The 55,719-nt window shown below is 66.2% G+C and carries 54 protein-coding genes, 2 tRNA genes and 1 other RNA gene (1 of these 57 only partly in view); 28 read left to right on the top strand and 29 right to left on the bottom strand.

What is annotated here, in order from left to right:
• The 3 genes in view from zwf to DL899_RS12210 are tightly spaced (at most 51 nt apart) and all read left to right on the top strand, a layout consistent with a single transcriptional unit that may run on beyond the window.
• Window positions 1–1,258, top strand: partial view of a glucose-6-phosphate dehydrogenase gene (zwf, locus tag DL899_RS12220; protein ID WP_111734645.1) — the 3' portion only. 203 nt of this gene lie to the left of the window's left edge; the window shows 1,258 of its 1,461 coding nt (coding positions 204–1,461); its start codon lies beyond the left edge, outside the window; its stop codon occupies window positions 1,256–1,258.
• A gap of 2 nt (window positions 1,259–1,260) precedes the next feature.
• A complete protein-coding gene (gene pgl, locus DL899_RS12215; protein WP_111734644.1) occupies window positions 1,261–1,932 on the top strand; it encodes a 6-phosphogluconolactonase in 672 nt (223 codons plus the stop codon).
• A gap of 51 nt (window positions 1,933–1,983) precedes the next feature.
• Entirely contained in the window at window positions 1,984–3,204 is a 1,221-nt protein-coding gene (locus DL899_RS12210) for an MFS transporter (protein WP_111734643.1), read from the top strand.
• Window positions 3,205–3,210: 6 nt separating this feature from the next.
• On the opposite strand, the gene pgi is transcribed toward DL899_RS12210, so the two are convergent.
• Window positions 3,211–4,809: a glucose-6-phosphate isomerase gene (gene pgi, locus DL899_RS12205; RefSeq protein ID WP_111734642.1), complete on the bottom strand. Its 1,599-nt coding sequence runs from the start codon at window positions 4,807–4,809 to the stop codon at window positions 3,211–3,213.
• An 82-nt stretch (window positions 4,810–4,891) separates the two neighbouring features.
• On the bottom strand, window positions 4,892–5,743 hold the full coding sequence (gene cobA, locus DL899_RS12200; RefSeq protein ID WP_111734641.1) for a uroporphyrinogen-III C-methyltransferase: 852 nt from the start codon (window positions 5,741–5,743) through the stop codon (window positions 4,892–4,894).
• A 174-nt stretch (window positions 5,744–5,917) separates the two neighbouring features.
• On the opposite strand from cobA, the gene DL899_RS12195 reads away from it, so the two are divergent.
• Both DL899_RS12195 and DL899_RS12190 read left to right on the top strand, forming a co-directional pair.
• Entirely contained in the window at window positions 5,918–6,547 is a 630-nt protein-coding gene (locus DL899_RS12195) for a DNA-3-methyladenine glycosylase family protein (RefSeq protein WP_111734640.1), read from the top strand.
• On the top strand, window positions 6,544–7,209 hold the full coding sequence (locus DL899_RS12190) for an alpha/beta hydrolase (protein ID WP_111734639.1): 666 nt from the start codon (window positions 6,544–6,546) through the stop codon (window positions 7,207–7,209). Before DL899_RS12195 ends, DL899_RS12190 begins: the two co-directional genes overlap by 4 nt.
• A gap of 127 nt (window positions 7,210–7,336) precedes the next feature.
• On the opposite strand, the gene DL899_RS12185 is transcribed toward DL899_RS12190, so the two are convergent.
• Complete coding sequence (locus DL899_RS12185) at window positions 7,337–8,209, bottom strand: NAD(P)-dependent oxidoreductase (RefSeq protein WP_111734638.1); 873 nt, start codon at window positions 8,207–8,209, stop codon at window positions 7,337–7,339.
• 94 nt (window positions 8,210–8,303) lie between these two features.
• Here DL899_RS12185 and DL899_RS12180 point away from each other — a divergent pair, with 94 nt between their 5' ends.
• From DL899_RS12180 to DL899_RS12165, 4 genes are all read left to right on the top strand, one after another.
• Entirely contained in the window at window positions 8,304–10,784 is a 2,481-nt protein-coding gene (locus DL899_RS12180) for a penicillin acylase family protein (protein ID WP_111734637.1), read from the top strand.
• Window positions 10,785–10,861: 77 nt separating this feature from the next.
• On the top strand, window positions 10,862–12,685 hold the full coding sequence (locus tag DL899_RS12175) for an ABC transporter ATP-binding protein (protein WP_111734636.1): 1,824 nt from the start codon (window positions 10,862–10,864) through the stop codon (window positions 12,683–12,685).
• Window positions 12,651–13,811, top strand: a complete 1,161-nt coding sequence (locus DL899_RS12170) for a M20 aminoacylase family protein (protein ID WP_111734635.1) — start codon at window positions 12,651–12,653, stop codon at window positions 13,809–13,811. The genes DL899_RS12175 and DL899_RS12170 overlap by 35 nt, the downstream gene beginning before the upstream one ends.
• 34 nt (window positions 13,812–13,845) lie before the next feature.
• Window positions 13,846–14,112, top strand: coding sequence for a hypothetical protein (locus tag DL899_RS12165; protein WP_111734634.1), 267 nt, complete (start codon window positions 13,846–13,848; stop codon window positions 14,110–14,112).
• Window positions 14,113–14,273: 161 nt separating this feature from the next.
• On the opposite strand, the gene DL899_RS19410 is transcribed toward DL899_RS12165, so the two are convergent.
• Window positions 14,274–14,357 (bottom strand) — tRNA-Tyr (locus DL899_RS19410).
• A gap of 137 nt (window positions 14,358–14,494) precedes the next feature.
• Between DL899_RS19410 and rlmB the strand changes: the two genes are divergently transcribed.
• Window positions 14,495–15,283 (top strand): 23S rRNA (guanosine(2251)-2'-O)-methyltransferase RlmB, encoded by a 789-nt coding sequence (gene rlmB, locus DL899_RS12160; protein WP_111734633.1) that lies wholly within the window; start codon window positions 14,495–14,497, stop codon window positions 15,281–15,283.
• Between the two features lie 23 nt (window positions 15,284–15,306).
• Here rlmB and DL899_RS12155 read toward each other — a convergent pair whose 3' ends face one another.
• From DL899_RS12155 to hpt, 15 genes are all read right to left on the bottom strand, one after another.
• On the bottom strand, window positions 15,307–15,735 hold the full coding sequence (locus DL899_RS12155; protein WP_111734632.1) for a DUF1284 domain-containing protein: 429 nt from the start codon (window positions 15,733–15,735) through the stop codon (window positions 15,307–15,309).
• 34 nt (window positions 15,736–15,769) lie between these two features.
• Window positions 15,770–16,045 (bottom strand): hypothetical protein, encoded by a 276-nt coding sequence (locus tag DL899_RS12150; protein ID WP_111734631.1) that lies wholly within the window; start codon window positions 16,043–16,045, stop codon window positions 15,770–15,772.
• 136 nt (window positions 16,046–16,181) lie between these two features.
• Window positions 16,182–17,663 (bottom strand): amidophosphoribosyltransferase, encoded by a 1,482-nt coding sequence (purF, locus tag DL899_RS12145; RefSeq protein WP_111734630.1) that lies wholly within the window; start codon window positions 17,661–17,663, stop codon window positions 16,182–16,184.
• Window positions 17,664–17,797: 134 nt separating this feature from the next.
• The gene (locus tag DL899_RS12140) at window positions 17,798–18,355 is read right to left on the bottom strand and encodes a CvpA family protein (protein ID WP_111734629.1); all 558 of its coding nucleotides are present in this window, start codon (window positions 18,353–18,355) and stop codon (window positions 17,798–17,800) included.
• Between the two features lie 27 nt (window positions 18,356–18,382).
• Window positions 18,383–19,747, bottom strand: coding sequence for a DNA repair protein RadA (gene radA / locus DL899_RS12135; protein ID WP_111734628.1), 1,365 nt, complete (start codon window positions 19,745–19,747; stop codon window positions 18,383–18,385).
• Window positions 19,748–19,790: 43 nt separating this feature from the next.
• Window positions 19,791–20,228, bottom strand: coding sequence for a paraquat-inducible protein A (locus tag DL899_RS12130; protein ID WP_111734627.1), 438 nt, complete (start codon window positions 20,226–20,228; stop codon window positions 19,791–19,793).
• 169 nt (window positions 20,229–20,397) lie between these two features.
• A complete protein-coding gene (locus tag DL899_RS19405) occupies window positions 20,398–21,033 on the bottom strand; it encodes a hypothetical protein (RefSeq protein WP_162685569.1) in 636 nt (211 codons plus the stop codon).
• Complete coding sequence (locus DL899_RS12125; protein WP_111734626.1) at window positions 21,030–21,776, bottom strand: ABC transporter ATP-binding protein; 747 nt, start codon at window positions 21,774–21,776, stop codon at window positions 21,030–21,032. Before DL899_RS12125 ends, DL899_RS19405 begins: the two co-directional genes overlap by 4 nt.
• Window positions 21,773–22,558 (bottom strand): MlaE family ABC transporter permease, encoded by a 786-nt coding sequence (locus DL899_RS12120; protein WP_111734625.1) that lies wholly within the window; start codon window positions 22,556–22,558, stop codon window positions 21,773–21,775. The genes DL899_RS12125 and DL899_RS12120 overlap by 4 nt, the downstream gene beginning before the upstream one ends.
• Window positions 22,555–23,592 carry an alanine racemase gene (alr, locus tag DL899_RS12115; RefSeq protein ID WP_111734624.1) on the bottom strand — a complete coding sequence of 346 codons (1,038 nt, stop codon included), beginning with the start codon at window positions 23,590–23,592 and terminating at the stop codon, window positions 22,555–22,557. Before alr ends, DL899_RS12120 begins: the two co-directional genes overlap by 4 nt.
• 48 nt (window positions 23,593–23,640) lie before the next feature.
• Complete coding sequence (locus DL899_RS12110) at window positions 23,641–24,084, bottom strand: nuclear transport factor 2 family protein (RefSeq protein WP_111734623.1); 444 nt, start codon at window positions 24,082–24,084, stop codon at window positions 23,641–23,643.
• Window position 24,085: 1 nt separating this feature from the next.
• Window positions 24,086–25,579 (bottom strand): replicative DNA helicase, encoded by a 1,494-nt coding sequence (locus tag DL899_RS12105; protein WP_111734622.1) that lies wholly within the window; start codon window positions 25,577–25,579, stop codon window positions 24,086–24,088.
• Window positions 25,580–25,762: 183 nt separating this feature from the next.
• On the bottom strand, window positions 25,763–26,437 hold the full coding sequence (locus tag DL899_RS12100; protein ID WP_111734621.1) for an orotate phosphoribosyltransferase: 675 nt from the start codon (window positions 26,435–26,437) through the stop codon (window positions 25,763–25,765).
• 73 nt (window positions 26,438–26,510) lie between these two features.
• Window positions 26,511–26,693: a hypothetical protein gene (locus DL899_RS12095; RefSeq protein WP_111734620.1), complete on the bottom strand. Its 183-nt coding sequence runs from the start codon at window positions 26,691–26,693 to the stop codon at window positions 26,511–26,513.
• Window positions 26,690–27,232, bottom strand: coding sequence for a hypoxanthine phosphoribosyltransferase (gene hpt, locus DL899_RS12090; protein ID WP_111734619.1), 543 nt, complete (start codon window positions 27,230–27,232; stop codon window positions 26,690–26,692). The genes DL899_RS12095 and hpt overlap by 4 nt, the downstream gene beginning before the upstream one ends.
• 102 nt (window positions 27,233–27,334) lie before the next feature.
• On the opposite strand from hpt, the gene DL899_RS12085 reads away from it, so the two are divergent.
• Window positions 27,335–27,787, top strand: coding sequence for a type II toxin-antitoxin system RatA family toxin (locus tag DL899_RS12085; RefSeq protein ID WP_111734618.1), 453 nt, complete (start codon window positions 27,335–27,337; stop codon window positions 27,785–27,787).
• Between the two features lie 103 nt (window positions 27,788–27,890).
• Here the strand turns inward: DL899_RS12085 and DL899_RS12080 are convergent, their stop codons facing one another.
• The 3 genes from DL899_RS12080 to DL899_RS12070 are packed head-to-tail and all read right to left on the bottom strand — an operon-like array spanning window position 27,891 to window position 29,996.
• The gene (locus DL899_RS12080; protein WP_111734617.1) at window positions 27,891–28,361 is read right to left on the bottom strand and encodes a CinA family protein; all 471 of its coding nucleotides are present in this window, start codon (window positions 28,359–28,361) and stop codon (window positions 27,891–27,893) included.
• On the bottom strand, window positions 28,358–28,855 hold the full coding sequence (locus DL899_RS12075) for a phosphatidylglycerophosphatase A family protein (protein ID WP_111734616.1): 498 nt from the start codon (window positions 28,853–28,855) through the stop codon (window positions 28,358–28,360). Before DL899_RS12075 ends, DL899_RS12080 begins: the two co-directional genes overlap by 4 nt.
• Window positions 28,856–28,865: 10 nt before the next feature.
• Window positions 28,866–29,996, bottom strand: coding sequence for a bifunctional 2-C-methyl-D-erythritol 4-phosphate cytidylyltransferase/2-C-methyl-D-erythritol 2,4-cyclodiphosphate synthase (locus DL899_RS12070; protein WP_111734615.1), 1,131 nt, complete (start codon window positions 29,994–29,996; stop codon window positions 28,866–28,868).
• Window positions 29,997–30,114: 118 nt separating this feature from the next.
• Between DL899_RS12070 and dusB the strand changes: the two genes are divergently transcribed.
• The 5 genes from dusB to ntrX all read left to right on the top strand — a co-directional run bounded on the left by dusB (window position 30,115) and on the right by ntrX (window position 37,319).
• Window positions 30,115–31,110 (top strand): tRNA dihydrouridine synthase DusB, encoded by a 996-nt coding sequence (gene dusB, locus DL899_RS12065; RefSeq protein ID WP_275426794.1) that lies wholly within the window; start codon window positions 30,115–30,117, stop codon window positions 31,108–31,110.
• A complete protein-coding gene (locus DL899_RS12060) occupies window positions 31,107–32,180 on the top strand; it encodes a two-component system sensor histidine kinase NtrB (protein WP_111734613.1) in 1,074 nt (357 codons plus the stop codon). The genes dusB and DL899_RS12060 overlap by 4 nt, the downstream gene beginning before the upstream one ends.
• Window positions 32,180–33,553: a response regulator gene (locus tag DL899_RS12055; protein WP_111734612.1), complete on the top strand. Its 1,374-nt coding sequence runs from the start codon at window positions 32,180–32,182 to the stop codon at window positions 33,551–33,553. Before DL899_RS12060 ends, DL899_RS12055 begins: the two co-directional genes overlap by 1 nt.
• Before the next feature lie 99 nt (window positions 33,554–33,652).
• The gene (locus tag DL899_RS12050) at window positions 33,653–35,914 is read left to right on the top strand and encodes a sensor histidine kinase NtrY-like (protein ID WP_239494689.1); all 2,262 of its coding nucleotides are present in this window, start codon (window positions 33,653–33,655) and stop codon (window positions 35,912–35,914) included.
• A 7-nt stretch (window positions 35,915–35,921) separates the two neighbouring features.
• Window positions 35,922–37,319 (top strand): nitrogen assimilation response regulator NtrX, encoded by a 1,398-nt coding sequence (gene ntrX, locus DL899_RS12045; RefSeq protein WP_111734610.1) that lies wholly within the window; start codon window positions 35,922–35,924, stop codon window positions 37,317–37,319.
• Between the two features lie 20 nt (window positions 37,320–37,339).
• Here ntrX and DL899_RS12040 read toward each other — a convergent pair whose 3' ends face one another.
• Both DL899_RS12040 and DL899_RS12035 read right to left on the bottom strand, forming a co-directional pair.
• A complete protein-coding gene (locus tag DL899_RS12040; protein ID WP_162685568.1) occupies window positions 37,340–38,254 on the bottom strand; it encodes a cyclase family protein in 915 nt (304 codons plus the stop codon).
• Window positions 38,255–38,339: 85 nt separating this feature from the next.
• Entirely contained in the window at window positions 38,340–38,810 is a 471-nt protein-coding gene (locus DL899_RS12035) for a hypothetical protein (protein WP_111734608.1), read from the bottom strand.
• Window positions 38,811–38,911: 101 nt separating this feature from the next.
• Here DL899_RS12035 and trkA point away from each other — a divergent pair, with 101 nt between their 5' ends.
• The 4 genes from trkA to hflX all read left to right on the top strand — a co-directional run bounded on the left by trkA (window position 38,912) and on the right by hflX (window position 43,537).
• The gene (gene trkA, locus DL899_RS12030; protein WP_111734607.1) at window positions 38,912–40,288 is read left to right on the top strand and encodes a Trk system potassium transporter TrkA; all 1,377 of its coding nucleotides are present in this window, start codon (window positions 38,912–38,914) and stop codon (window positions 40,286–40,288) included.
• A gap of 12 nt (window positions 40,289–40,300) precedes the next feature.
• Window positions 40,301–41,818 carry a TrkH family potassium uptake protein gene (locus DL899_RS12025; protein WP_111734683.1) on the top strand — a complete coding sequence of 506 codons (1,518 nt, stop codon included), beginning with the start codon at window positions 40,301–40,303 and terminating at the stop codon, window positions 41,816–41,818.
• A gap of 156 nt (window positions 41,819–41,974) precedes the next feature.
• A complete protein-coding gene (hfq, locus tag DL899_RS12020; protein WP_111734606.1) occupies window positions 41,975–42,217 on the top strand; it encodes an RNA chaperone Hfq in 243 nt (80 codons plus the stop codon).
• Between the two features lie 12 nt (window positions 42,218–42,229).
• The gene (gene hflX / locus DL899_RS12015; protein WP_111734605.1) at window positions 42,230–43,537 is read left to right on the top strand and encodes a GTPase HflX; all 1,308 of its coding nucleotides are present in this window, start codon (window positions 42,230–42,232) and stop codon (window positions 43,535–43,537) included.
• 13 nt (window positions 43,538–43,550) lie between these two features.
• Here the strand turns inward: hflX and DL899_RS12010 are convergent, their stop codons facing one another.
• The 5 genes from DL899_RS12010 to ssrA all read right to left on the bottom strand — a co-directional run bounded on the left by DL899_RS12010 (window position 43,551) and on the right by ssrA (window position 46,604).
• A complete protein-coding gene (locus tag DL899_RS12010; protein ID WP_111734604.1) occupies window positions 43,551–43,775 on the bottom strand; it encodes a ribbon-helix-helix domain-containing protein in 225 nt (74 codons plus the stop codon).
• Window positions 43,772–43,951 carry a DUF4169 family protein gene (locus DL899_RS12005; protein WP_111734603.1) on the bottom strand — a complete coding sequence of 60 codons (180 nt, stop codon included), beginning with the start codon at window positions 43,949–43,951 and terminating at the stop codon, window positions 43,772–43,774. The genes DL899_RS12010 and DL899_RS12005 overlap by 4 nt, the downstream gene beginning before the upstream one ends.
• A complete protein-coding gene (gene fumC / locus DL899_RS12000) occupies window positions 43,948–45,339 on the bottom strand; it encodes a class II fumarate hydratase (protein WP_111734602.1) in 1,392 nt (463 codons plus the stop codon). The genes DL899_RS12005 and fumC overlap by 4 nt, the downstream gene beginning before the upstream one ends.
• A gap of 89 nt (window positions 45,340–45,428) precedes the next feature.
• Window positions 45,429–45,902 carry an SspB family protein gene (locus DL899_RS11995; protein WP_111734601.1) on the bottom strand — a complete coding sequence of 158 codons (474 nt, stop codon included), beginning with the start codon at window positions 45,900–45,902 and terminating at the stop codon, window positions 45,429–45,431.
• Window positions 45,903–46,252: 350 nt separating this feature from the next.
• Window positions 46,253–46,604, bottom strand: a transfer-messenger RNA (tmRNA) gene (ssrA, locus tag DL899_RS11990).
• 171 nt (window positions 46,605–46,775) lie between these two features.
• Here ssrA and DL899_RS11985 point away from each other — a divergent pair.
• From DL899_RS11985 to DL899_RS11950, 8 genes are all read left to right on the top strand, one after another.
• Complete coding sequence (locus DL899_RS11985; protein WP_111734682.1) at window positions 46,776–47,996, top strand: aminotransferase class V-fold PLP-dependent enzyme; 1,221 nt, start codon at window positions 46,776–46,778, stop codon at window positions 47,994–47,996.
• A gap of 27 nt (window positions 47,997–48,023) precedes the next feature.
• Window positions 48,024–49,448, top strand: coding sequence for a cryptochrome/photolyase family protein (locus DL899_RS11980; protein ID WP_111734600.1), 1,425 nt, complete (start codon window positions 48,024–48,026; stop codon window positions 49,446–49,448).
• Between the two features lie 109 nt (window positions 49,449–49,557).
• Window positions 49,558–50,016 (top strand): TrgA family protein, encoded by a 459-nt coding sequence (locus tag DL899_RS11975; RefSeq protein ID WP_111734599.1) that lies wholly within the window; start codon window positions 49,558–49,560, stop codon window positions 50,014–50,016.
• Between the two features lie 4 nt (window positions 50,017–50,020).
• Window positions 50,021–51,145 carry an NUDIX domain-containing protein gene (locus tag DL899_RS11970; RefSeq protein WP_111734598.1) on the top strand — a complete coding sequence of 375 codons (1,125 nt, stop codon included), beginning with the start codon at window positions 50,021–50,023 and terminating at the stop codon, window positions 51,143–51,145.
• A 58-nt stretch (window positions 51,146–51,203) separates the two neighbouring features.
• Window positions 51,204–52,235: a cysteine synthase A gene (locus DL899_RS11965; protein WP_111734597.1), complete on the top strand. Its 1,032-nt coding sequence runs from the start codon at window positions 51,204–51,206 to the stop codon at window positions 52,233–52,235.
• Entirely contained in the window at window positions 52,232–54,700 is a 2,469-nt protein-coding gene (locus DL899_RS11960; RefSeq protein WP_111734596.1) for a DUF3772 domain-containing protein, read from the top strand. The genes DL899_RS11965 and DL899_RS11960 overlap by 4 nt, the downstream gene beginning before the upstream one ends.
• The gene (locus DL899_RS11955) at window positions 54,697–55,413 is read left to right on the top strand and encodes an alanyl-tRNA editing protein (protein ID WP_111734595.1); all 717 of its coding nucleotides are present in this window, start codon (window positions 54,697–54,699) and stop codon (window positions 55,411–55,413) included. The genes DL899_RS11960 and DL899_RS11955 overlap by 4 nt, the downstream gene beginning before the upstream one ends.
• 71 nt (window positions 55,414–55,484) lie before the next feature.
• Window positions 55,485–55,574: transfer RNA gene (locus tag DL899_RS11950), tRNA-Ser, on the top strand.
• Window positions 55,575–55,719: the final 145 nt, after the last annotated feature.

The following is a 55,719-nucleotide window of genomic DNA, read 5'->3' as shown; positions in this document are numbered from 1 at the left end:
CAGCGCCGAGATGGCCGAGGGGCGCCGCCCCGACACCGCCAGCCAGGCGGAATTTCTGAAAATGCTCGACTACGTCACCATCGACGCGCTGGGAGAGGCCGGATGGGACCGCCTGAGCGCCGGCACAAGAAATGAACGCATCCGAGCCTATTATTTTTCGGTGGCGCCGCGGTTCTTCGGGCCGCTGGCCGAGCGGCTGCACCTTTACGGGCTGGCCGATGCGTCGGCGCGGATCGTGGTGGAAAAACCCTTTGGCCGTGACCTGGCCAGCGCGCGAGATCTCAACCGCGTGCTGGCGGGCTATTTCAATGAGTGCCAGATATATCGCATCGACCATTACCTGGGCAAGGAAACGGTTCAGAACCTGATGGCGATCCGGTTCGGCAACATGCTGTTCGAACCGCTTTGGAACAGCCAGTATGTCGACCACATCCAGATTACCGTAGCCGAAGAGCACGGCGTGGGCGGGCGCGGCGATTACTACGACCGCGCCGGGGCGATGCGCGACATGATGCAGAACCACCTGATGCAGCTTCTGTGCCTGATCGCGATGGAACCGCCGGCGAAATTCGACCCCGACGCGGTGCGCGACGAAAAGCTCAAGGTGATCCGCGCGCTCGACCCGCTGGGCGCTGGCGACGTGGTGCGCGGCCAGTACCGCGCCGCCGAGGGACGGCCCGGTTATCACGAAGAGGTGGAAAACCCCGACAGCACCACCGAAAGCTTTGTCGCGCTCAAGGCGCGGATCAGCAACTGGCGCTGGGCCGGCACGCCGTTCTACCTGCGCACCGGCAAGCGGCTGCGCGAACGCGCCAGCGAAATCGCGGTGGTGTTCAAGGATGCGCCGCATTCGATCTTTGGCGACGATGCCGGGCGGCACCGCAATATCCTGACCATCAAGTTGCAGCCCAACGAGGGGATAGAGCTGGGCGTGACCATCAAGGAGCCGGGCCCCGGCGGCATGCGGCTGATCGATGTGCCGCTCGACATGACCTTTGCCGAGGCCCTGGGCCCCCAAGATGCCGATTTCCCCGACGCCTACGAGCGACTGATCATGGACGTGATCCGCGGCAACCAGACGCTCTTCATGCGCGGCGACGAGGTCGAGGCGGCCTGGGCCTGGACCGACGCCGCGATTCGCGGATGGGAAGAGCGCGGCGAGCCGCCGCTGACCTATGAAACGGGCAGTTCCGGCCCGCAGGAGGCGCTGACGCTGATGCTGCGCGATGGTCGGCGCTGGCGCGAGATAAAGGCATGAGCATGGAATGGATCGACTATCCCGATGCCGATTTGATGGCGGTGCATCTGGCCAACCGTCTGGCGGGCGAGTTGAACGCGGCGCTGGAACACAAGGAACGGGTGCTGTTCGTGGTCCCCGGGGGCAGCACGCCGGGGCCGGTTTTCGACTGCCTTTGCGATGCCGATCTCGACTGGGGCAGGGTGGATGTCTGCCTGAGCGACGAACGCTGGCTGCCCGAGGTGCATGTGCGCTCGAACGCCCGGCTGGTGCGCAAGCGCCTGCTGACGGGGCGCGCGGCGCGGGCGCGGCTGCTGCCGCTTTACGCGCCGGGCCATGAACCCGAAGAGGTGCTGGCCGATCTCGAGGCCGGCATCGTGCCGCTGTTGCCCATCGACGTGTGCCTGCTGGGCATGGGCGAGGACATGCATACCGCCTCGCTCTTTCCCGGGGCGGACGCGCTAGAGGCCGCGCTCGACCCGCATGCGCCGGTATTGGTGGCGATACGCGCCAAGGATGTGCCTGAGCCGCGGGTCAGCCTTTCTGCCCGGGTTCTGCGCGCCTCGCTGGCCTTGCATATCGTCATCACCGGCGCGGCCAAGAAGGCCGCGCTCGATCGTGCCCGCGCGTCGCAGCCGATCCAGGCGCCCGTGGCGGCGGTGCTGGATGAGGCCGTCATGCACTGGGCACCCTGAGCATGCTGCGACACTCTTGCACCCCCCGGGCAACGGGGCTAGCAGGGCGGGATGACTGAAACAATTATTCCCCCTGAGGACGACCGCCGCGCCCGGCGCAATGTTGCTGTGCTGGTGCTGGCTCAGGCGATCCTGGGATCGCAGATGCCGATGATCTTTGTCGTCGGGGGGCTGGCGGGGCAATCGCTGGCGTCCAATATCTGTTTTGCCACGCTGCCGATCTCGCTGATCGTTCTGGGTTCGATGCTGTCGGCGACGCCGCTCAGCTGGACGATGCAGCAGTGGGGCCGGCGCGCGGGCTTTCTGATCGGTGCGGGGGCCGGGGCGATGGGGGCGGCCATCTGCGCCTATGGTCTGTGGACGGCGTCCTTTCCGGTCTACCTGCTGGGCAGCCTGTTTACCGGCACCTACATGTCGGCGCAGGGATTTTACCGCTTTGCCGGCGCCGATACCGCCAGCGATGAATTCTGCGCCAAGGCGATTTCCTATGTCATGGCGGGGGGGTTGGCCAGCGCCGTGATCGGGCCGCAGCTGGTCAAGGTGACGGCCGAATCCATGGTGGTGCCGTTCCTGGGCACCTATCTGGCGGTGATCGTGCTGAACGCCGGTGGTGCGCTGCTGTTTTTCTTTCTCGACATCCCCAAACCCCCGATCCCGGCCGAAGACGCCCCGGTGGGGCGCAGCCGCTGGCAGTTGCTGACCACCCCGCGCATCGCCGTGGCGGTGATCTGCGCCACCGTTTCCTATGCGCTGATGAACCTGGTGATGACCTCGACCCCGCTGGCCGTGGTCGGCTGCGGGTTCGAGGCCGGCAATGCCGCCGATATCGTCACCGGTCACGTGCTGGCGATGTACGTGCCATCCTTCTTTACCGGCCACCTGATCGTGCGGTTCGGGGTCGAAAAGATCGTCGGCACCGGGCTGGTTATCCTTGCCGGGGCCGGGGTGGTGGCCCTGCAGGGGGTCGAACTGGAGAACTTCTTTATCGCCCTCATTCTACTGGGGCTTGGGTGGAACTTCGGCTTTATCGGCGCGACGACGATGCTGGCCGGCGCGCATGAGCCGCATGAGCGCGGGCGTATGCAGGGCCTCAACGACCTGATCGTCTTTGGCGGGGTGACGATGGCCTCGCTCGCCTCGGGCGGGCTGATGAACTGCTCGGGCGGGACACCGCAGGCGGGCTGGGCGGCGGTCAACCTGGCGATGATCCCGTTCCTGACGCTGGCGGGCGGCTCGCTGATCTGGCTGGTACTGCGCCCGCGAGAGAACTGATCCGCCTCAGCCCCCGTCTGCGCCTTTGACAAAGTCGATGAGCTGCCGGGTCGAGCTGTCGCGGATGTCCTCGGTGCCGGCCTTGCCATCCAGAACCGGCGCGATCTCGCCCGCCAGTTCCTTGCCCAGCTCCACCCCCCATTGGTCGAACGAGTTGATGCCCAGCATCACCCCCTCGACGAATACGCGGTGTTCGTAAAGCGCGATGATCTGGCCCAGCCGCCCCGGCGTCAGCCGGTCATGGATCAGCGTGGTCGAGGGGCGGTTGCCCGGAAATGTCCGGTGCGCCGCCTGTCGGTCCAATTCCGCGGCGGAAAAACCCTGCGCCTCGGCCAGCGCGCGTGCCTCGTCGCGGCTGCGCCCGCGCATCAGCGCCTTGGACTGGGCCAGGCAGTTGGCCACCAGCAGCCGGTGGTGATGATCCAGATGCGGATCATTGCCCCGCGCGGCGACCATGAATTCGCACGGCACCACCTGCGTGCCCTGGTGCAGAAGCTGGTAAAACGCGTGCTGGCCGTTGGTGCCGGGTTCGCCCCAGACCACCGGCCCCGACGGCCCGTCAAGCGGCTGCCCGCCCATGCTGACGCCCTTGCCGTTCGATTCCATTTCCAGCTGCTGCAGATAGGCCGGCAGCCGCGCCAGCCGCTGGTCGTAGGGCAGTACCGCGCGGGTGGGATAGCCGCACACATGGCTGTGCCACAGTCCCGTCAGCGCCAGCATCACCGGCATGTTCTGCTGCGCCGGCGCGGTGCGGAAATGGGTATCCATCGCCTCGCCCCCCGCCAGGAAGTCGCGGAATGCCCCGGGCCCCACGGCGATCATCAGCGACAGCCCGATCGGCCCCCAGATCGAATAGCGCCCGCCGACCCAATCCTCGAACCCGAAGACGCGCGAGGGGGCGATGCCGAATTCGGCCGTCCTGTCCACGGCGCTGGACAGCGCCACGAACTGCGCCGCCGGATCGTCGACCACTGCCGCCATCCAGTCGCGCGCCGTCTGCGCGTTGGTCATGGTTTCCTGCGTGGTAAAGGATTTCGAGGCGACGATCACCAGCGTGGTGGCCGGGTCGAGCCCCTTGAGCGTGTCGGAAATATCCGCCCCGTCGATGTTCGAGACGAAATGACAACGCGGCCCGTCATGCCAGGGCGCCAGCGCGCGCACCGCCATTTCCGGGCCCAGGTGCGATCCGCCGATGCCGATATTCACCACGTCGCGCACCGCGCCCCCGGCGCAGCGGAAATCACCCGAGCGCACCTTGTCGGCGAATTGTTCCATCCGTTCCAGCGTCTGGCGAACCTTGGGCATCACGTCGCGCCCGCCCGACACGATCGGCCCGCCCGACAGGTTGCGCAGCGCAACATGCAGCACCGCGCGGCCCTCGGTTTCGTTGATCGGCTCGCCGGTGAACATGGCCTCGCGCCGCTCGGCCACGCCGCGCGTCTCGAAAAGCGCCAGCAGGCCCGCGCGTGCCTGCGCCGTCATGGAGGTCTTGGAATAGTCGAACAGTATCCCGTCCATGCGCACCGAGAAATCGGCGGCGCGGCCTGCGTCCCGCAGCAGATCGGCGATGTGCGCGCCGCGCTCGGCTTTCAGTGCCTCCCACATGATCTGTGCCTCGTCTGAATCATACTCAAATCATTCGGTGTAACTACATGTTTCGCATGAACAAAAGCGTGTGCAGCGCTGGTCATGATGCCTCGGCGGGGCGGCCCCGGCCCAGCGGGTCGGGGTTGCGCGGGGCCACGCCCGCGACCATCCCCAGCCAGTCGAGCGCCTGGCGCATCAGCACCGCCCGCCCGACGCACAGGATCGCTGGCGGCTCCAGCCCTGCCGCGGCGATGTCGGCGGCCATTGCGGCCAGCGTGGTTTCCAGCACCTGCTGGCGGGGCGTGGTGGCGGAGGTGATCACTGCGCAGGGTTCATCCGCCGCCCGGCCCGCATTCATCAGCGCCTCGGCGATGCCGGCGGCGTGTCGCATACCCATGTAGATCACGATTACCTGGCTGCCCCGCGCGATGGCCTGCCAGTCCAGCGTCGCCGGTGTCCTGCCCGACTGGTCATGCCCGGTGACAAAGGTGATCGCCTGGTTGACGTCGCGATGGGTGGCGGGAATGCCGGCATAGGCCAGCCCGCCGATGCCGGCGGTGATGCCGGGCACGACGCGGATCGGCACGCCATGCTGCACCAGCGTCTGCGCCTCTTCACCGCCACGGCCAAATACAAAGGGATCGCCGCCCTTGAGACGCAGCACCTTGTGTCCGGCCTGCGCCAGTTCGACCAGTTTCAGCGATATGTCGCGCTGGCTGGCCGAGGCCTTGCCGCCGCGCTTGCCGGCATAGATCAGCTCTGCCTGCGGCGCCCAGCCAAGGATCGCCTCGTCCACCAGCGCATCATAGATCACCTTGTCGGCCTGACCGAGCGCGTTGAGCGCGTGCAGCGTCAACAGTCCCGGATCGCCCGGCCCGGCGCCGCAAAGCCACACCCATCCGGGTTCCAGCACCGGCCAGTCACCACCGGGAAGAGAGATCGAGTCACCCATGCCCTATGTATGCCCTGATCCGGCCCGCCGGGAAAGGGCGGTACTGCCCGGCGCAGGCGTATGAAATCGCCGATTGGCCCGCGCCGACGGGTTGCCTATAGTCGCCCTGATGACCCGCCAAACCGATCTTTCTTTCCAGCGACCGATGCCTACGCCCGGACCGGGGGCATCGCCGTGACCGGGCGCATCATCGAAACCGAGGCGGATATCGAGGAAGGCATGGCGCACCTGGCGGCGATCTGCCCGCGCATGGCCCATGCCCGCGACCTTTGCGGCCCGGTGCCGCTGCGCCGGCGCGCTGATGGGTTTGCGGCACTGCTCAGCGCCATCGTCAGCCAGCAGCTCAGCACCAGCGCGGCAGATGCGATCTGGAACCGGATGCAGGCGGCGGGACTGGATGCGCCGGACCCGATCCGCCGCGCGGACGAGGCCGATCTGCGCGCCGCGGGACTGAGCCGGCAGAAGATCCGCTATATCCGCGCTCTTGCGGAAAGCGATCTGGATTTCAATGTGTTGCGCGCCCTTCCTGATGCGGATGTCGTGGCCCGGCTGACCGAGTTGCCGGGCATCGGCGTGTGGACGGCGGAAATCTATGCGATGTTCAGCCTCGGGCGGGCGGATGTCTTTGCCCCCGGCGACCTGGCGTTGCAGGAGGCCGCGCGCCTGCTCTACGATCTGTCCGAGCGGCCGCGCCCACGCGATCTGCGCCAGATGGCAGAGCCCTGGGCGCCGTGGAGATCGGTTGCGGCGCGGCTGCTGTGGGCCTACTACCGGGTCGCCAAACAAAGGGAAGGGATCAGATGACGCGGGTTCTGAATGCCGGCCGCAAGGGGCCGAAATCGGGCACGACAAGGTCGGCAGTGGTGTTTTTGCACGGTTACGGGGCGAATGGCGCCGACCTGCTGGGGCTGGCGGACGTGCTGGCCGACCATCTGCCCGATACGCTGTTCGTCGCACCTGATGCGCCCGAATCGATCCCGATGATGCCCGGCGGGCTGCAGTGGTTTCCGATCCCCTGGATCGACGGCTCGTCGCAGGAAGAGGCCGAGCGCGGGATGATGGCGGCGGTGGACGACATCAACGCCTTTCTCGACGCGCTGATGGTGGACGAGGATCTGCTGCCCGAACAGGTGGTTCTGTTCGGATTCAGCCAGGGCACCATGCTGGCCCTGCACGTCGCGCCCCGGCGCGAGGATGCGGTTGCGGGCGTGGTGGCGTTTTCCGGGCGCCTTCTGTCGCCAGAGTTGTTGCGCGACGAGGTGGTCAGCCGCCCGCCGGTGCTGTTGGTACATGGCGACGCCGACGACCTGGTGCCGCCCTCGTCGATGCCCGAGGCCGCCGAGGCGCTGCAGGCGGCCGGGTGGACGGATGTCTATGCCCATGTGATGCAGGGCACCGGCCACGGCATTGACCCTGATGGGCTGTCGGTGGCGCTGGCCTTCATGCGTGACAAGATGGGGTTCTGACCACCCGCCGCGCCCCGAACCTGGTCCGGGGCCTCGTTCAGCCGGCACCGAGCAAATGCCCCGGCTTGGGGGCGGCGGCGCGCTGTCTGGTGTTGCCCGGGTTGGGCGCGCCCGCCCGGCGTCGCCTTCAGCCCAGCTTTCTGAGCCGCTTGAACAGGCTTGACGTGTCCCAGCGCCCGCCGCCCATCTTTTGGACGTCCTTGTAATACTGGTCCACCAGCGCGGTCACCGGCAGCGAGGCGCCGTTCTCATTGGCGGTGTCCAGGCAGATACCCAGATCCTTGCGCATCCAGTCGACTGCAAAGCCGTGCTCGAAATGATCGTCGAGCATGGTCTCGTACCGGTTGGCCATCTGCCACGACCCGGCGGCACCCTGGCTGATCACTTCGACCACCGCGCGCCCGTCTAGCCCTGCTTTTTCGGCGAAATGCAGCGCTTCGGACAGGGCCTGCACCAGTCCGGCGATGGCGATCTGGTTGCACATCTTGGTCATCTGGCCCGCGCCGCTGTCGCCGATGCGGCGGCAGAGCTTGGCATAGGTGTTCATCACCGGCTCGGCGGCGGCATAGTCGGCCTGCGTGCCACCACACATGACCGAAAGCTGGCCGTTCTCGGCCCCGGCCTGCCCGCCGGAAATGGGGGCGTCGACGAAACCCAGCCCCGCCTCGCGCGCGATGGCGGCCAGTTCCTGCGTGACCTTGGCCGAAACGGTGGTGTGATCGACCAGGATCGCCCCCGGTTTCATCCCGGCGAATGCGCCATCATCGCCAAGGCAGACACCCCGCAGGTCGTCGTCATTGCCGACGCAGGTCATCACGAAATCGGCGCCCTCGGCGGCCTCGCGCGGGGTGGGGGCGCTGCGCCCGCCATGCTGGTCGACCCAGGCTTGGGCCTTGGCCGCGGTGCGGTTGTAGACACAGACGTCATGGCCCGCGGCCTGCAGGTGCCCGGCCATCGGAAAGCCCATTACGCCCAGGCCAAGAAATGCCAGTTTCGCCATTGTTACGTACCCTCCCTCGTCGCGGCCATTGTATCGAGCCGGATTCCTGACTATTCCGACGCCGGATGCAAGGGGAAACGGGACGCGCGCGAGAATGGGACCGGTGCTGAAATGGCTCTTCCGGATCGCGGCCGCGATGGTGGTGCTGGCCACGCTTGCGATGGCGTCCATCTATTTCCTGCTGTCGCGCTCGCTGCCCGACTATGACAAGCGGCTGACGGTCGAGGGCATCTCTGCCCCGGTCGAAATCGTGCGCGACCACGCCAATGTGCCGCATATCTTTGGCGGCACAGACCTGGACAGCTTTTTCGGCCTTGGCTACGCCCATGCGCAGGACCGGCTGTGGCAGATGGTAACGATGCGGCGCACCGTGCAGGGCCGCCTGTCAGAGGTGTTCGGTACCCAGACGCTGGAAACCGACAAGATCATGCGCCGGTTCGGTTTTTACGCGCAGGCGCGCAGTTCGGTCAGCGTGCAGGACGCGCGCACCCAGGCGGCGCTGCGGGCCTATGCCGCCGGCGTCAATGCCCGGCTGGCCGAGATCAACGAGGATGCCCTGGGCCGCGGCGCGCCCGAGATGTTCATGTTCGATGTCGCCATCGCGCCCTGGCAGCCGGCCGATTCAGTCGCGCTGCTGAAACTCATGGCGGTGCAGATGTCGGGCCACCTGAAGGAAGAGGTGCTTTATGCCCGCGCGTCGCTGGCGCAGGACGACCCGGCGCGACTGGCCGACATCATGCCGCTGGCGCCGGGCACCGGCATCGCCGCACTGCCCGATTACGCGTCGCTCTTTCCCGAACTCGACGCGTTGTCGCCCCGGCTGGCAAGCGCTGATACGGATCGGCCACCGTTCTGGCCCTTCGCCGAGCGGGAACTCGCCGGCGCCTCGAACGCCTGGGCGGCAGCGCCGTCGCGTTCGGCCAGCGGCGGCACGCTGTTGGCCAACGACCCGCATCTGAGCTTTACCGCGCCGTCGTTCTGGTATCTGGCGCGGATGGAACTGCCCGATGGCGGTGTCATCGGCGGCACCATTCCGGGCATCCCGCTGGTGATCAGCGGGCGCAACGCCAACCTGGGCTGGGGGGTGACGTCGTCCTATATGGACGACCAAGATGTCTATATCGAGCGGTTGAACCCGGAAAACCCGGCGGAATACCTGACGCCTGATGGCTACAAGCCGTTCCGTACCGAGAACACCATCATCCGCATCAAGGATCAGGACCCCGTCACCCTGACCCTGCGCTGGACGGAAAACGGCCCCGTCCTGCCCGGCAGCCGGTTCGACCTGGCGCGTGTGACGCCGCCGGGGCATGTTGCCTCGGTCGCGTGGACGGCGTTGTCGGCGCATGACACCACCATGACCGCTGCCATGGCATTGATGCGGGCACAATCGGTGGCCGAGGCGCTGGAGGCGGGGCGTTTCTTTGTCGCCCCCTCGCAGAACCTGGTGCTGGCGGACAGCGAAACCATTGCCATGAAGATGCTCGGCGCCATGCCGCGCCGCGATGCCGAGCACGAAACCCAGGGCCGGATGCCCAGCCGTGGCTGGCTTGCCCAAAATCGCTGGCCGGCGATGACGTCCTATGCCGCCAACCCCGAATTCGTAGCGCCCCGCGGCGGGTTGCTGGGCAATACCAACAACAAGATCGTCGACCGCCCGTTTCCCGCGCATGTCAGCTTTACCTGGGGCGACACCCAGCGGGTGCACCGCTGGCAGCGGCTGATGCAGGCGCGCCGGGTGCATACGCGTGACAGTTTCATCGAGGCGCAGCTCGACACCGTCAGCTTTACCGCGCGGGCGCTGCTGCCGCTGATCGGCAAGGACCTGTGGTTCACAGGCGAGGCCGCACCTGCCGGCACGCCCGAGCGCCAGCGCCAGCGTGCGCTGGAACTGCTGTCGGCCTGGAACGGCGAGATGAACGAACACCTGCCCGAGCCGCTGCTTTACGCGGCCTGGATGCGGGCGCTGACGGTAAGGCTGATCCAAGACGATCTGGGTCCGCTGGCAGAAGAGTTCAGCCATCCCGACCCGGTGTTCCTGGAACGGGTCTATCGTGACATCGACGGTGCCGCCGAATGGTGCGACATCCGCCAGTCGAGCGACCGCGAGACCTGCACCGACATCGCGCGCCTGGCGCTGGATGATGCGCTGGTCTGGGTCGGTGAACGCTATGGCGCCGCGCTGGAAAGCCTGCGCTGGGGCGACGCGCACCAGGCCACGCATGACCATCCGGTGCTGGGCTCGGTGCCGATCCTGCGTTATTTCGTCAATATCCGGCAATCGACCTCGGGCGGGGACAACACGCTGATGCGCGGGCGTACCTCGGGCGCCGATCCGCAACCGTTCCTGAACGTGCACGGTGCGGGGTATCGCGGGGTCTATGATTTCGCCGACCCTGACAGCAGCGTCTTCATCGTCTCGACCGGCCAGTCGGGCCATTTCCTCAGCCGCCATTACGACGACCTGTCACAACTGTGGCGGCGGGGGGAATATATCCCGATGTCGCTTGACCCCGAACTTGCCCGTGCGGCGGCGGTCGGCGTGACGGTGCTGGAGCCGCGCGTTTCGCAATAGAGAGGGCGCGGGCCGGTTTGACCGTGGTCTGTGCTGCCGTTAGCCTGCCCGCGAATGCACCCCCGGCAGGAGAGGCCATGCCAGACGACCGCGCCGTTGTCCGTATCGAGGGGCTGCAGGTGGCCTATGAGGCCGCCGAGGGGCCTGTCAGGGCGGTGGAGGACCTGTCGCTGACGCTCGCCCCGGGCGAGGTGCTGTGCCTTGTCGGCGAAAGCGGCTCGGGCAAGTCCGCCGCAGCGCTGGCGATGATGCGGCTGGTGGAATTCGACGGCGGCCGCATCACCGGCGGCAAGGTGCTGTTCGAGCGGGCAGGGGGCATGACTGACCTCACCCGGCTGGATCAGAAGGCCATGCGCACCATCCGGGGGCGCGAGATCGGCATGATCTTTCAGGAGCCGGCGACCGCACTGAACCCCGTCATCACCATCGGCCGGCAACTGGCCGAGGGATTGCGCCGGCACGAAGGGCTGTCGCGCCGCGCCGCGCGGGCGCGGGCGGCGGATCTGCTGCACCAGGTGCGCCTGCCCGATCCCGAGCGCCGGTTGCGGCAATACCCGCACGAGCTGTCGGGAGGGCAGCGTCAGCGGGTGATGATCGCGATGGCGCTGGCCTGCCGGCCCCGCCTGCTGATCGCGGACGAGCCGACCACCGCGCTTGATGTCACGGTGCAGGCCGAGATCCTGACGCTGATCGACCGGCTGCGGCGCGAGACCGGAACGGCGGTGATCTTCATCACCCATGACATGGCTGTGGTGGCGCAGATCGCCGACCGGGTGGTGGTGATGCACGAGGGGCGCAAGGTCGAAGAGGGGCCTGTTGCACGCATCTTTTCCGCGCCTGCCCACCCCCATACAAGGGCACTGCTGGCCGCGGTGTCGCGGACCGGCCCGGTGCCGGCCCGGCCCGGCGCAGGGGGCGAGGCACCGCTCTTGTCGGTGCGCGGCCTTGTTACCCGCTATGCGATGCGGGGCGGCATGGCAGGTCGGCGCGAAAAGGGGCGGCTGCACGCGGTTCAGGACCTATCGTTTGACATCGGACACGGGCGGACGCTGGCGCTGGTGGGCGAGACGGGCAGCGGCAAGACCACGGTCGGGCGGTCGATCCTGCGGCTGGTTGAACCCGACGCCGGGCAGGTTCTGCTGGCGGGGCGCGACCTGACGAGGCTTGACGCGCGGGCGCTGCGGCAGGCCCGCCGGGGCGTTCAGATGATCTTTCAGGACCCGTCCGACAGCCTTGATCCGAGGATGAGCTGTGGCAAACAGGTTATTGAACCGCTTTTGAATTTTGGCATTGGCAATCCCGCCGAGCGGGCCGATATGGCGGCGCAGCTGTTCGATCGCGTCGGCCTGCCGCGCGCACTGATGACCCGCTATCCGCACGCGCTGTCGGGCGGGCAACGCCAGCGGGTGGCGATCGCCCGTGCGCTGACGCTGTCGCCAAAGCTGCTTGTCGCTGACGAGGCGGTCAGCGCGCTCGATGCCGGGGTGCGGGCGCAGGTGCTGGACCTGCTGGCGCAGTTGCAGGCCGATCTGGGGATTTCGTGCCTCTTCATCAGCCACGACATCGGCGCGGTGGCCCGGATCAGCCATGACGTGGCGGTGATGTATCGCGGTCGGATCGTCGAAATGGGTCCCTGTGCGGCGGTGCTGGAAAACCCGCGCCACGCCTATACCAGGGCGCTGATGCGGGCAGTGCCGGTGCCCGACCCGGCCCGCAGGGGCGGATTCGAGGCGTTGCAATCCAGCGCCGTTGCGACACCTATACACCCCAGAGGGCACGAGTCGGGACCTTCGGTCTATCGAGAGGCCGGGCCGGGGCACCGGGTGCTCGTTTCCGATTGCGGATATGTGGAACAGGAGGTGGGCAATGCCCGTGAAGAACCGCTTTGCCGAGATGCATGACAAGATCGCCGAATGGCGGCGCGACATCCATGCACATCCCGAGCTTCTGTTTGAAACCCACCGCACCGCCGCGCTGGTGGACGACAAGCTGCGCGAATTCGGCTGCGACGAGGTGGTGACCGGCATCGGGCGCACCGGCGTCGTCGGCGTCGTCCGCGGGCGCGAGACGGGATCGGGGCGTGTTGTGGGGTTGCGCGCGGACATGGACGCGCTGCCGATCGAGGAACGGACCGGGGCGCCCTATGCCTCGAAGAACCCCGGTTTGATGCATGCCTGCGGCCATGACGGCCACACCGCGATGTTGCTGGGGGCGGCGAAATACCTGGCCGAGACGCGCAATTTCAACGGCACCGTGGTGGTGATCTTTCAGCCCGCCGAAGAGGGCGGCGGCGGCGCAAAGGTGATGTGCGACGACGGGCTGATGACCCGCTTCGGCATTCAGGAGGTCTACGGCATGCACAACTGGCCGGGCATTCCCGCCGGCCAGTTCGCCATCCGGCCGGGGCCGTTCTTTGCCGCCACCGACAAGATCGGGATCGTGATCGAGGGCAAGGGCGGCCATGCCGCCAAGCCCCATGACACAATCGACCCCTGCGTGATCGCAGCGCAGCTGATCGGGGCCTTGCAGACCGTGGTCAGCCGCAACGCCGACCCCACCGAACAGCTGGTGGTGTCGATCACGGGGATGGAAAGCACATCCCAGACCTTCAACGTGATCCCGTCCTCGGTGCGGCTGACGGGCACCGTGCGCACCATGAGCGCCGGTCTGCGCGACCTGGCCGAGACGCGGATGCAGGCCATCTGCGACGGCATCGGCGCGGCCTTTGGCGGGCGCATAACGATGGACTATGAACGCAACTATCCGGTGATGGACAACCACGCCACGGAAACGGGTTTTGCCGCCGATGCGGCGCGCGCCGTCAGCGGCCAGTGTGACGAGGCACCGCTGGTGATGGGGGGCGAGGATTTCGCATTTATGCTGCAAGAACGCCCCGGCGCCTATATCCTGATGGGCAACGGCGACACGGCTATGGTGCACCACCCGGAATACGACTTCAACGACGCGGTGATCCCGGTGGGGTGCAGCTGGTGGGTCGAAGTGGCCGAGGGGCGCATGCCGCTCTGACCGGGCGACGGGGCGCGAGGGGAAGGGAAAAGCGATGGCAGCACTGGCGCGGCTACTGGTGATCGGATTCGTGGTTCTGACGGTGATCTACGTGTCGCTGTCGATCTATTCCCGCTCGGTGCGCCGGCGCAAGCTGCAGGAGTGGTGGGAGGAAGAAGGCCGCCCCGGAGAACTGGACACCTATACCGAAGAGGGGCTGCGCGACTATGAGGGATCGCTCAGGCGCAAGCTGATCTGGGGCGTCTACATCGTGCCGGTGGCGGTGGTGGCGCTGATCATCTACCTGACCAATTTCCGCTGATCTTTTGCTGCGGGATGGCTTTGGCTGGCCGGGCGCGGAAATGCCGGCGCGCTGCCTTTGGGGGCCAGATATCTATTGGGTATTTTCAACCAGAAAGAAGCAGGGCACGCGCGCCGGGCGCACGGCGGTTCCATCTTTTGACCGGGTAAATGTCGGGGAAATGGTGGGCGACCCAGGAATCGAACCTGGCGTGCGTCTCCGCGAGGGAGTTACAGTCCCCTGCCACACCTTGCGGCCTGTCGCCCACACCGACCCGGGTCGCGTGCGGCCCCGGACGTGACGGGGTATTTAGAAGCGCGGCCAATAGGCGTCAACCGGAAAATGGCTTGCGGGTCGGGGCGGTCGCGCGCATTGTCGCGGCTCGTTATCGAAGGGGGCAGGAATGGCTGCGAAGAAACCGCGTTGGGCAATCGAAAAGGAGCAGGCGAAAAAGGCCGCTGCCGCCGAAACCGTGTGGCTTTTCGGGCTGCACGCGGTGCGCGATGCGCTGCTCAACCCGGCGCGGGACAGGCTGCGGTTGATTGTAACGCGCAACGCGGCCGAGCGGCTGGCCGAGGCGATAGACGCGGCCGGAATGACCCCCGAGATCGTCGATGCGCGCCGCTTTACCGCCCCGCTCGACCCGCAATCGGTGCACCAGGGCGCGGCGCTGGAGGCGCGGCCGCTGGATTGGGGCAATCTGTCGGAATGCTGCACGCCCCGGCCGGGGCGCCCGCCGCGCGTGGTGCTGCTGGACCGGGTGAGCGACCCGCATAATGTCGGTGCGATCCTGCGCTCGTCCGAGGTGTTCGGCGCGCAGGCGGTGGTGGCGACGCGGCACCATTCGGCGCCCGAAACCGGGGCCCTCGCCAAGGCGGCCAGCGGCGCGCTGGAACGTCAGCCCTATCTGCGGGTGATCAACCTGGCGCGCGCCATCGACGAGTTGCAGGCGATGGGGTACCTGGTGCTGGGACTGGCGGGCGAGGCTGAACTGGACGTCGAGACCGCGCTTGTCGACCGGCGCGATGGGCCCGTGGCGCTGGTGCTGGGGGCCGAGGGGCCGGGCCTGCGCCCCAAGACCCGCGAATGCGCCGACATGCTGGTAAAGATCCCTGCTGCGGGCGCGTTCGGATCGCTCAACGTCTCGAATGCGGCGGCGGTGGCGCTATATGCCGCTCGTGCGGAGGGCTGAGGCGCGCGGTCTTAGCCGGATGATTACGGTTGCGTGTCGTGCAGCGCCGCCACCGCGCGTTCGCACACGCCCAGTTCCAGCCACTGGCATCCTGCGCACAGGTGTTGCAGCCCCCCAGGCGGCACGCGCTTTTGGATGCGGCGCTTGGCCTCGCCCCAGGTCAGGCGTGCGCCCGCGAACAGCCCCAGCGCGCGGGCATGGCGGGCGTCGAGCGCGGCGATATGGGGTTGCACCTCGCACAGCGTGCCGCGGCGGCGGGGGCAGGGGGCGCAGATGTCATCGGTCTCGCCGGTGATTTCGATCACCACGTCATTACCGCCCGGCGCGCGCAGCCTGTCATCGACGATAGCCGCCATATTGGTGACAAAGGCGGACGAATAGCCTTTGCCCTGGAACCCCAGCGAGCAGAGCAGGTGATGCGGACGGTATCGGACGGGCGGCGTGTCTGTCATGGCCGGGGCAGGATGGGCGGTGTCGCGGGGCTGGTCAAGGCCGGCCGGGAATGGTCAGCCGGTGGACCTGGTTGTAGACGACGAGCATGATTTCGCCCTCGCCGATGGCGGCGACCTGGTAGGGTTCGATCCGGTCGCCGACGCCGAGAGTGACGATCTCGCCGGTGCCGCTGCGCATCAGCGCGCGGTTTCCGGCAACGGCCAGAAAGGTGCCCAGCAGCACCGGCTGATCGCTGGGCAGCACGTCCTGTTGGGTGGCCTGATCGGCGGTTTCGGATGAAAGTGCGGTTGTATCGGCGGTCTGCGCCATGACGGGATCCCTTCGGGACAGCAGCGGGCGCGCAAATCGCGCGCCGGCTGCGGCCCCTATCCGGCAATGACGGACATGAAAAGGGGGTGGCCCGGTCGCACCGGCGCCCTGGGCGGAAAGCCGCCGTAGGGGGGCGTTATTCGGCCGCTTTCAGCTCGAATCCCTTTTCGATCATGTCCGACGGCGCAACCGGGTAGTCGCCCGAGAAACAGGCGTCGCAATACTGCGGGCAGCTTTTGTCTCGGCCTTTTGCCTCGCCCACGGCGCGGTAGAGTCCGTCGAGAGAGATGAACCTGAGGCTGTCGACGGCGAGATATTCGCACATCTCGTCCTCGGACATGGTGGCGGCCAGCAGCTTGTCGCGGTTGGGGGTGTCGACGCCATAAAAACAGGGCCACGCGGTGGGCGGCGAGGCAATGCGGAAATGCACCTCGGCCGCGCCGGCATCAAGGATCATTTCCTTGATCTTGCGCGAGGTGGTACCGCGCACGACGCTGTCATCGACCAGGATCACCCGCTTGTCCTTGATCAGCGCGCGGTTGACGTTGAGCTTGAGCCGCACACCCATGTTGCGGATCTGCTCGGTCGGTTCGATGAAGGTACGGCCCATGTACTGGTTGCGTATGATCCCCATCGCGTAGGGAATGCCCGATTCCTGCGAAAATCCGATCGCGGCCGGGGTGCCGCTGTCGGGCACGGGGCAGACGAGATCGGCATCGACCGGCGCCTCGCGCGCCAGTTCAACGCCGATCTGGCGGCGGGTTTCATAGACAGAGCGGCCGCCGATGATGCTGTCGGGGCGCGAGAAATAGACATGCTCGAAAATGCAGAAGCGCGGGTGAGTAGGGCGGAAGGGGCGATGGCTTTCGATGCTCTGACCGCTGATGATCACCGCCTCGCCCGGTTCGACCTCGCGCACCAGTTCGGCGCCGATGATGTCAAGCGCGCAGGTTTCCGAGCTCAGCACCCAGCCGTCGCCGACCCGTCCCAGAACCAGCGGTCGCACGCCCAGCGGGTCGCGCACGCCGATCAGCTTGGTTCGCGTCATTGCCACGATCGAGAACGCACCCTCGACCCGGCGCAGCGCGTCTTCCATCCGGTCGGGGATGGTGCGCTGGAACGAGCGCGCCATCAGGTGGATGATGCATTCGCTGTCGGAATTCGACTGGAAGATCGAGCCGCGCTCGATCAACTCGCGGCGCAGCGCCTCGGCATTGGTGATGTTGCCGTTGTGGGCTATGGCCGCGCCGCCCAGAGAAAATTCGCCAAAGAAGGGTTGCACATCACGCAGCACCGGCGCCTTGGCGCCGTGGGTGGAATAGCGGACATGGCCGATCGAGATCGAACCCGGCAGCGTTTCCATCAGGCTGGCGCGGGTAAAGTTGTCGCGCACATAGCCGAAACGGCGGGCCGAGTTGAAACCCTGTTCGGGCGCGTACGAGACGATTCCGCCAGCCTCTTGCCCGCGGTGTTGCAGGGCGTGCAGGCCGAGGGCGACGAAATTGGCCGCTTCGTCCACGCCGATGACGCCGAAAACGCCGCACTCTTCGTGCAGCTTGTCATCATCGGTGCCGTGCGCGCGCAGGGCATTGAAATCGAACGGGTGGCTGGGGGGCATTTGCTTTGGCAAGGGCAGCTCCGACTCTCACGGTTGCCGATTGCGCCCTTCATAGGGCGTCAGAACTTCGGTGTCACGAAACTATAACGATTAAATTCGCACGCGCTGCGCCATGATATTCCTGCGTCGGGTCATCAGCGCTGATCGCAGACGCCGACGAGTTGTTCGTATTGGCGGGTGATCCAGCCAAGCGCGGCCTCCGGGTCCTGATCTTCGACCTGTTCGGTCAGCCGGGCAAAGACCCGGGCCGAGCGACTGTCGTCGATCATCTGGATGTTCTGGCCGGTGACGATGGTCTCGTAGACGAAATAGGCGATGGCGACCAGCAGGATGCCGCGCCCGACGCCAAAGAGAAAACCCAACCCCTGGTCGATGCTGCCCAGCGCCGAACGCTGCACCAGCGACGAAAACATCGGCGTGATCAGCGAGGCGGCGATCAGCGCCACCGCGAAGATGGCGGTAAAGGCGGTAATCATGGACAATTCGCAACTGTCGGCGATGAAATCGCCCACCACCGGCAGTTCCGTCACCAGCGGTTCGACCTGCGGCGCAAAGACAAAGGCCAGAACGCCCGCGACGATCCAGCCGGCGATGGCCAGCGCCTCGCGCACCAGCCCGCGCGAATAGGCGAGCAGTGCCGAGAGCACGATCACCAGCGCGACGCCGCCGTCTATGATGGTGAAGCCTTCCATGCAATCCGCCTCTTTCGCTTGCCGGTCCTATCCGGCGCCGAACATCTCGCCCACGAGCGCGGCAAGATCGCCGTAGTCGCGCAGCTTCATGTCCTTGCCGCCGCCGGCTTTGCCGCCGGACGGTACGATTGCCGTGGTGAAACCAAGTTTTTGCGCCTCTTTCAACCTGTTTTCGCTCTGCGGTACCGGTCGCAAGGCGCCCGACAGGCTGATTTCCCCGAAAACAACGGCCTCGGGCGGCAGCGCGATGTCTTCTCGCGCGCTCAGCAGCGCGGCCGCGGCGGCCAGGTCGGCGGCCGGATCGGCGATGCGCAGCCCCCCGGCGACGTTGAGATAGACATCGAGCCCGGCAAACGGGATGGCGCAGCGCGCCTCGAGCACGGCCAGCACCATTGCCAGGCGGGCATTGTCCCAGCCGACCACGGCGCGGCGGGGCTGCGCCAGCGACGTGGGCGCGACCAGCGCCTGAAATTCCACCAGCACCGGGCGCGTACCCTCGATCCCGGCAAAGACGACCGATCCCGCCGCCGGCGCGCCGCGCCCGGCCAGGAACAACTGCGACGGGTTGGCGACCTCGGCCAGCCCGCGACCCGTCATCTCGAACACGCCTATCTCGTCGGCGGGGCCGAACCGGTTCTTGACCGAGCGCAGGATGCGGAACTGGTGGCCGCGCTCGCCCTCGAAATAGAGCACCGTGTCGACCATGTGTTCCACCACGCGGGGGCCCGCGATCTGGCCCTCCTTGGTGACGTGGCCGACCAGGATCACCGCCGCGCCGCGCCGCTTGGCAAAGCTGGTCAGCTCGTGCGCCGCGGCGCGCACCTGCGCCACCGAGCCCGGCGCGCTGTCGACGGTGTCGGCCCACATGGTCTGGATCGAATCGATGATCACGAGGCCCGGACGCTCTGCCTCGAGCGTGGTGAGGATGTCGCGCAGGCTGGTGGCAGAGGCCAGCCTGACCGGCGCCTCGGCCAGCCCCAGCCGCGCCGCGCGCATGCGGATCTGCGCGGTGGCCTCTTCGCCTGAGATGTAGAGGGTTTTCAGCCCCGCTTCGGCCAGCCGCGCGGCGGCCTGCAACAGCAAGGTGGATTTGCCGATGCCGGGGTCGCCGCCCACCAGCGTGGCCGAGGCCGGCACCAGCCCGCCGCCCAGCACGCGGTCGAATTCCGCCATGCCCGAGGCGGTGCGCGGCGGCGGCGGTTCTTTCGCCGACAGATCGGTCAGCGTCAGCGCCGCGCCGCGCTTGTTACCCAGCGATTGCTTGCCCGGGCCCGAGGACAGCGGCGCCTCTTCGACAATGGTGTTCCACGCGCCGCAGCCTTCGCAGCGGCCCGACCACTTGGTGTATACCGCGCCGCAGGCGGTGCAGGTGAAGGCGGGGGATTTTGCCATGTCCCTTCCTGCCCTCTGGCGCGACCGCTGGCAAGCCGTCAGGTCAGCCCCGGCGCGTTGCTCGGGCGGAAAGGATCGAGATCGCCAAGGAAGCGAGGATGCAGAAGGTGAAAAGGTACAGCCCCCAGGCGGTTTCAATTCGGCCCACGCCGATGCCCTTGGACACGGTGATGTAGAGCGCGACAAGGAATATGTCGGCCATCGCCAGCTTTCCCAGGATGGTCAGCGCCGGCAGCACCCGGATATCGAGCAGCCCGAAATGCAACAGCGCCAGCCCCAGCGTTTTGACGTAGGGGGCGAACAGGGCAAAGAAGGTGACGACAAGCGCCAGAAACACATCCGTTCCCCAAAGCGACGCCAGCCCCGAGATGACCGAGATTTCCGACAACCCGAAAAGCGGCAGCACCCCCGCCCGCAGCATCGGCGCGAACCAGGCGACGGGAAAGAGGATCAGGAGGCAGAGGTTGGCGTATTTGAGCATGGACAATCCATCGGGTACGAGATGTGGGGCAGCTTTGCAGCTTGTGGGCTGGGTGCCAAGTCGCCAATTCGATGGATTTTGCTTGGAAGTCTTCAGGGAGTGTTGGGCTTTAGGAATGCCGCATCAATGACTCCAAGAGCGTTGGTCTCCAATTTGTAACAGGTAAAATTCAATCGGTTCGAAAGTTACTAAAGAACTCACGTCGCAAGCGCTTTTCGAGAGATTCCAGCGCCACTAGGACGACTTCACAATTTGGTATGGTAAACATACCAGATTGAAAGTAGCGCGCACGAAACGGCTTGTCGAAGCTCGCATTCAGTAGCCTTAGCTGCTGACAAAAATTATTGAATGTTGGTTTATCGGGAGTTTCCATGAAAATCTCATGCTTCTCGCGGTGAAAAACATGGTGCTTCAGCGCAGAGTTTATTCCATCTGCAAGATCATGAGATGCGCAAATCTGCCGAACCGTTCGAAATAGAAAAACAAGATCGTGCCGTTTGAATTCGGATTTGCTCGTTCGCTTAACACGACCGTCTTCATCGATCTTGTAACTGAAACCTTTGAATGTCTTTAGTCTGTTATTCTCAACGCCAATACTTCTCAGAAATGACTTAAAAACCAATTCTGCACTGTGCCCTAACAGCAGCAACAAAGGACCGGCTTCCACACCCAAGTCAACTATGTAAGGGTAGTCAGGTTTTCGGTTTTTCTCAAAGACATCTCTGGAGACACTTAGGAACGTAGATGCGTTGTTTGCTTCACCCAAAGGCGCCAAAGCTTCAGGTGTTAGCACAATTGTTCTCACCGCACCGCCTCGATCGGCCCTTCGGCACGGCCGTGGATGAACTGGTCGAGATAGGGATCGCCCGAATTGTCCAGTTGCGATACCGGCCCGGTCCACTTGATCACCCCGTCATGCAGCATCGCCACGTTGTCGGCGATGGCGCGCACGCTGGTCATGTCGTGGGTGATGGTCATGGCGGTGGCGCCCATCTCGGTCACGATTTCGCGGATCAGGTCGTTGATCACCCCCGACATGATCGGGTCGAGGCCCGATGTGGGCTCATCAAAGAATATGATCTCGGGCTCGGCGGCGATGGCGCGGGCAAGGCCGACGCGCTTTTGCATGCCGCCAGACAGCTCGGCGGGGAACAGATCGGCCTGTTCGGGCTTCAGCCCGACGCGGCGCAGTTTCTCGATGGCGATCTCGCGCGCCTCGGCCTTTGGCCGCTTGAGCGAGCCACGCATCAGGCGAAACGCCACGTTCTGCCATACCGGCAGCGAATCAAACAGCGCGCCGCCCTGAAACAGCATCCCGAACCGCGCCAGGAACGCATCGCGGTCGCCCTTGGTTACGTCCATATCGTCAAGCGTGATCAGCCCGCTGTCGGGGCGAATGAGGCCAAGGATGCATTTCAGCGCCACCGACTTGCCGGTGCCCGAGCCGCCGATGATCACCAGCGAGGTGCCGCGCGCCACCGACAGGTTGATCCCCCGCAGCACCTTGTTGCTGCCAAACGCCTTATGAACGTCCCTGAGCTCGATCATATCGAGAAAAACAGGCTGGTGAGAACGAAGTTGGTGGCAAGGATCAGGATCGCCGCCGCCTCGACCGCCGACTTGGTGGCGCGGCCGACGCCCTGTGCGCCGCGGCCCGTGTGCATGCCGAAATAGCAGCCCAGCAGCGTGGCGATGAACCCGAACGCCGCCCCCTTGACCAGGCTCGACACCACGTCGAGGGTTTCGATGAAATCGACGGTGTTTTTCAGATAGGTGCCGGGGTTGAAGCCCAGCGTGCGCGTGGCAACCATGTAACCGCCCATTACCCCGATGATATCGCCGATGCCCACCAGCAGCGGCACCATCAGCAGCCCCGCCAGAACACGCGGCACGGTAAGGTATTTCATCGGGTGGGTCGACAGGGTCACCAGCGCATCGATCTGTTCCGTCACCTTCATGGTGGCGATCTCGGCGGCGATGGACGACGTCACGCGCGCCGCCACCATCAGCCCCACGAGCACCGGCCCCAGTTCACGCACCATGCCGATGGCCACGATCTGGGGCACCACCGCCTCGGCGTTGAAGCGCGCGCCGCCCGCATAGATCTGCAATGCCAGTGCGCCGCCGGTAAAGATTGCCGTCAATCCCACCACTGGCAGGCTGAAATAGCCAACGTTCATAAGGCTTTGCAGCAGTTCTTTAAGGTAAAAGGGCGGTCGCACCATGTGGCTGATCGTGTCCAGCGCATAGAGCGTCAACCGCCCGATCATGGCCAGTGTTTGCAGCACCGTGCGCCCGATAGCGGCGAGAAAGGCTGCAACCCACCTCATTGGCCGCGATAGCGTCTGCGATAGCGCGACCCAAGCGAGGTGAGGATTTCATAACCGATGGTGCCGGCATTGTCGGCCAGGGTATCGACCGACTGGTGCCGGCCAAGCAGCTCCAACGATGTCGGGTCGTCGTCCAGCCCGGTGATGTCGACGCAGATCAGGTCCATCGAGATGCGCCCGGCGATCGGGCAGGCGAGGTCGTCGGCATAGAGACGCGTCTTCGGCCCCATCGCCCGCAGGATGCCGTCGGCATAGCCGGCGGCGACGGTGGCGATGCGGGTCTCGCGCACGGCGGCGAAATCGCAGCCGTATCCCACCGTTTCGCTGGGGGCGAGCGTGCGGCACTGGATCACCGGCAGGTCGAGCGACACGACCGGGCGCGCATCTACGAATGGCAGCCCGCCATAGAGGCCGATACCGGGGCGGGAAACCTCGAAATGATAGTCGGCCCCCAGCAGCACGCCGCCCGTATTGGCCAGCGAGCGGGGAATGCCCAGGCCATCCGTCATCTCGCGAAAGGCGCGCAGTTGCTTCGCGTTCATCGGGTGGTCGGGTTCATCGGCGCAGGCGAGATGGCTCATTACCAGCACGGGGCGCTGTTCCAGCGCCACCTCGGCCACGGCGCCCCATTCGGCGGGCTCCATCCCCAGCCGGTTCATGCCGGTGTCAAGCTGGATGCCAAAGGGCGCGCCCGGCAGGGCCTCGACATGGCGGATAAGCTGGTCGATGGAATTGATCATCGGCACCAGTTCGGTGTCGCGGATCATGTCGGCGTCGCCGGGCATGTGACCGGAAAAGACATGGATCGCGGGGCCGGGCCCCAGTTCCTGCCGCAGGGCGGCGCCCTCTTCGGCGATGGCGACAAAGAACTTGCGCGCACCTTCGCGGGCAAGGGCGCGGGCAACCTTGCCGGCGCCCAGCCCATAGGCGTCAGCCTTGACCACGGCGCCGGTCTCGCCGTCAGACATGGCGGCAAGGGCGCGCCAGTTGGCGCGGATGTCGTCGAGGCCGATATTCAGGATAGGAGTAGCCATGTGCGGGGTTTTGACAGTCTCGTGGCGCGGGTCAAGCGGAAAGGCGGGTCAGCCCTGAGGGCGGGGCAGAGAATGCCACCAGATGCGCACCTCGCGTGCCAGCCCACCATCCGGCCCGCCGCGGTCGAACTGGGCGCTCAGCATGCCGTCCAGCTCCATCCACGGCAGCGGGTCGCCCGGCTTGCGGTCGGGCAGGCCGGTGCCGGCGGATTTGGCCCAGATCTGGAACAGCTCTTCGGACGCGACCTGATAGGTGACGTTCCAATGCGCGATGCCGCCATTGTCGTTGCGCGACAGAACCTCGTAGCGCAGCGAAATCCGGTCCTGCAGCTTGATCCGGTCCCAGTATGTCTTGCGCGCGTCGAAACTGTCCTGCACCTGAAAGGGCGTGTTCCAGTACTGCCCGTCCGGGGTAAAGAGCGCGGCGAATCCTTCGGAATCCTGCGCCTTCCAAACCCGCTTGTAGGCGGCCATGAAGTTGTCGATATCCATCTCAGTACCCTTCGCCGCCTTGCTGCTGCCACGGCTTGACGAGGTTGCCGAAGCGGGTGAACTGGCCCTCGAAGCTCAGCTCGATGGTGCCGATGGGGCCGTGGCGCTGTTTGCCGATGACGATCTCGGCGCGGCCGTGCAGGCGTTCCATCCGTTCCTGCCACTTGACCATCTCGTCGATCTTGTCCTCGGACGGCTTTTCGCGCTCGGCATAGTATTCTTCGCGGAAGACGAACATCACCACATCGGCGTCCTGTTCGATCGACCCCGATTCGCGCAGGTCCGACAGTTGCGGGCGCTTGTCCTCGCGCGATTCGACCTGGCGCGAAAGCTGCGACAGGGCGATCACCGGGATATCCAACTCCTTGGCGATGGCCTTTAGCCCCTGGGTGATTTCCGACACCTCGTTCACGCGGCTGTCGCGCGCGGTGGCGGGGCGGACAAGCTGCAGGTAGTCGACGATCAGCACATCCAGCCCGTGGGTGCGTTTCAGCCGCCGTGCCCGCGCCGAAAGCTGGCTGATCGGCAGGGCGGGGGTGTCGTCGATGTAGAGCGGGCAGGCCTCCAGCGTCTTGGCGGCCTCGACGAAGCGGCGGAATTCGGCCTCGGTCATGTCACCGCGGCGGATCTGTTCCGACGGGATCTCGGCCGCCTCGGACAGAACCCGCGCGGCCAGCTGTTCGGCGCTCATCTCGAGGCTGAAAAAGCCCACCACGCCGCCGTCGATCGCGCCTTCGCCACCCTCGGGCAGGGGACCGCGGCGATAGGCCTTGGCGATGTTGAAGGCGATGTTGGTCGCCAGCGACGTCTTGCCCATCGACGGCCGCCCGGCAAGGATCAGCAGGTCAGAGCGGTGCAGCCCGCCCAGCTTGCGGTCCATATCGACCAGTCCGGTCGACAGCCCCGCCAGCCCGCCGTCGCGGCGATAGGCGGCGTTTGCAACATCAACTGCGTCCTTTACGGCACTGAGAAAGCTTTGAAATCCGCGTTCAGACTGGCCCTGTTCGGCAAGGGAATAAAGGCTTTGCTCGGCCGCCACGATCTGGTCGCGCGGTTCGACCGAAACTTCGGCGCGGGCGGCGCGGTCGGCGATTTCGTGGCCGAGTTCGATCAGTTCGCGGCGGATCGCCATGTCATAGATCATCTGCGCATAGTCACGCGCGGCAAAGGCGCTGATGGCCGAGCCGGCAAGGCGCACCAGATAGGCCGGCCCGCCCAGTTCCTTGAGCCCCTCGTCATCCTCGAAAAAGGTCTTGAGCGTCACCGGCGAGGATAGGTTGCCCTTGGCGATGCGCGTCGCGGCGACCTCGAAGATGCGGGCATGCACCGGTTCATAGAAATGCTGCGGCCCGATCAGGTTCGACACCCGGTCATAGATGTCGTTGTTGGTCAGGATGGCGCCCAGAAGCTGCTGTTCAGCCTCGATGGAGTGCGGCAGCGATACTTCGCCCTTGGCCTCAGCGCCGGTGGCGTTGAAGCTGGTAACATTCGTCATCCCGTTCCCCTTTTGCAGATGCGCCTGTCATATCGAGACCGGGCGCGGCCACGCAACTTGTATGTTTCTGTGGATCGTCTGTGGATAACAGATTCCACAGGATTTAGAAATGGCGCAGTGATGTGCCACTATATCCTGTGGTTGGGCGCTGCCGGGCGGTGATGCAGCCCAGCAACACCGCTGTCAGCCCCGCGCCGCCTGCCAGCTGCGCGGATCGTTCAGGAACTCTGCCACCCCGTTCAGCGTCTCGGTATCGAACGCCTCCTGCTCGCGCGCCTCGGCCAGCACGTCGGCCCAGGTGCACAGGTGGTGCAGGGCAACCCCGTGATCGCCCAGTGTCTTAACGGTCTCGGGAAAGATGCCGTAGTAGAAGATCACCGCCGTATGGCCGCAGGTCGCCCCGGTTTCGCGGATGGCGTCAACAAAGCTGAGCTTGGAGCCGCCATCGGTGGTCAGGTCCTCGACTAGCAGCACGCGCTGGCCGGGGGTCATCTCGCCCTCGATTCGCGCGTTGCGGCCATAGCCCTTGGGTTTTTTTCTGACATAGGTCATCGGCAGCGCCAGCCGCTCGGCCACCAGCGCGGCAAAGGGGATGCCGGCGGTTTCGCCCCCGGCGATGTTGTCGAATGCCTCGAACCCGGCCTCGCGCAGGACGGTGACGGCCAGAAAATCCATCAGCGTGGACCGGATGCGCGGATACGAGATCAGCTTGCGGCAGTCGATATAGGTGGGCGAGGGCAGGCCGCTGGCCAGGGTAAAGGGCTCGCGCGCATTGAAATGCACCGCGCCGATTTCCAGCAGCATCCGCGCGGTCAGGCGGGCGATTTCGGATTTGGGCGGATAAGTCGACGGGATCATCGGCGGCAGGCCTCGTGTTTGGGGCGGTGGTGCGGCAATGGCCTAACCCGGCGGTGCGGTGAACTGCAAGCACCTACAGGCCCCAGCCGCGCCGGACCGCGGGTGTGACCGTCATCCAGTCGGGCCAGCCGATGAACCGCTCTATCCCCAGGATCACCAGGCAGACCGCCACGATCCCCAGCACCAGCAGCACCCGCCGCATGCCGGGCGGCCGGTGGGCCCACCGCGCCATGCGAAACAGCCAGCGCGGGTTCATGGCTGCAAAAACCGGATCTTGCCGATATAGGGCAGGTTGCGGTTGCGTTGGGCGTAATCAATGCCATAGCCGACGACGAATTCATCGGGGATCTCGAACCCGATCCAGTCGGCCCGCACCGGTGTTTGGCGGCGCGACGGCTTGTCCAGCAGCGCGATCGTGCGCAGCTTGCGCGGCTTGCGGCTGCGCAGCAGCGTCAGCACATGCGCCAGGGTGTGGCCGGTATCAACAATGTCCTCGACCACCAGCAGGTCGCGCCCCTCGATGTCGCCGCGCAGGTCCTTGAGGATGCGCACTTCGCGGCTCGACCGGGTGCTGTTGCCGTAGGACGAGGTTTCGATGAAATCGACCTCGACACTGAGATTCAGCTCGCGCACCAGGTCGGCGATGAACACGAACGAGCCGCGCAAGAGCCCCACCACCACCAGCTTTTCGGTGCCGGCAAACTCGGTTTCGATCTCGTCCGCCAGGGCCTCGATCCGGGCGGCGATTTCCTTGGCCGAGATCAGCCGGTCGATCGCATAAGGGGCGTCGGTCATCGGTGTGCCGGGGTATCCGCTTGATTTTCGGGGGCCAGTCTACGAAAACCCGGCCCACTGTCACGCGGAAATGCCGCGCAATCCAAATCAACGGGGCCGCCGATGCCGTCGCATTCCGAATCCCGCCACCTGTCCTGGACGGCACAGCAGATGTACGACCTGGTGGCGGATGTGGAATCCTATCCCAAATTCCTGCCCTGGACCGCCGCCGCGCGGGTGCGCAAGATCACCCCGCGCGACGACGGCGCGCGGGTGATGGAGGCCGATCTGGTGATCAGCTTCAAGGTTTTCCGCGAACGATTCGGCAGCCGTGTGACGCTGTGGGACGAGGCGCGCAAGATCGAGACCGAGTATCTGGACGGACCGTTCGAATACATGAAATCGAATTGGCGTTTCGAGGAGTCTGAGACCGGCTGCATCGTGCATTTCGATGTTGATTTCGCGCTGCGCAGCCGGTTGCTGCAGTCGGCGGCGGAGCTCTTTTTTCACGAGGCGATGAAGCGGGTGGTTCGCGCCTTCGAGACCCGCGCGAAAGAGCTGTACGGGCAAGGCTGAGCCGGCGCAGGAACCGGCCCATGCCCGACGGCGGGGCAGGATGCGCCGTGTGTGCCTTGGGTATTTTCAACCAAGAAGCAGCAGCAGCAGGGGCGTGCGCGCCTCAGCCGCTGAGCGCCGCACCTAACAGCCCCAAGGCATGATCGCGCGACAGCGCGCGCACCGTGTCGCGCCCTTGCGCGCCGAATTCCTGTGTCTCGGTGCGGGTGGGGCGGCCGGTCATGGCGAGGCCAAAGCAAACCCGCCCCTCGGGCTTTGTTTCCGACCCACCTGGCCCGGCGATGCCCGTCACGGATACCGCCAGCCCGGCATAGGAGTTGGCCAGCGCGCCCTCGGCCATCTCTTTTGCCACCTCTTCCGACACGGCGCCGAATTCGCGCAGGGTACGGGGCGAGACGTCGAGGCATTCCATCTTGGCGTCGTTGGAATAGGTGACATATCCGCGCTCGAACACGTCGGATGACCCGGCCACATCGGTCAGCGCCGCCGCCACCATGCCGCCGGTGCAGCTTTCGGCAGTGACGATGGTCACGCCCGCCGCGCGGGCCCGTTGCAGCAGGTCCGCGGCGGTCATAGCGCCATGATCCCGTGTGAAATCGCCGCCAGAACCACGACACCCAGCGCCGCGAAGATGCCGGCGATCACGTCATCCAGCATCACCCCCAGCGCGTCACCGCGTCGGTCGGCCCGGCCGACCCAGCCGGGCTTGAGGATGTCAAAGAGACGAAACAGCAGGAACGCCGTCACCCAGCCGGGCCACAGCGCGGTCAGCGGCGCACCCACATGCGCCGCGCCGATCGAGACGGGCAGAAAGGCGATCCACTGGCCGACCACCTCGTCAATCACGATCTCTGATGGGTCGTGATCGTCCTTGCCCGCGGTTTCGCGCGCGGTCGCCCACCAGCCCTTGAAGAACGTGGCGACAATGGCGACGATCAGCAGCCACGGCCCGGCAATCGCGTGCAGCGCCCAGGCCATCGGCAGCGCCACCAGCGACCCCCATGTGCCGGGGGCGGGGCGCAGGTGGCCGACATGGGCGACAGTGGCGATCAGATGGCTCAGCCTCATGGTGCGGTCCTCATGCCGTGATCAGCGACACCGCCGCCTGCGCGGCGATGCCTTCTTCGCGGCCGGTAAAGCCAAGGCGCTCGGTCGTGGTGGCCTTGACCGAGACACGGCTCAGCTCGGTTCCGGCAATTTCGGCCACGCGGGTGCGCATGGTGTCGGCATGGGGGCCGATCTTTGGCCGCTCGCAGATCAGCGTGATGTCGATATTGCCGATGCGATAGCCCCTTTTGCGCGCCAGCCCGGCGGCGTGGCGCAGGAACAGCGCGCTGTCGGCACCTTTCCACTGCGAGTCGGAGGGGGGGAAGTGGCGGCCGATATCGCCCTCGGCCAGCGCGCCATAGATCGCGTCGGTGAGCGCGTGCAGCCCGACATCGGCGTCGGAATGCCCCTGCAACCCGCGATCATGCGCGATAGCGACGCCGCACAGCGTGACCGTATCGCCGGGGCCGAAACGGTGAACGTCGAAACCGGTGCCGATGCGTATGTCCGTCACGGAAAGGATCCTTTCGGCGCGGGCGAAATCGCCCGGGTGGGTGATCTTGATGTTATCGGTATCGCCCTCGACGATGGCGACTTCAAGACCGGCGGCGCGGGCAACGGCGACATCGTCGGCGGCCGTGCCGCCATGGCTGCGGTGGGCGGCAAGAATGGCGTCGAAGGCAAAGCCCTGCGGCGTCTGCGCGGCAAAGAGCCCGTCGCGGTCGGCGGTGCCGGTGACGCACCCATCCTCGCCCCGCCAGAGCGCATCGGTAACCGGCAGCGCCGGCGCGGCGGCGGGGGCGCCCGCCTGAAGCGCGGCGATCACCCGCTCGATCAGCCCCGGGTGGATACAGCAGCGCGCGGCGTCGTGGATCAGGACATGGGTAATACCCGAGCCGCCCAGGTGTTCCAGCCCGTTGCGCACCGATGCGGCGCGCGTGGCGCCGCCCGCGACCACCTCGATGCCCGTCTCGGGCGTGATCCGGTTCCTATCGTCGGGGTGAACGACCACCACCACGCGGCCCACCGCGCCCACGGCGGCAAAGGCGGCCAGCGTCCTGTCGATCACCCGGCGCCCGCCCAGCGATTGCCACTGCTTGGGGGTTTCGCGCCCGGCGCGGCTGCCGCGCCCGGCGGCGACGATGATGGCGGCGATGTTCATGCGCCCTGATAGCTTGGCCGGGCCGGCGGTTGCAATATGCCTGCCATGCCCCCTGCCGGGCCGTTGCTCTTTGCCTGTCATGGGCATAGATAGAAAAGATTGCACAAGGATTGGGCATTTGACCGTCACGCTAGCCGATACCGCGCTTGCCCCGGCCGTTTTTCTGGCCCCGATGGCGGGCATCACCGATCTGCCGTTCCGCCGCTTGGTGGCCCGTTTTGGCGCCGGGCTGGTCGTGAGCGAGATGATTGCCAGCCAGGAGATGGTTCAGGCCCGCCCTGGTGCGCGCGAAAAGGCCGAACTGGCGCCGGGCGCGGCCGGTACGGCGGTGCAGATCGCCGGTTGCGAAGCCTACTGGATGGCCGAGGCCGCCCGCATGGCCCAGGACATGGGCGCGCGTATCATCGACATCAACATGGGCTGTCCGGCGCGCAAGGTGACATCGGCGACCGGAGCGGGCGCAAGCGGCTCGGCGCTGATGCGCGACCCCGACCATGCGCTGCGCCTGATAGAGGCGGTGGTGGGCGCGGTCTCGGTGCCGGTGACGCTGAAAACCCGGCTGGGCTGGGACGACGACAGCCACAACGCGCACCTGATCGCGCAGCGGGCCGAGGCGGCAGGCGTGGCGATGATCACCGTTCATGGCCGCACGCGCTGTCAGTTCTATACCGGACAGGCCGACTGGACGGCGATTGCAAGCGTGCGCGAGGCGGTGCGCATCCCCCTGATCGTCAATGGCGACATCGCCGGGCCGGTCAGCGCGGCCAGGGCGCGGGCGCAGTCGGGCGCGGACGGGGTGATGATCGGGCGCGCGGCGCGGGGCCGGCCCTGGCTGCTGGCCGAGGTGGCGCATGTGCTGTTCGGTGCCCCGGCGCCAAGGGTGCCCCAAGGCGCGGAACTGGCCGACATGGTGGCCGATCATTACGAGGCGATGCTGGGCTTTTACGGCTCTGACCTGGGCGGGCGCGTCGCGCGAAAGCACCTGGGATGGTACATGGATACCGCCGGTGCCGATGCGGGGTTGCGCCGCCAGGTGTTGACGGCCCCGTCACCGGCGCAGGTGCTGCGGCTGTTGCCCGAGGTGTTTGGCCAAAGCGAAAGGGTGGCAGCGTGAACAAGGACGAAGACGCGGTTTGGACCTCGCTGCCGGTGCCGACGCTGGTGCTGGATGCCGATGATCACATCGTGCGCATCAACCCCGCTGCCGAAGGGTTCATGATGGCCTCTGCCCGCACGCTGAAAGGGCAGCCGATATGGGACAGGCTGGCGGTCGATGCACCGCTGGACGACGCGCTGGCGCGCGCGCGCCGCGATGGTGCGCCGCTTTTCGTCAACGATGTCGATGTCGGCACGGGTGAGCGCGCGCCGCTTTTGTGCAATCTGCAGATCGCGCCGCTGACGGGTGAGGCCGGTCACATGATCCTGCTGATTTCCCCGCGCGAACTGGCCGGTCGCGTCAGCCAGGGCCAGTCGGTCAGGGCCGCCGCGCGCTCCGCCATCGGCATGGCCGATATGCTGGCGCACGAGATCAAGAACCCGCTCGCCGGCATTACCGGGGCGGCGCAACTGCTGTCGATGTCGCTGTCGGGCGGGGATCGCGAACTGACCGACCTGATCGTCAGCGAAAGCCGGCGCATCGTGGCCCTGCTGGAACAGGTCGAGCAGTTCGGCAACATGACCGAGCCGCGCATGGAGGCGATCAACATCCACGACGTGCTGGATCGCGCGCGGCGCTCGGCCGCAGTGGGGGTGGCGGCGCATATGCGCATCATTGAGAATTACGACCCCTCGCTGCCGCCCGCCTGCGGGGATGCGGACCAGTTGCTGCAGGTGTTTTCCAACCTGATCCGCAACGCCGCCGAGGCGGCGGGCGAGGGCGGCGGCACCGTCATCCTGCACAGCTATTACGAACCCTCGCTCAGGCGGCGCGGCGGCGAGGGGCCGGGCAGGTCGCTGCCGCTGCAGGTTGAGGTCATCGACGATGGTCCGGGCCTGCCGCCCGACATCGCAGAGGACGTTTTCGACCCCTTCGTTTCCGGGCGCGAGAACGGCACCGGGCTGGGGCTGGCGCTGGCCGCCCGGATCGTTTCGGATCATGATGGCTGGATCGCGGTCTCGTCGGTGCCGGGGCGGACGGTGTTCCGCGTCTCGCTGCCGCTGGCCGCAAAGACGGAGGAGGGCTGATGGACGGAACCGTTCTGGTCGCAGATGACGACCGCACCATCCGCACCGTGCTGACCCAGGCGCTGACGCGGGCCGGCTGTCGGGTGCACGCCACCAGTTCGCTGACCACCCTGATGCGCTGGGTGGCCGAGGGTCGCGGCGACGCGGTGATCACCGATGTGCGGATGCCTGACGGCAACGGGCTGGAAATGCTGCCCCGGATCGCCGCCGACCGGCCCGGCCTGCCGGTGATCGTGATTTCGGCCCAGAACACGATCATGACCGCGATCCGCGCCGAAGAGGCCGCCGCCTTCGACTATCTGCCAAAGCCGTTCGACCTGCCCGAACTGATGAAGCGCACCGCCCGCGCGCTGGAGGCCCGCGAACGCAGGTCGACGCCCGATGCTGCCGCCGCCACCGACGACATGCCACCAGAGGAGCTGCCGCTGATCGGGCGCACCCCGGCGATGCAGACACTTTTCCGGGTGGTGGCGAGATTGCTGAGCAGCGATCTGCCGGTTCTGATCAGCGGCGAATCGGGCACCGGTAAATCGCTGATTGCGCGCGCCATTCACGATCTGTCGGATCGGCGCACCTTGCCGTTTGTCGTCGTGGCGCCGGCGGACCTGATCGACGCGGACGGTCCGGCCCGGCTGCTGACGCGGGCGCGCGGGGGCAGCATCGTCTTTGACGGGATCGGCGATTTCGCCCCCGAATTCCAGGCGCGTGCGGTGTGGATGATCGACGCGCCGGGCGAACACGCGCCGCGCTTCATGGCCACCAGCCAGGGCGCGCAGGTTGGCTCGGCGGATGAGGCGGGTTTGCGTCCCGACCTCTATTATCGCCTGTCGGGCGGGGTGGTCGAGGTTCCGCCGCTGCGCGCCCGCATCGATGACATCCCCCTGCTGGCGACGCATTTCCTGGCCGAGGCAGAGCGCGCTGGCCAGCGGCCCACAACGCTGTCCGAGGGGGCGATCGAGCTGATGCGCGCCTATGGCTGGCCCGGCAACGTGCGCCAGCTGCAGAATTTCGTGGCCCGCGCCGGGCTGACCGCGCGGGGGGACGAAATCACCCGCGCCGAGGTCGAGGCGGCGCTATCCGGTCAGCCGGGGGCCGCGCCGCTGGCCGTGGCGAATGGCGGTGAAAGCCTGTCGGCCTCTGTCGCGGGGCATCTGCGGCGCTATTTCGATCTGCACGGCAACACCCTGCCGCCGCCGGGTCTGCATGCCCGAATCCTGCGGGAAATCGAACAGCCGCTGATCGAGATCGCGTTGGATGCGACCGGCGGAAACCAGGCGAAATGCGCCGCCCTGCTGGGCATCAACCGCAATACCCTGCGCAAGAAGATCACCGATCTGGATATTCGCGTGACACGCCGCCGCAAGTTGATGTAAAACTGCAACAGACCCTGTGGCCGAATGGGGCCAATACGCTGCGCAGGGGCAGATATAGCGGGCAACCGCACACGGCATACAATTTGATGGGGGGTGTCCGTGGCTACAGGGACACGGCAGTTTTCATGGGAAACCGTGAGCCGGTTGCGCCGGCAACGCCGGGTGCGGACGCTGGCGACCCTGGGCCTAGTGGTGCTGGGGCCGGTCCTGGCATTGCTCACCTACCTCGTCATGGGCCCCCTCGACGAGGGGTCGTCATCGGACGTGCTGCGCATCGTGCTGCTCAGCGATCTGGTCTATGTGATCATCGTTGCCGCGCTGGTGGTGCAGCAACTGATGCGGATGATCGCGGCGCGGCGGCGGCATTCAGCGGGCTCGCGCCTGCACCTGCGCCTGACGGGCGTGTTCGCCGGTATGGCGCTGTTGCCCACCATCGCGGTCGCGGTCTTTGCCACGCTCTCGGTCAACATGGGGCTCGAGGCGTGGTTTTCCGACCGGGTCGGGCGGGTGGTCGACAACTCGGTCGGCGCCGCCCAGGCCTATGAAGAGGAACACCGCCGCGACCTGGTGACGGATGCGCGTGCGCTGGCCTCGCTGATCGACGCGACCAAGCGCGCGGCGGTCTTTCTGGATGACGGCCAGATCCGGCAGATCCTGTCGCGTGGCCAGCGCGAAATCCAGCGTGGCCTGCGCGAGGCCTATGTCATCGACGGCACTGGCGACATCCGTGCCCGCGGCGAACGGTCCTACCTGTTCGACTACGAGCAACCCAGCCGCGCCCAGATCGAACAGGCCCTCGCCGATGGCGTGCTGGTGATCCGCGACTGGGACAATAACGAGTTCCGCGCGCTGCTGCCGCTGGCGGAAATTCCCGATCGCTTTCTCTATGTCAGCCGCGAGGTCGACGGCGCCATTCTGAACCTGCTCGATGAAACCCAGGAAACGGCGCGATTCTATAACCAGCGCGAAAGCGAGCGGGGCAGGCTGCTGTTCGAATTCGGGCTGGTCTATGTCGGCTTCGCGGTGATCCTGATCCTGGCGGCGGTTTGGCTGGGAATGTGGTTTGCCGAACGCCTGTCGCGGCCCGTGGGCCGGCTGACCAGCGCCGCCCAGCGGGTGGGTGAAGGCGACCTGGACGTGCGGGTGCACGAGGAAGGTGGCGACGATGAAATCGCCATGTTGTCCAGCTATTTCAACCAGATGACCAAGCAACTTAAACGCCAGCGTGATCACCTTCTGGCTAATACCGAACAGATCGAACGGCGCCGGCGGCTGTTCGATTCGGTACTGGGGTCGGTGTCATCGGGGGTTGTGGGGCTCGATGCGGGCGGGCGGGTCGCATTCGTCAACCGCGCCGCCGAGCGGCTGCTTGACTGGCATGGCGACCGGCAACTGGTGTCGCTCAGCCTGGCGGTGCCCGAGTTCGGGCCGCTGTTCGAGCGGCTCAGGGGCAGCTCCGGCGGTTTCGTGCAGGAGGAAATCAAGGTCGGCCGCGGCGACCGGATGGAACATCTGCTGGTGCGGATGTCGACCCGGATGAACGAGGATGGCCGGCGCGAGGGCTATGTCGTTGCCTTTGACGACGTCACAGATCTGGTGTCGGCCCAGCGAATGGCCGCCTGGGGCGACGTGGCCCGCCGGATCGCGCATGAGATCAAGAACCCGCTGACCCCGATCAAGCTGTCGGCGCAGCGCATCGCGCGCAAGTTCGGCCGCGTGCTGGACGAAACCCAGGCCGCCGACCTGGAGCAGCTGACCGGCGTCATCGTGCGCCAGACCGATGACCTGCGCCGTATCGTCGACGAATTTTCCAAGTTCGCCCGCATGCCCGAGCCGCAGACAAGCCAGCAGGACCTGGCCACGCTGCTGCGCGAGGCGGTGACCCTGCAAGAGGCGGGCCAGCCCGATGTGCGGTTCGAGACCGACTATGGCGCGCCCGAAATCCTGGCCGATATCGACGCGACCATGATCAGTCAGGCGTTGACGAACTTGTTGAAGAATGCAGGCGAAGCCATTGAAAGTCTGCAGGAAAAAGGCGCACCAGAGGGGCTGAAACCCTGTGTGAGGGTGGCCAGCCGGATCGAGGGTGACAAGGCGGTGATCACCATCGCCGACAACGGCATCGGATTGCCCGAGGACCGTTCGCGCCTGTTCGAACCATACGTGACGACGCGCGAAAAGGGCACCGGTCTGGGACTGCCCATCGTCAAGAAGATCATCGAGGAACATGGCGGCACACTGGCGTTGGAAGACGCGCCGCCCTTTGCGCCCGGCACGCCGGCGGGTGACCATCGCGGTGCGCAGGCGGTGATCCGTCTGCCGCTGGCGGCGGCGGAAAACAGGGATAAACAGGCGGTATGAGGTTAAGATGAGCGATATTCTGATCGTCGACGACGAACGGGACATCCGGGAACTGATCTCGGACATCCTGGAGGACGAGGGCTTTACCACCCGCCTTGCGGGCAGTTCGGAGGAATGCATGGCCGCCATCGCGGCCGAGCCACCGGGGATGCTGATCCTCGATATCTGGCTGAAAGACAGCACCATGGATGGCATCGACATCCTCAAGATCGTCAAGCGCGACTACCCGGATGTACCGGTCGTCATCATCTCGGGGCATGGCAACATCGAGATCGCCGTCGCGGCGATCAAGCAGGGCGCCTATGACTTTATCGAAAAGCCCTTCAACATCGACCAGTTGCTGGTGGTCATCCGCCGGGCGATGGAAACCAGCCGCCTGCGGCGCGAAAACATCGCGCTCAAGCGGCGCGGCGCCGAGCCGGCCGAGATGCTGGGCGAAAGCCCCGCCTTTCGCATGCTGGTGGGGCAGCTCGACAAGGTGACCAAGTCCAACGGCCGGGTGATGCTGACCGGCGCGTCGGGCTGTGGCAAGGAACTGGCGGCGCGGTACATCCACGCCCGTTCGAACCGGGCCGACGGGCCGTTCGTGTCGGTCGCCTGCGCCTCGATAGAGCCGGACCGCATGGAAGAGGTGCTGTTCGGCCGCGAAAGCGAAGAACGCGGTGTCGAGCCGGGCCTGCTGGAAGAGGCCAATGGCGGGGTGATCTATTTCGACGAGGTGGCGGATATGCCGCCGGGCACGCAGTCGAAAATCTTGCGGGTGCTGGTGGATCAGACCTTTCTGCGGGTGGGCGGAGCCGACAAGGTGCAGGTCGATCTGCGGGTGATTTCGTCCACCAACCGCGACCTTGAGGCCGAGATCGGGGCCGGGAATTTCCGGCGCGAACTGTTTCACCGCCTGAACGTGGTGCCGATCGCCGTGCCGGGCCTGGAGGAACGGCGCGAGGACATCCCCACGCTGGCGGAACATTTCATCGAGCAGCTCAACCGCGAACAGGGCCTGCCCCTGCGCCCGCTGAGCGAAGAGGCGGCGGCGTTGCTGCAAACGATGAACTGGCCGGGGAATGTGCGCCAGTTGAGAAACGTCATCGAACGGGTGCTGATCCTGGGCGACTCCACCGGCGAGATCGAGGCGCGCGAACTGCCGGGCGAAACCGGGGCGCCGGCCGAGGATGGGCGCGTGGTGCTGTCGGGCACGGTGGCGACACTGCCCCTGCGCGAGGCGCGCGAGGCGTTCGAACGCGAATACCTCGTCACCCAGATCAACCGTTTCGGCGGCAATATCAGCCGCACCGCCGAATTCGTCGGGATGGAGCGCAGCGCGCTGCACCGCAAGCTGAAATCGCTGGGGGTCGTGACCGGACAGAAGGGGTCGCGCCAGGCCGACGCGGAAAGCACGGGCTGAACCGGGGCAGGGCGCGCCGCTCAGTACACTGCCAGCGGCGCACCGATGGAACCGGTTGCGCCGACAATCGGCACCGGCGCAAAGATATAGGCGAATTCGGCGATCTCGGCGTCGATCAGGCGCTCGGTTTCCAGGTTTTCGTGCACGAAGACGCCGGAATCGGTGATCAGTCTCACATGAACCGGCTGCGCGCCGGCGGGGGCGTCTGGTGTCAGGGCCTCGACGTTCCAGCTGTCGATGCCGATCAGGGCCACGTCCTGCTCGACCAGCCATTGCGCCGCCTCGTGCCCCAAGCCGGGGCTGCCCGACAGATAAGTGTCGTTGTCGGCGATCCAGTGCTGCCCCCAACCGGTATGCAGGATCACCGCGTCGCCATTGCCGGGCGGGTCGATGCCGAACCAGTCGAGCGCGGTTTCGATATCGGCAACGGTGATCTCGTCACCCGCCGCCATCGGGCCGCCGCGCAGGCTGACAATGTCGATCAGGATGCCACGGGTAAAGAAGGGCGCGACGCGCTCGACCCCCAACTCGCCAGGGATGTCATCCTCGGCCGTCAGTCCGTTGTAGAACCGTATCGGCCCGCCATCGCCGTCTGCCGCGCCGATATGCCCCAGCCCGACCAGCCGGGTACCCGAATGCGCCGTCAGCCCGTCGATCTGGCTGTCGATCCGGGCGGTATCGCCGTGGCGCACCCGGATCTGCGTCAGCCGCAGATCCTGCCCTGGCGTCTGGGGCATGTCGGAGCGATAGTCGCGCCCGAGGCTGACGACCCGGCCGCGCTGGATGATGTTGGCCGCCTGGATGGCGTTCGATTCGGTCATCATTACCGATGCGCCGATGCGGTCCTGCACGCCAAAGCGCGACGGGGCGTCCTGCGCGCTGGCAGGCCCCGCGAGGCATAGACACAGGATGAGTGCGGTTCGAAATCCTGTCATCTGTTCGCTCCTCCGCCACCTGTTTCGAGGACGAGTAGACCCCATGCCCGCCCTGTCGATCAACCCTGGATCCGGTGTCGCGGGGTCAGGGGGTGACGATCTGATAGCGGCCCGAGCCCAGTTTCAGGATGCAGGCGTCGGGCGTGATAGCGGGCTGAACACTGGTTGGGGTGCGGTCGGCCTGTCGCGCCACATCGCCCGTGCAGATCGGCAGGCTGATGCGGGCGTAGCCCTTGTCGGCCATGCATTGCTGCACGGCCTCGGTGCGTAGCCCCTCGTTGGCGTCGTATCGTTCCCAGTGGCCGGGCGAAACCATGAAGCGGACCATGGTGCAGGTCCCGGCCGCGTTGCAGGCCAGACGTTCGTCATAGACCGGGGGGATGTAGTCGCTGCGCATACGTGGGGGCACGCGATTCTGCGCCTCGATCCGGCATTCGAGGTCGTCGCGCTCGATCCGGGCCACCTGGGCGCCCTCGCGGTAATAGATCGGCATCGACAGGCACCCGGTCAGCGCCAGCGCCGCGCAAAGCGGCAGGATTGCTCGATGGAAACACATGGCGGCAATGATAGCCCCACACGCCGAGGGCGACAATTCAATTGACCGGTCCGGCCCCTTCTGTCATGCAGCGGTCCCGGACAGGCTGTGAGGCGAGACCCATGAAGGTCATCATCTGCGGCGCCGGCCAGGTCGGTTGGCAGATTGCCCGCCATCTGAGCGGCGAGAAGAACGATGTCACCGTGGTCGACAGCAACGCCGATCTGGTGCGGCGTGCGGCCGAGACGCTGGATGTGCAGGGCATTGCGGGCTTTGCCAGTTACCCCGACGTGCTGGACCGGGCGGGCGCGCGCGACGCCGACATGATCATCGCCGCCACCTATTCGGACGAGGTCAACATGGTGACCTGCCAGGTGGCGCATTCGGTGTTTTCGATCCAGCGCAAGGTCGCGCGCCTGCGCAGCCAATCCTACCTCGACGCGATCTATTCCGACCTCTACCGGCGCGATCACATGCCCATCGACGTGGTGATCAGCCCCGAACGCGAGGTCGCCGAGGCCGCGATGCAGCGTCTGGCGGCGCCGGCGGCGTTCGATACCGAGACATTCATGGACGGCGACGCACAGCTGATGGGCCTGCGGCTGGAGGATGACTGCCCGGTGCTGAACACGCCGCTCAGGCAGTTGACCGACCTGTTTTCGACCCTGCGGGTGATCGTGATCGGCATCCGGCGCGAGGGGCGGCTTTTCGCGCCCGACGCGGGCGATCAGCTGTTCGCCGGGGACGAGGCCTATCTCTTTGCCCCGGTCGAGGACATCCCCCGCACGCTGGAGGTGTTCGGAAAGTCCACCCACAAGCAGGAACGCCTGGTCATCGTCGGCGGCGGCAATATCGGGCTGGCCGTGGCGCAGGCGCTGGAAACGCGCGGTCGCCACGTTCGCGCCAAGGTGATCGAGCGCGACCGCAAGCGTGCCGAAATCGCCGCCGAGGCGCTGGAACGCACCATCGTGCTGAACGGTGACGGGCTGGACGAGACGCTGCTGGCCGAGGCCGGCATCGACCGCGCCGACGCGATCCTGACCGTGACCGACGACGACAAGACCAACATGCTGGCTGCGGTGCGCGCCAAGGCCGAGGGCTGCCCCTTTGCCATCGCGCTGATCAACGATCCGACGCTTTTGCCGCTGATGGACCCGCTGGGCATCGACGCCTATATCAACCCGCGCGCCATGACCGTCAGTTCCATTCTGCGCCACATCCGGCACGGGCGGGTGCATTCGGTCTATTCGCTGGGCGACGCCGAGGCCGAGGTGATCGAGGCCGAGGTGCTGTCGACCTCGACCATCGCAGGCAGCGCGCTGCGCGACATAGATTTTCCCGAGGGCGTCCTGGTTGCCAGCATCCGCAGGGGCAGCAAGATCATCAAGCCCGCCGGCTCGTTGAAGATCGAGGCGGGCGACGTGGTGGTGATCTTTGCGCTGGCCGCGGACGTGGCCCGGGTCGAGCAGTTGCTGCAGGTCTCGATAGACTTTTTCTGAGGTGGCATGATCATGGCCCCACGCATCCTGAGCATGCCGCTCAGCCTTCTGCTTACGGGGCTGTTTTCGCTGGCAATGCTGGTGCCGGCCCTGCACGCGCTGGCCCATGACGACCACAGCGTTGCGCGCGCGTTTTTTTATTCCTCGGTGCTGGGGCTGGTGGTGATCACGGTGATGGGGTTGGCCATCAACGGCAGCCGCGGCGTGGAATCGGGGGGGCGCAATCTGGCCGGCCTGTTTCTGGGCTATACCGTGCTGCCCCTGTTCCTGGCCCTGCCGTTCTACGAGGGGCTGGAGACAACGATCTTTCTGAACGCCTATGTCGAGATGGTGTCGGCGCTGACCACCACCGGGGCGACGCTGTTTACCGATCCGGGGCGTCTGACCGACAGCCTGCACCTGTGGCGCGCGATCGTGGGCTGGCTGGGCGGGCTGATCATATGGGTGTCGGCGATGGCGGTTCTGGCACCGCTCAACCTGGGCGGTTTCGAGGTTACGGCAAAGGCCGAACCGGGGCAGAGCGCGCAGCGTCTGGACCAGTTCCGCCGGGCCGGTTCCGCCCGGCGCATCAGCCGCGCCAGCGCCCAGCTGGTGCCGATCTATGCCGGGCTGACAGGTGTGTTGTGGGTGCTGCTGATGATCGGCGGGGAACGCCCGTTTGTGGCCGTCATCCATGCCATGTCGACGCTGGCGACCAGCGGGATTTCCCCGGTGGGCGGGTTGCAGAATGCCAATGCCGGGCTGGTGGGCGAGGGCCTGATCTTTCTGTTCCTGGTCTTTGCACTGTCGCGGCTGACATTTTCGTCCGACACGGTGACCGCTGCCCAGACCGGGCTGCGAAACGATCCTGAACTGCGCTTTGGCCTGGGGATGGTGGCGGGGGTGGCGTTGATCCTGTTCCTGCGCCACTGGATCGGCGCCTTCGATATCGACGAGATGCAGAATGTCGGCCAGGCAGCGGCGGCGCTGTGGGGCACGGTCTTTACGGTGCTGTCGTTCCTGACCACTGCCGGGTTCGAAAGCGCGGCCTGGGGTGCCGCGCGCGACTGGTCGGGGCTGGGCACGCCCGGGCTGGTGCTGATGGGGCTGGCTGTCACCGGTGGCGGCGTCGCCACCACCGCCGGCGGGGTCAAGCTGCTCAGGGTCTATGCGCTCTATCTCGGCGGGCGGCGCGAGATGGAGCGCCTGCTGCATCCCTCTTCGGTCGGCCGGGCAGGGCGGGCGGGCCGTCGCATCCGCCGCGAGGGGGCGCTTGTCGCCTGGATATTCTTCATGCTGTTCGCGGTGTCGCTGGCGGTGGTGACCGTGCTGTTCGCCTCGTTCGGCCAAAACATCGAATCGGCGACGGTCCTTGCCATCGCCGCGCTGTCGACGACGGGGCCGCTGACCCAGGCAGCGGTGCAGACCCCCATCAACATGCTGGAGATCGGGGTTCCGGCCAAGCTGCTGTTTTGCGCCGCGATGGTGCTTGGCCGGCTCGAGACGCTGGCAATCATCGCGCTGCTGAACCCGGCCCTGTGGCGCGATTGAGGCATCCGTTACCTGCCGCCGCGCCACCGTCTGGCGGCAGCCTGTAATCGGCTAGGATTTTTGGGGCTGGAAACTCTGCCCGCGCCACTCCATACTTGACACAACGAAAGGGGTGCGCCGGCCCGCGGCGCCAGCAAGAACAAAGGCTTTTGAACGATGGCGACAGACAGACAGAACCTGCAGGATGCATTCCTCAACCAGGTCCGCAAGACCAAGATCCCGGTCACGATCTTTCTGGTCAACGGGGTCAAGCTGCAAGGCGTGATCACATGGTTCGACAATTTCTGCATTCTTCTGCGTCGCGACGGGCAGTCCCAGCTGGTCTACAAGCACGCGGTTTCAACCATCATGCCGTCGCAGCCCGTATCGCTTTACGATGCGGATGAAGCGGCGACCTGACGCGGGGGCCGTGTGAACGCCGATAGCCCGGAAACCACCCGCGCGCTGGTGGTGCACCCGGATGTCGCGCGCGGCAGACCCGACAAGAACGGAACCCCGGCCCGCGACCCCGCGCTGGCCCTGGACGAGGCGGTGGCGCTGGCCCACGCCTTGCCGGGGCTGGAGGTCGTCGGCGCCGATGTGGTGCGCCTTGCCCGCCCGCATCCCGGCACGCTTTTCGGCAAGGGCAAGCTGGAAGAGATGCACGCCCGCGTCGAGGCCGATGAAATCGACCTTCTGCTGATCGACGGCGCTGTCAGCCCGGTTCAGCAACGCAACCTCGAAAAGGCGCTCGGGCTAAAGGTGCTGGACCGCACCGGCCTGATCCTGGAAATCTTCAGCGACCGGGCGGCGACACGCGAAGGCGTGCTGCAGGTAGAGATGGCGGCGCTTTCGTATCAGCGCACGCGGCTGGTGCGGGCCTGGACCCACCTGGAACGCCAGCGTGGCGGGCTGGGCTTTGTCGGTGGCCCCGGCGAAACCCAGATCGAGGCCGACCGCCGCGCCATCGACGAACAGCTTGTGCGCCTGCGCCGGCAGCTGGACAAGGTGGTCAAGACCCGCGCGCTGCACCGGGCGGCGCGGGCCAAGGTGCCGTTCCCGATCGTCGCGCTGGTGGGCTATACCAATGCCGGCAAGTCGACGCTCTTCAACCGGCTGACCGGGGCCGAGGTGGTGGCAAAGGACATGCTATTCGCCACGCTCGACCCGACGATGCGGCGGATCGAACTGCCGGGCCAACAGGGAACAGAGGTGATCCTGTCCGACACGGTGGGGTTCATCACCGACCTGCCGACAGAACTGGTCGCCGCCTTCCGCGCCACGCTGGAAGAGGTGACAGCCGCCGACCTGATCGTGCATGTGCGTGACATCTCGCACCCCGAGACAGAGGAACAGGCGGCGGATGTCGAGGCGATCCTCGAAAGCCTGGGCGTGGCGCAGACAGTGCCGCGCATCGAGGTGTGGAACAAGGTCGACCTGCTGGGGCCAGAGGCGCGGCAGGCGGTGGAAAACCGCGCCGCGCGCGGGGCGGAGGGCGCCACTATCTGCCTGCTGTCGGCCGCCACCGGCGAGGGGATCGAGGCACTGGCCGCCGCCATCCGCGACGGCGTTGCGGGCGCGACCCGTCTTGCCGAGGTGAAGCTGGGCTTTGACGATGGGCGGCGGCGGGCGTGGCTATACGATCACGGCTTGGTCGAGGCCGAGGAACAGGGCGAAGACGGGTATGTGCTGACGGTGCGCTGGTCGGCCCGGCAAGAGGCGCAGTTCGCCCGGCTCTAGCCGTTGCCGGGGATCAGCGCGCGCGAGCGCGATAGTGGTCCAGTACAAAGACACGGATCGCCGAGGCAAGCCCTGTGTCCATCCCCCGCGCCTCGTCGATCTCGGCGGCCAGCGCGTTGAGCGGCTGGCCCCGCTCGGCGGCGATTTCGCGAAAGGCATCCCAAAAGGCGGGTTCCAGCGATACCGATGTGCGGTGGCCGTGCAGTGTCAGCGAATGCTTGACCGGGCGGGTGGTCATGGCTCGCGCCGCGAGCCGTCCAGATGGGCGGCGGCGCGGGCGGCATCCGCCGCCTCGCGCGCCTTTTGTGCCTTGGTCCGGCCGAACTTTACCGCGTTTTCGTCGGCATGGGCGCGCCGCTCGGTGCGCGCCTTTTCCTTGCGGACACGGTTGAGGTTGACCGGCCTGTCGTTCATTTCGGCCCGATCATGTTTTCGGGCCGCACGACGCGGTCAAATGTTTCCTCGTCGACAAAGCCAAGCGCGACCGCCTCTTGCCGCAGGGTGGTGCCGTTCTTGTGCGCGGTCTTGGCGACCTTGGTGGCGTTGTCATAGCCGATCTCGGGCGCCAGCGCCGTCACCAGCATCAGCGATTCGCGCATCAGCTTTTCGATCCGCTCCTTGTTGGCCTCCAGCCCGGTGACAAGGTTGTCGGTGAAGGCACCCGCGGCATCGCCCAGCAGCTGCATGGATTGCAACACGTTGTAGGCCATCATCGGCTTGTAGACGTTCAGTTCGAAATGGCCCTGGCTGCCGGCGAAACCCACGGCGGCGTCGTTGCCCATGACATGGGCGCAGACCTGCGTCAGCGCCTCGCACTGGGTAGGGTTCACCTTGCCCGGCATGATCGACGAGCCGGGTTCGTTTTCCGGCAGGATCAGTTCGCCCAGCCCGCAGCGGGGGCCGGAGCCCAGGAAACGGATGTCGTTGGCGATCTTGAACAGCGACGCGGCGACGGTTTTCAGCGCGCCGGACATCTCGACCATGGCATCATGGGCGGCCAGCGCCTCGAACTTGTTGGGGGCGGTAACGAAGGGCAGGCTGGTGATGCGCGCCATGTTGGCCGCGACCATCGTATCCCAACCGTTGACGGTGTTCAGCCCGGTGCCCACCGCGGTGCCGCCTTGGGCCAATTCGTAAATACGCCCCAGCGCGCCCTTGACCCGCTCGATGCCCATCGCGACCTGATGCGCGTAGCCGGAAAACTCCTGGCTCAGCGTCAGCGGCGTGGCGTCCTGGGTGTGGGTCCGGCCGATCTTGATGATGCCCTCGAAGGCGGCGACCTTTTCGACCAGCGCAGCGTGCAGTTTTTCCAGCCCCGGCAGCAGCACGTCACGGGCGCTGGTGGCGGTGGCGATATGCATCGCGGTGGGGAAGGTGTCGTTCGATGACTGGCCCATGTTGACGTGATCGTTGGGGTGCACCGGGTCCTTGCTGCCCAGTTCGCCACCCAGCATCTCGATGGCGCGGTTGGCGATCACCTCGTTGGCGTTCATGTTCGACTGGGTGCCCGACCCGGTCTGCCACACCACCAGCGGAAAGTGGTCGTCCCACTTGCCTGCCACGACCTCGCTCGCCGCGGCGGTGATCGCGTCGGCACGCCGTTCGTCCAGCTTGCCCAGTTCCTTGTTGGCCTCGGCGCAGGCCTGCTTGATCACCCCCAGCGCGCGCACGATGGCGACGGGCTGGCGTTCCCAGCCGATGGGAAAGTTGATCAGCGAACGCTGCGTCTGGGCGCCCCAGTACTTGTCTGCGGGCACCTCGAGGGGGCCGAAGCTGTCGGTTTCGGTGCGGGTCTGGCTCATCAGCGGCTCTCCTGAAATCGGTTTGCCACCGTCATAGCCATTCAACGGGAAAGTTCAATGCGACGCGCGGGCCACACGGCCGGTTTGGCCTATTTGCGGAAACTGTCCAGGCTGACGATTTCCGCGTCGCGGGGTTCTTCGGCCTCTTCCTCGACATCTTCGGCGAGTTCGGCGGTTTCCTCGGTTTCGATCCCGGCTTCGTCTTCTTCGTCATGGCTTTCGAACCGCAGGCCGAATTCGACCGAAGGATCGACAAAGGTCTTGATCGCGTCAAAGGGGATATACAGCCGCTCGGGCGCGTCGCCGAAATTCAGCGTGATGCCAAAGCCGTCTGCGCCGACCTCCAGATCGTCGAACCAGTGCTGCATGACCACCGTCATCTCGGTCGGGTAGCGGTCTTTCAGCCAGTCGGCGAGGCTGGCGTCGGGGTGGGTGGTGTCGAAAGTGATAAAGAAATGATGGGCCCCCGGCAGCCCGTGATCGCGGACCTGCGACAGAACCTCGGATATGAGGCCGCGCATGGCGTTGTGCATCAGTTTTCCGTAGTCGATCTCTCGATCCATGAATTCCCCCGGTTCCGGCAGCGGTGTGGCCGGCCTGCTGGTCTAGTCCCTAACAAAGACCGCCGCCGGTGCGGCGTCAAATCAAAAATGCCCCGGCGGCTGCGGCGAGGGTCATCGGCGCCGGCGCCCACGCCACCCGAAGGCGCGGCAGGCGCGCCAGCGTGCCCGCCAAGGCCGCAAGAACGGCCATTTCGGGCAACAGGCCGGCTGCATGACTTTTTTCCGAAACGGTGCGAAATGGCAAGCGCGATCGGCCGGTGCGGGGGAAAACAGGCCGGCAGGCCGAGAATCACCATCGACAACGCCGTTGGCACGGCAACTGGTGCGCGGATGCAGGCAGGTGAGGGGAAAGTGCAGGCTTCTGTTGCCGGGTGCCTGCGAACCCCGCCTTACCTGGCTAGAGGCAAGGGCTTCAGATTTCGGTCTTGTTACTGCTTACGCAGCAACAGCGACCGGAGCATGATTGTCGTTGGCAATTATGCTTAACGGACCGGTAACGGTGGTACCTCACCGAGACAAAGCAAACCCCTTTAGACGTTCGTCGATCCTGTTTCGGCCCCATGACCCGCCAACGACCGGGTGTTTGGTGGAGCCGCCGGGTACCGCCCCCGGGTCCGATCCGCTTATTACGAGCGCGTTTATGTCCATAGTCCCCGAAGGAACATGCCGAATATAGGGGCTGCAAAGGCGTTTGCAAAGGGTAAAGCCACGGAACGATGCAGGAACGTGGCAGCGTGGGCACCCCGGGGGCTGATGCGCGGACAAAGAGGCTGTCACTGCGGCAGAGAGGGGCAATCCGGCCCCCGGGTGTTGCAGCCCGGGGGCTTTGCTGTTTCTGTATCGCTGAAACCGGGTATGGGGGATGACATGACCGTGGCGCTGGACACCGATTTCGTGCGGGGGCAGTTTCCCGCCTTCTCCGAACCATCGCTTGCGGGGCAGGCATTTTTTGAGAATGCCGGCGGGTCCTATACCTGCGCGCCGGTGATCGCGCGGCTGGATCGGTATTACCGCCAGCGCAAGGTGCAGCCCTATGGCCCCTTTGATGCCAGCCGCCTGGCCGGCGAAGAGATGGACGAGGCCCGCACGCGCCTGGCGGCGATGCTGGGGGTGGCGACCGATGAGCTGAGCTTTGGCCCCTCGACCTCGCAGAACACCTATGTGCTGGCGCAGGCCTTTCGCCAGTGGATGAGCCCGGGCGAGGCCATTGTCGTCACCGACCAGGACCACGAGGCCAATTCAGGCCCCTGGCGGCGGCTGGCTGACAGCGGCATCGAGGTGCGCGAATGGCGCGTCGACCGCAACACCGGCCTGCTGCGGCTGGAGGACCTGGAAAACCTGCTGGACGAGCGTGTGCGCCTGGTGTGTTTCCCGCATTGCTCGAACATCGTCGGCGCGATCAACCCGGTGGTCGGAATCACCGCCGCCGCCCATGCCGCTGGTGCCTTTGTCTGTGTCGACGGGGTGTCCTATGCGCCGCACGGCTTTCCCAACCCCGGCCAGATGGGACCGGATATCTATCTCTTTTCCGCCTACAAGACCTATGGCCCGCACCAGGGCATTATGACCATCCGGCGCGAGCTGGGCCAGATGCTGCCCAACCAGGCGCACTGGTTCAACGCCGATACGCTCTACAAGCGATTCACCCCGGCGGGGCCGGACCATGCGCAGGTGGCCGCCTGTGCGGGGATTGCCGATTATTTCGATGCGCTTGCGGAACACCATCGCATAGCGGGGGACGCCGCAACGCGGACAAGCGGCGTGCATGACCTGTTTCGCGCGCATGAGATCAGCCTCTTGCAGCCGGTGCTGGATTTCCTGTCTGCACGCAACGATGTGCGCCTGATCGGCCCGCGTGACGCGACGCTGCGCGCGCCCACCGTCGCAGTCGAACTGCAAGGCCCGGGGGCAGAGGCGGCGGCGCGGCTGGCAGAGCACGGCATCATGGCGGGGGGCGGCGATTTCTACGGTGTACGCCCGCTCAAAGCGATGGGGATCGACCCCGACAAGGGCGTGCTGCGGCTGAGCTTTGTCCACTACACCACGCGCGACGAGATCGACCAGTTGCTGAACGCGCTTGATGCGGTCTTGTGATTTGCCAGGCCGGCTGGTGACCGGGCGATGACCGCACCGCCCCCGACGCTGGTCTGGTTCCGGCGCGACCTTCGGTTGGGGGACCATCCCGCGCTTTGCGCCGCGATTGCGCGCGGCGGGCCGGTCATCCTCGTCTTTATCCGCGATGCGCAGGTCGATACGCTGGGGGCGGGGCCGAAGTGGCGGCTGGGGCTATCCCTGGCCGACCTGTCACGGCAGTTGCAGGCGCGGGGCAGCCGGCTGATCCTGCGCTCCGGCCCGGTGGAAGACGTTCTTGCCGCGCTGGTCAGGGAAACGGGCGCAGACGCGGTTCACTGGACGCGCGGCTATGACCCCGGCGCCATTGCCGCCGGCACGGCGGTCAAGACGATGCTGCGTGCGGACGGGATCGCGGCCGACAGCCACCCCGGCCACCTGCTGCACGAGCCACGGACGGTCAAAACCGGCGCCGGTGGCTGTTACCGCGTCTATTCCCCCTTCTGGCGGGCGATCCGGGGGCGCGATGTGCCCGCGCCCATGGCGGAACCGGGCGGCATCCCGCCCCCTGACAACTGGCCTGACAGCGATAGTCTGTCCGACTGGCGGCTGGGCGCGGCGATGGGGCCGGGGGCCGCAGTCTGTCTGCCCCACCAGCGGGTCGGCGAGGCGGCTGCGCGGGCGCGGCTGGACTGGTTCATGGACGAGGCCATCGCGGGCTATGGCGAAGCCCGTGATCGCATGGCCGAGGATGGCTGTTCCGGCCTGTCGCAGAACCTGGGCCTGGGCGAGGTATCGCCCCGCCAGTGCTGGCACGCGGCCCTGCGCGCGCTGAACGAGGGCGCGCAGGGCGCCGAAAGCTGGCTGCGGCAATTGGCGTGGCGCGAATTCGCCTGGCACCTGCTCTATCATTTCCCCGGCCTCGACCTCCGCAACTGGCGCGAGGGGTGGGAGGAATTCCCCTGGTCGACCGACCCCGACAGCGCGGCGGTGCGGCGCTGGAAACGGGGGCGCACAGGCGTGCCCCTGGTCGATGCCGCCATGCGGCAGATGTACGTGACCGGCCAGATGCACAACCGGGCGCGCATGATCGCGGCTTCCTACCTGACCAAGCACATGCTGGTTCACTGGAAAGTAGGGCTGGACTGGTTCGCACAATGCCTGACCGACTGGGACCCGGCCGCCAACGCCATGGGCTGGCAATGGGTGGCCGGCTGCGGCCCCGACGCGTCGCCCTATTTCCGGATCTTCAACCCCGAAACCCAGGCGACAAAGTTCGACTCCAGCGGCGCCTATCGCCGCCGCTGGATTGCCGAGGGGCAGACCGCCCCGCCGCAAACCGCGCTGGGCTTTTTCGACGCGGCCCCCGCGGCCTGGGGGTTGCGGCCCGACGCACCCTATCCGGCGGCGCCGATGGTCGGCCTGGCAGAGGGGCGCGCACGGGCGCTGGCGGCATATGACGCCCGCCCAAGATAGTCATGCGGCCGGCACTGCGGAAAATCCATCAGACCCCTTGTGCCATGCCGTTTCGTGACGGAAACTGCGCGATGACACCAGAAACCGCCCAAGGGCCCGGATAACCGCCATGAAAAGCACCGAACGCATGCCCACCGCCGGAAAGCTGATCGCGGCCATCGGGCTGGCGGCTCTGGCCTGGTACGCCACCATCATCGTAAAAGCCCGCTGGCCGGTTGATATGGATTTCGGCCATTTCAGCCTGTTCACGGCCGGTCTGGCGCTGCTGGTCGGCTGGTGGGTGATAGGAACCCGGCTGGGACGGGGGTATATGCAGGGGATCAGCGCCGGGCTGACGGGGCTTTTTGCGCTGCTTTTCTGGGCGTTCCTGCTGCTGTCGTTTTACGAGATGATCGGACGCTCGATGGACTTACGCTACAAGGGCCCGGTCGAGGCGATCACCGGCATGTTTCAGATCGCGTTCGAATACGCCAACAACGTCTATTACTGGCCGCTGATCTGGCTGCTGGTCGGCGGCTCAGCCTTCGTGGGGCTGCTGGCCGAGGTGGTCACGCGGCGGACCAGTTGAGACCATGCGCGCGCTCGTCCTGACCGGCCCGCTTGCGTGGCCGCCGCTGATGCGGGTGGTCCTTGGGCGCGACGCGGCGGATGATTGCAGCGCCGCAACGGTGCCCGATGCCGCCATCGCGGCGGATGATCTGTGCTTTCCGCCGCTGGTGCCGGTGGCCGGCGCGCGGACCGATGCGCTGTTGTTGGAGGACGACACCGGGAATGCGTTCGAGCGGCTGAGTTTCTTTGCCTCGGCCCTTGGGCAGTCCCCTGTGCCGCGCCATGTGGAAACCGCCGCCGGGCGCATGGCGGCGCTGGCCTTTATGGCCGAAGGGGCAGCGCACCCACCCCAGTCGGGATGGCAGGCCAAAGGGTGGGCTGCGCGCTGGGGCGCCATCGCCTGTGCCGCCGCCACCGAGATCATGGAGCATTTCGACAAGACCGACCCCTATGCCCTGACCGCCCGCATGCCGATGATCCTGTCGCGCGCCGTGGCCCGCGCCAAAGCGGCCGCCGCACCTGCGCCGGCGCAGGTGCGCAGCGATATGGACGGCGCGCAGGTCGAAACGAAATCCTGCCGCGCGTCCCATGACGGCTTTTACCTGACCCGGGTGTGCAAGCTGCGCCACCCCACCTTTGCCGGCGGTCTGAGCCCGGTGCTGACGCGAGAGGTATTCGTCGCCACCGACGCCGCGCTAGTGCTGCCCTATGACCCGGTGCGCGACCGGCTGCTGCTGGTTGAACAGTTCCGCATGGGCCCCTATGGGCGGGGTGATCCACGCCCTTTCGTGCTGGAACCGGTGGCGGGGCATGTCGATGCCGGCGAAACACCCGAGGATGCCGCCCGCCGCGAGGCGCAGGAAGAGGCGGGGTTGACCTTGCGCGCGCTTGAACACATCTCCAGCCATTACTGCTCACCCGGATGCTCGACCGAGTTCTTTCACTGCTATCTTGGTCTGGCCGACCTGGCGCAGGCGGGGCAGGGCCGGGGCGGTCTGGCGGACGAAAACGAGGATATCCGCACGCATGTGCTGGACTTTGATCAGGCGATGGCGCTGATTGGAACGGGCGAGATCAATATCGGGCCGCTGGTGCTGATGCTGCTGTGGCTGCAGCGCGAGCGCGCGCGCCTCAGGGCCGCGGGTTGAGTTCACCGGGCGCGGGTTTTATGGCTGGGGCCTCGGTAGCGAAAGGGGATCGGAAGCGATGCGTGTGGTAAAGGATCTGGCCGATGCGATCGGAAACACCCCGTTGATCCGGCTGCGCCGGGCCAGCGAGGAAACCGGCTGTGAAATCCTGGGCAAATGCGAGTTTCTCAACCCCGGCCAGTCGGTCAAGGATCGCGCCGCACTGTTCATCATCCGCGACGCGGTGGCGCGCGGCACGCTGAAACCGGGTGGCACCATTGTCGAGGGAACGGCCGGCAACACCGGTATCGGGCTGGCGCTGGTGGGGGCCTCGATGGGCTTTCGCACCGTCATCGTGATTCCCGAAACCCAGAGCCAGGAAAAAAAGGACATGATCCGCCTGGCGGGGGCCGACCTGGTGCAGGTGCCGGCGGCGCCTTATTCGAACCCCAACAACTATGTCCGCTATTCGGGCCGCCTGGCCGAGCAACTGGCGCAGGAAAACCCCGCCGGCGCGGTCTGGGCCAACCAGTTCGACAATGTCGCCAACCGGCAGGCCCATGCCGAAACCACCGGCCCCGAGATATGGGAACAGACGGCTGGGCGCGTGGACGGTTTCGTTTGCGCCGTCGGTTCGGGCGGCACGATCGCCGGCGTGGCGGCGGCGTTGCAGCCCCGCGGCGTCAAGGTGGCGCTGGCCGATCCGATGGGGTCGGGGATGCTCAGCCTGTTCCGCGACGGAAAGGCCGCGGCCGAGGGCAGCTCGATCACCGAGGGCATCGGGCAGGGGCGCATCACTGCCAATCTCGAAGGGTTCAGGCCCGATATGGCCTGGCAGATCCCCGATGACGAGGCGCTGCCGATCATCTTTGACCTGATTGAACATGAGGGGCTGTGCCTTGGCGGCTCGTCGGGCATCAACGTCGCCGGTGCGATCCGCATGGCGCGCGAGATGGGGCCGGGGCACACCATCGTCACCGTACTGTGCGACTATGGCACGCGCTATCAGTCCAAGCTGTTCAACCCCGATTTCCTGCGCGAAAAGGGCCTGCCGGCGCCGCGTTGGCTGGCCTCCGCGCCGCGCAGCATCCCGGGGGTGTTTGTCGAATGACGCGACAGCTCCGCGCCCTATGTCTGGCTCTGGCGCTGGTGTTCGGCGCCGGGCTGGGCGGATTTGCCCCGCTGCCCGCAACGGCGCAGCAGACCCCACAGCAGGTCATCGAATACGGCCTGTGGGAAAAGACCGCCGCCCGCGCCGAAGAGGCGGTAGAGGCATCACGCGCCTCGACGGCGGTGTTCGAATCCCTGCGCTCGGAACTGGTGACATGGCGGGCGGTGTTCCAACGCGCGCAGTCGGCCAATGCCAGCACCATCGAGACCGTTCGCCGTCAGCTCGAGGCGCTGGGGCCCAAGCCCGAGGACGGTGCCGAAGCGCCCGAGATCGCGGCCGAGCGCGAAAACCTCAATACCCGGCTGAGAGAGCTGGAAGCGCCGGCAAAGCAGGCGGAACTGGCCTATAACCGGGCTGACGGCCTGATCCGCGCGATCGACACGATCATTCGCGGCCGGCAGGCCGACGAACTGGTGCAACTGGGGCCTTCGCCGCTCAACCCGGTGAACTGGCCTGATGCGGCAAGGGCCTTGTCACGCAGCGCCGAAACGCTGCAGGGCGAGGCGGTGTCGGGCTGGCAGAACCCCCGGCAGGCAGAGGAGTTCCAGGCAAACCTGCCTCTGTTCGTGGTGCTGGTGCTGATCGGCGGGGTGCTGCTGGTGCGCGGACGGATCTGGAGCCGCGAGTTGAGTGCCCGGGTGATGAACGGGCGCGACAGCGCAGGGCGCTGGATGGTGGCGTTCTTTATCTCGCTGGGCAGCCTGGTGCTGCCGCTGGCGGGGCTTTATGCGTTGATCGAGGCGGCGTTCGCCTCGGGGATGGTGGGGCTGCGCAGCGAGGCGCTGCTGCTGGAGCTACCAAGACTGGCGGCGGTGTTCCTGGTCGCGCGCTGGCTGGCGACGCGGATTTTCCCCGCCGGCGATACAAAGCGCCCGCAACTGCAGCTGGATGAGACCGCGCGCCGGCTCGGCAGGTTCTACGGCGCGTCGCTGGGGCTGGTCATCGCGGTCTATTACCTGCTGCAGCAGATGGCCGAGACGTTCGCCTGGTCCGACGCTGCCTTTAACGTCATCTTGTTTCCCGTGGTGCTGCTGGCCAGCCTGCTGATCTGGCGGCTTGGCAAGCTGCTCAGCCGTCACGTCGCCGCATATGTCGAGCAGTCGGGTGAAAAGAACCACCGGACGCGCACCACGCGGCTGTTGTCGAGAATGCTGATCGTGCTGGCTGTGGTTGCGCCGCTGCTGGCGGCGGCAGGCTATGTCAAACTGGCGGAATACCTGCTGTTCCCCTCGGCGCTGACGCTGATGGTCATCGCCACTCTTGCGGTTCTGCAACGTCTGGTGATCGAGCTGTACGTGCTGGTCAGCGACAACCGCGATGCGGTGACGGAATCGCTGGTGCCGGTGGTGCTGGGGTTCCTGCTGGTGGTGCTGGCGCTGCCGGGGCTGGCGCTGATCTGGGGCGCGCGGGCGGCCGATCTCAATGAACTCTGGTCACAGGTTCTGGCCGGTTTCGAGGTGGGCGGCGTGCGCATCTCGCCCATGGTGTTCCTGACCTTCGCCGTTGTCTTTGTCGCCGGCTATACCGTGACCCGGCTGGTGCAGGGGGCGCTGCGCAATACCGTGCTGCCCAAGACCCGGATCGACCCGGGCGGGCAGAACGCCATTATCGCGGGGCTGGGGTATGTCGGCATCTTCCTGTCGGCGGTCATCGCCATCACCAGCGCCGGGCTGGACTTGTCGTCGATTGCGATCGTTGCCGGTGCGCTGTCGGTTGGTATCGGTTTCGGCCTGCAGACCATCGTTTCCAACTTCGTCTCGGGTATCATCCTGCTGGTTGAGCGGCCGATTTCCGAGGGCGACTGGATCGAGGTCGGCGGCATACACGGCACTGTCGGCAAGATTTCGGTTCGCGCGACGGTGATCCAGACCTTCGACCGGTCTGACGTGATCGTGCCCAACTCGGACCTGATCAGCGGGCGGGTGACTAATTATACCCGCGGCAACACCATCGGTCGAGTGATCGTGCCGGTGGGCGTGGCCTATGGCACCGATACCCACAGGGTCGAGAAGATCCTGCTGGAAATCGCCGAGGCGCATCCCATGGTGCTGTTGTCGACGCCGCCATATGTCGTGTTCCAGGGGTTCGGGGCGGATTCGCTGGATTTCGAAATCCGGGCCATCCTGCGCGACGTCAACTATGTGCTGAGCGTGAAGTCGGACATGAATCACGAAATCGCCCGCCGCTTTGTCGAAGAGGGGATCGAGATACCCTTTGCCCAGCGCGACGTGTGGCTGCGCAATCCCGAGACGCTGAACCAGGCGGCCGCGAAACCGAAGGCCGCAGAAGACAAGGGGCAGGGCGGCGGCCAGCACAGCGAGGACAGCAGCGCCCACCTGACGGCAGACGATATCGGGCCGAACACCGGTGACCAGGATGCAGATGGCGGGGCCGACGGGCGATGACACGGATGCTGTTTCGTGACGACCCTTACAGGGGGCAGGCGCCCGCGCACGTGTCCGGTCACACGCCAGAGGGCGGCATCGTTCTGGATGCCACGCTGTTCTATCCCACCGGCGGCGGCCAGCCGGGCGACAGCGGGCGGCTGACATGGGCCGGCGGCGAGGTCGAAATCGCCACTGCGGTCAAGGCCGATGACGCCATTGCCCTGGTGCCGGCGGAACCCGTGACGCTGCCGCCGGTGGGGGCGGAGGTCATGCAACAGCTCGACTGGGACCGCCGGTACGCGCATATGCGCATGCACACCGCGCTGCACCTGCTGTCGGCGGTGATGGCGCTGCCGGTCACCGGCGGATCGGTCGGGGCCGGGCGCGGGCGGCTTGATTTCGACATGGAGGAACCACCCGCCGACAAGGAGGCGCTGGAGACGCGGCTGAATGCGTTTGTCGATCTCGACCTGGCCGTGAGCGAGGACTGGATCGACGAGGCAGAACTGGACGCCAATCCGGGGCTGGTGAAAACCCTGTCGGTCAGGCCGCCGCGCGGGGCAGGGCGGATCCGTCTGATCCGCATCGGCGAGGACACTCGACAGGTCGATCTGCAGCCCTGCGGCGGCACCCATGTCGCCCGCACCGCCGAGATCGGACACCTGCGGATCGCCAAGATCGAAAAGAAGGGCCGCCGCAACCGCCGCGTGACGCTGCGACTGGACGACTGACAGAGGGGCGCCGCGCGAGGTCAAGAAAGACCTTGAACTGCCCGCATGCACGCGGCTAAACATGCGCCACCGGAGAGGTGGCCGAGTGGTCGAAGGCGCACGCCTGGAAAGTGTGTAGGCGGGAAACCGTCTCCAGGGTTCGAATCCCTGTCTCTCCGCCACTTTGGTATAAAACCGGGTGTCCGTCGTCATATAAAATGGGACATCAGAGCGGTTTGCGGATTGGAGGCTCTGGCACGTTTGTGTGATTGATTATGCCGCCTGTTTTTGATGTTGCAAGCGGCGCTGTCGGATTGTCAGTTTCTT

The organism is Roseovarius amoyensis (genome assembly GCF_003260265.1).
Classification (GTDB): domain Bacteria; phylum Pseudomonadota; class Alphaproteobacteria; order Rhodobacterales; family Rhodobacteraceae; genus Roseovarius; species Roseovarius amoyensis.
Note: the sequence above shows the minus strand (reverse complement) of the source record. Positions and strands in the feature narration are given on the sequence as shown.

Excerpts from the sequence above, each read along its gene's own strand:
- DL899_RS11980 (WP_111734600.1), top strand. The coding sequence starts at position 48,024 with ATGACCGCACCGCCCCCGACGCTGGTCTGGTTCCGGCGCGACCTTCGG.
- purF (WP_111734630.1), bottom strand. The coding sequence starts at position 17,663 with ATGCCCCCCAGCCACCCGTTCGATTTCAATGCCCTGCGCGCGCACGGC.
- DL899_RS11970 (WP_111734598.1), top strand. The coding sequence starts at position 50,021 with ATGCGCGCGCTCGTCCTGACCGGCCCGCTTGCGTGGCCGCCGCTGATG.
- DL899_RS12140 (WP_111734629.1), bottom strand. The coding sequence starts at position 18,355 with ATGGAAGGCTTCACCATCATAGACGGCGGCGTCGCGCTGGTGATCGTG.
- hpt (WP_111734619.1), bottom strand. The coding sequence starts at position 27,232 with ATGACCGACGCCCCTTATGCGATCGACCGGCTGATCTCGGCCAAGGAA.
- DL899_RS12070 (WP_111734615.1), bottom strand. The coding sequence starts at position 29,996 with ATGAACATCGCCGCCATCATCGTCGCCGCCGGGCGCGGCAGCCGCGCC.
- DL899_RS12055 (WP_111734612.1), top strand. The coding sequence starts at position 32,180 with ATGGACGGAACCGTTCTGGTCGCAGATGACGACCGCACCATCCGCACC.
- DL899_RS12180 (WP_111734637.1), top strand. The coding sequence starts at position 8,304 with ATGGGACCGGTGCTGAAATGGCTCTTCCGGATCGCGGCCGCGATGGTG.
- pgl (WP_111734644.1), top strand. The coding sequence starts at position 1,261 with ATGGAATGGATCGACTATCCCGATGCCGATTTGATGGCGGTGCATCTG.
- DL899_RS12165 (WP_111734634.1), top strand. The coding sequence starts at position 13,846 with ATGGCAGCACTGGCGCGGCTACTGGTGATCGGATTCGTGGTTCTGACG.
- DL899_RS12005 (WP_111734603.1), bottom strand. The coding sequence starts at position 43,951 with ATGAACGACAGGCCGGTCAACCTCAACCGTGTCCGCAAGGAAAAGGCG.
- DL899_RS12010 (WP_111734604.1), bottom strand. The coding sequence starts at position 43,775 with ATGACCACCCGCCCGGTCAAGCATTCGCTGACACTGCACGGCCACCGC.
- hfq (WP_111734606.1), top strand. The coding sequence starts at position 41,975 with ATGGCGACAGACAGACAGAACCTGCAGGATGCATTCCTCAACCAGGTC.
- pgi (WP_111734642.1), bottom strand. The coding sequence starts at position 4,809 with ATGTGGGAGGCACTGAAAGCCGAGCGCGGCGCGCACATCGCCGATCTG.
- DL899_RS12175 (WP_111734636.1), top strand. The coding sequence starts at position 10,862 with ATGCCAGACGACCGCGCCGTTGTCCGTATCGAGGGGCTGCAGGTGGCC.
- DL899_RS12105 (WP_111734622.1), bottom strand. The coding sequence starts at position 25,579 with ATGACGAATGTTACCAGCTTCAACGCCACCGGCGCTGAGGCCAAGGGC.
- DL899_RS11995 (WP_111734601.1), bottom strand. The coding sequence starts at position 45,902 with ATGGATCGAGAGATCGACTACGGAAAACTGATGCACAACGCCATGCGC.
- DL899_RS12190 (WP_111734639.1), top strand. The coding sequence starts at position 6,544 with ATGACGCGGGTTCTGAATGCCGGCCGCAAGGGGCCGAAATCGGGCACG.
- alr (WP_111734624.1), bottom strand. The coding sequence starts at position 23,592 with ATGGCTACTCCTATCCTGAATATCGGCCTCGACGACATCCGCGCCAAC.
- radA (WP_111734628.1), bottom strand. The coding sequence starts at position 19,747 with ATGGCAAAATCCCCCGCCTTCACCTGCACCGCCTGCGGCGCGGTATAC.
- cobA (WP_111734641.1), bottom strand. The coding sequence starts at position 5,743 with ATGGGTGACTCGATCTCTCTTCCCGGTGGTGACTGGCCGGTGCTGGAA.
- DL899_RS11965 (WP_111734597.1), top strand. The coding sequence starts at position 51,204 with ATGCGTGTGGTAAAGGATCTGGCCGATGCGATCGGAAACACCCCGTTG.
- DL899_RS11955 (WP_111734595.1), top strand. The coding sequence starts at position 54,697 with ATGACACGGATGCTGTTTCGTGACGACCCTTACAGGGGGCAGGCGCCC.
- DL899_RS12170 (WP_111734635.1), top strand. The coding sequence starts at position 12,651 with ATGCCCGTGAAGAACCGCTTTGCCGAGATGCATGACAAGATCGCCGAA.
- DL899_RS12025 (WP_111734683.1), top strand. The coding sequence starts at position 40,301 with ATGGCCCCACGCATCCTGAGCATGCCGCTCAGCCTTCTGCTTACGGGG.
- DL899_RS12150 (WP_111734631.1), bottom strand. The coding sequence starts at position 16,045 with ATGGCGCAGACCGCCGATACAACCGCACTTTCATCCGAAACCGCCGAT.
- DL899_RS12100 (WP_111734621.1), bottom strand. The coding sequence starts at position 26,437 with ATGATCCCGTCGACTTATCCGCCCAAATCCGAAATCGCCCGCCTGACC.
- DL899_RS12120 (WP_111734625.1), bottom strand. The coding sequence starts at position 22,558 with ATGAGGTGGGTTGCAGCCTTTCTCGCCGCTATCGGGCGCACGGTGCTG.
- DL899_RS12085 (WP_111734618.1), top strand. The coding sequence starts at position 27,335 with ATGCCGTCGCATTCCGAATCCCGCCACCTGTCCTGGACGGCACAGCAG.
- DL899_RS12080 (WP_111734617.1), bottom strand. The coding sequence starts at position 28,361 with ATGACCGCCGCGGACCTGCTGCAACGGGCCCGCGCGGCGGGCGTGACC.
- DL899_RS11960 (WP_111734596.1), top strand. The coding sequence starts at position 52,232 with ATGACGCGACAGCTCCGCGCCCTATGTCTGGCTCTGGCGCTGGTGTTC.
- DL899_RS12075 (WP_111734616.1), bottom strand. The coding sequence starts at position 28,855 with ATGAGGCTGAGCCATCTGATCGCCACTGTCGCCCATGTCGGCCACCTG.
- DL899_RS12125 (WP_111734626.1), bottom strand. The coding sequence starts at position 21,776 with ATGATCGAGCTCAGGGACGTTCATAAGGCGTTTGGCAGCAACAAGGTG.
- DL899_RS12035 (WP_111734608.1), bottom strand. The coding sequence starts at position 38,810 with ATGTGTTTCCATCGAGCAATCCTGCCGCTTTGCGCGGCGCTGGCGCTG.
- fumC (WP_111734602.1), bottom strand. The coding sequence starts at position 45,339 with ATGAGCCAGACCCGCACCGAAACCGACAGCTTCGGCCCCCTCGAGGTG.
- DL899_RS11975 (WP_111734599.1), top strand. The coding sequence starts at position 49,558 with ATGAAAAGCACCGAACGCATGCCCACCGCCGGAAAGCTGATCGCGGCC.
- DL899_RS12095 (WP_111734620.1), bottom strand. The coding sequence starts at position 26,693 with ATGAACCCGCGCTGGCTGTTTCGCATGGCGCGGTGGGCCCACCGGCCG.
- DL899_RS12110 (WP_111734623.1), bottom strand. The coding sequence starts at position 24,084 with ATGGATATCGACAACTTCATGGCCGCCTACAAGCGGGTTTGGAAGGCG.
- rlmB (WP_111734633.1), top strand. The coding sequence starts at position 14,495 with ATGGCTGCGAAGAAACCGCGTTGGGCAATCGAAAAGGAGCAGGCGAAA.
- DL899_RS12040 (WP_162685568.1), bottom strand. The coding sequence starts at position 38,254 with ATGACAGGATTTCGAACCGCACTCATCCTGTGTCTATGCCTCGCGGGG.
- trkA (WP_111734607.1), top strand. The coding sequence starts at position 38,912 with ATGAAGGTCATCATCTGCGGCGCCGGCCAGGTCGGTTGGCAGATTGCC.
- DL899_RS12185 (WP_111734638.1), bottom strand. The coding sequence starts at position 8,209 with ATGGCGAAACTGGCATTTCTTGGCCTGGGCGTAATGGGCTTTCCGATG.
- DL899_RS12155 (WP_111734632.1), bottom strand. The coding sequence starts at position 15,735 with ATGACAGACACGCCGCCCGTCCGATACCGTCCGCATCACCTGCTCTGC.
- DL899_RS12210 (WP_111734643.1), top strand. The coding sequence starts at position 1,984 with ATGACTGAAACAATTATTCCCCCTGAGGACGACCGCCGCGCCCGGCGC.
- ntrX (WP_111734610.1), top strand. The coding sequence starts at position 35,922 with ATGAGCGATATTCTGATCGTCGACGACGAACGGGACATCCGGGAACTG.
- DL899_RS12130 (WP_111734627.1), bottom strand. The coding sequence starts at position 20,228 with ATGCTCAAATACGCCAACCTCTGCCTCCTGATCCTCTTTCCCGTCGCC.